Annotated in this window: 35 protein-coding genes; 24 read left to right on the top strand and 11 right to left on the bottom strand. The window is 66.7% G+C overall.

The window, feature by feature from the left end:
- The first annotated feature begins 201 nt into the window (after positions 1-201).
- The 5 genes from cls (at position 202) to AB5T46_RS18965 (ending at position 5442) form a co-directional block, all read left to right on the top strand.
- Complete coding sequence (cls, locus tag AB5T46_RS18985; RefSeq protein ID WP_370565668.1) at positions 202-1620, top strand: cardiolipin synthase; 1419 nt, start codon at positions 202-204, stop codon at positions 1618-1620.
- Between the two features lie 91 nt (positions 1621-1711).
- Entirely contained in the window at positions 1712-2176 is a 465-nt protein-coding gene (locus AB5T46_RS18980) for an Rrf2 family transcriptional regulator (RefSeq protein ID WP_370565667.1), read from the top strand.
- 31 nt (positions 2177-2207) lie between these two features.
- A complete protein-coding gene (locus AB5T46_RS18975; protein ID WP_370565670.1) occupies positions 2208-2852 on the top strand; it encodes a class I SAM-dependent methyltransferase in 645 nt (214 codons plus the stop codon).
- Positions 2852-3745: an NAD(P)/FAD-dependent oxidoreductase gene (locus AB5T46_RS18970; protein WP_370565666.1), complete on the top strand. Its 894-nt coding sequence runs from the start codon at positions 2852-2854 to the stop codon at positions 3743-3745. Before AB5T46_RS18975 ends, AB5T46_RS18970 begins: the two co-directional genes overlap by 1 nt.
- Before the next feature lie 179 nt (positions 3746-3924).
- Positions 3925-5442, top strand: a complete 1518-nt coding sequence (locus AB5T46_RS18965) for a serine hydrolase domain-containing protein (protein ID WP_370565665.1) — start codon at positions 3925-3927, stop codon at positions 5440-5442.
- A 125-nt stretch (positions 5443-5567) separates the two neighbouring features.
- Here AB5T46_RS18965 and AB5T46_RS18960 read toward each other — a convergent pair whose 3' ends face one another.
- Positions 5568-6365 carry an NAD(P)H-dependent oxidoreductase gene (locus tag AB5T46_RS18960; RefSeq protein ID WP_370565664.1) on the bottom strand — a complete coding sequence of 266 codons (798 nt, stop codon included), beginning with the start codon at positions 6363-6365 and terminating at the stop codon, positions 5568-5570.
- 91 nt (positions 6366-6456) lie between these two features.
- Here AB5T46_RS18960 and AB5T46_RS18955 point away from each other — a divergent pair, with 91 nt between their 5' ends.
- The 7 genes from AB5T46_RS18955 to AB5T46_RS18925 all read left to right on the top strand — a co-directional run bounded on the left by AB5T46_RS18955 (position 6457) and on the right by AB5T46_RS18925 (position 16571).
- Positions 6457-7389, top strand: coding sequence for a LysR family transcriptional regulator (locus AB5T46_RS18955; protein WP_370565663.1), 933 nt, complete (start codon positions 6457-6459; stop codon positions 7387-7389).
- Between the two features lie 354 nt (positions 7390-7743).
- The gene (locus AB5T46_RS18950; RefSeq protein ID WP_370565662.1) at positions 7744-9546 is read left to right on the top strand and encodes an ATP-dependent nuclease; all 1803 of its coding nucleotides are present in this window, start codon (positions 7744-7746) and stop codon (positions 9544-9546) included.
- Positions 9543-11267, top strand: a complete 1725-nt coding sequence (locus AB5T46_RS18945; RefSeq protein WP_370565661.1) for a UvrD-helicase domain-containing protein — start codon at positions 9543-9545, stop codon at positions 11265-11267. The genes AB5T46_RS18950 and AB5T46_RS18945 overlap by 4 nt, the downstream gene beginning before the upstream one ends.
- A 91-nt stretch (positions 11268-11358) precedes the next feature.
- On the top strand, positions 11359-12333 hold the full coding sequence (locus AB5T46_RS18940) for a hypothetical protein (RefSeq protein ID WP_370565660.1): 975 nt from the start codon (positions 11359-11361) through the stop codon (positions 12331-12333).
- A gap of 200 nt (positions 12334-12533) precedes the next feature.
- Complete coding sequence (locus tag AB5T46_RS18935; protein ID WP_370565659.1) at positions 12534-12701, top strand: helix-turn-helix domain-containing protein; 168 nt, start codon at positions 12534-12536, stop codon at positions 12699-12701.
- A gap of 185 nt (positions 12702-12886) precedes the next feature.
- Positions 12887-14779 carry an ATP-dependent nuclease gene (locus tag AB5T46_RS18930; protein ID WP_370565657.1) on the top strand — a complete coding sequence of 631 codons (1893 nt, stop codon included), beginning with the start codon at positions 12887-12889 and terminating at the stop codon, positions 14777-14779.
- Entirely contained in the window at positions 14751-16571 is a 1821-nt protein-coding gene (locus tag AB5T46_RS18925; RefSeq protein ID WP_370565656.1) for a UvrD-helicase domain-containing protein, read from the top strand. The genes AB5T46_RS18930 and AB5T46_RS18925 overlap by 29 nt, the downstream gene beginning before the upstream one ends.
- Positions 16572-16772: 201 nt before the next feature.
- On the opposite strand, the gene AB5T46_RS18920 is transcribed toward AB5T46_RS18925, so the two are convergent.
- Positions 16773-17180 (bottom strand): ATP-binding protein, encoded by a 408-nt coding sequence (locus AB5T46_RS18920; protein ID WP_370565655.1) that lies wholly within the window; start codon positions 17178-17180, stop codon positions 16773-16775.
- A 170-nt stretch (positions 17181-17350) separates the two neighbouring features.
- A complete protein-coding gene (locus AB5T46_RS18915; protein WP_370565654.1) occupies positions 17351-18025 on the bottom strand; it encodes an XAC0095 family protein in 675 nt (224 codons plus the stop codon).
- 541 nt (positions 18026-18566) lie between these two features.
- On the opposite strand from AB5T46_RS18915, the gene AB5T46_RS18910 reads away from it, so the two are divergent.
- Positions 18567-18938: a YciI family protein gene (locus tag AB5T46_RS18910; RefSeq protein WP_370565653.1), complete on the top strand. Its 372-nt coding sequence runs from the start codon at positions 18567-18569 to the stop codon at positions 18936-18938.
- On the opposite strand, the gene AB5T46_RS18905 is transcribed toward AB5T46_RS18910, so the two are convergent.
- Entirely contained in the window at positions 18913-19176 is a 264-nt protein-coding gene (locus AB5T46_RS18905; RefSeq protein WP_370565652.1) for a PepSY domain-containing protein, read from the bottom strand. The genes AB5T46_RS18910 and AB5T46_RS18905 overlap by 26 nt on opposite strands.
- 130 nt (positions 19177-19306) lie before the next feature.
- Here AB5T46_RS18905 and AB5T46_RS18900 point away from each other — a divergent pair, with 130 nt between their 5' ends.
- Together AB5T46_RS18900 and AB5T46_RS18895 are read left to right on the top strand one after the other, a co-directional pair.
- Positions 19307-19591 carry a ribbon-helix-helix domain-containing protein gene (locus AB5T46_RS18900; protein WP_370565651.1) on the top strand — a complete coding sequence of 95 codons (285 nt, stop codon included), beginning with the start codon at positions 19307-19309 and terminating at the stop codon, positions 19589-19591.
- On the top strand, positions 19588-19908 hold the full coding sequence (locus tag AB5T46_RS18895) for a type II toxin-antitoxin system RelE/ParE family toxin (protein ID WP_370565650.1): 321 nt from the start codon (positions 19588-19590) through the stop codon (positions 19906-19908). Before AB5T46_RS18900 ends, AB5T46_RS18895 begins: the two co-directional genes overlap by 4 nt.
- A 101-nt stretch (positions 19909-20009) precedes the next feature.
- On the opposite strand, the gene AB5T46_RS18890 is transcribed toward AB5T46_RS18895, so the two are convergent.
- Together AB5T46_RS18890 and AB5T46_RS18885 are read right to left on the bottom strand one after the other, a co-directional pair.
- Positions 20010-21284 (bottom strand): PepSY-associated TM helix domain-containing protein, encoded by a 1275-nt coding sequence (locus AB5T46_RS18890; RefSeq protein ID WP_370565649.1) that lies wholly within the window; start codon positions 21282-21284, stop codon positions 20010-20012.
- A gap of 171 nt (positions 21285-21455) precedes the next feature.
- Positions 21456-23612 (bottom strand): TonB-dependent siderophore receptor, encoded by a 2157-nt coding sequence (locus AB5T46_RS18885; RefSeq protein ID WP_370565648.1) that lies wholly within the window; start codon positions 23610-23612, stop codon positions 21456-21458.
- Positions 23613-24079: 467 nt separating this feature from the next.
- Between AB5T46_RS18885 and AB5T46_RS18880 the strand changes: the two genes are divergently transcribed.
- Positions 24080-27523: a hybrid sensor histidine kinase/response regulator gene (locus tag AB5T46_RS18880; RefSeq protein ID WP_370565647.1), complete on the top strand. Its 3444-nt coding sequence runs from the start codon at positions 24080-24082 to the stop codon at positions 27521-27523.
- 31 nt (positions 27524-27554) lie between these two features.
- Here AB5T46_RS18880 and AB5T46_RS18875 read toward each other — a convergent pair whose 3' ends face one another.
- The gene (locus AB5T46_RS18875; RefSeq protein ID WP_370565646.1) at positions 27555-28217 is read right to left on the bottom strand and encodes a response regulator; all 663 of its coding nucleotides are present in this window, start codon (positions 28215-28217) and stop codon (positions 27555-27557) included.
- A gap of 134 nt (positions 28218-28351) precedes the next feature.
- Between AB5T46_RS18875 and AB5T46_RS18870 the strand changes: the two genes are divergently transcribed.
- Positions 28352-28780, top strand: a complete 429-nt coding sequence (locus AB5T46_RS18870) for an endonuclease domain-containing protein (RefSeq protein ID WP_370565645.1) — start codon at positions 28352-28354, stop codon at positions 28778-28780.
- Positions 28781-28953: 173 nt separating this feature from the next.
- On the opposite strand, the gene acs is transcribed toward AB5T46_RS18870, so the two are convergent.
- Entirely contained in the window at positions 28954-30906 is a 1953-nt protein-coding gene (gene acs, locus AB5T46_RS18865) for an acetate--CoA ligase (protein WP_370565644.1), read from the bottom strand.
- Between the two features lie 190 nt (positions 30907-31096).
- Between acs and AB5T46_RS18860 the strand changes: the two genes are divergently transcribed.
- The 4 genes from AB5T46_RS18860 (at position 31097) to AB5T46_RS18845 (ending at position 35156) form a co-directional block, all read left to right on the top strand.
- Positions 31097-32506, top strand: coding sequence for a DcaP family trimeric outer membrane transporter (locus AB5T46_RS18860; protein WP_370565643.1), 1410 nt, complete (start codon positions 31097-31099; stop codon positions 32504-32506).
- Positions 32507-32552: 46 nt separating this feature from the next.
- On the top strand, positions 32553-32816 hold the full coding sequence (locus tag AB5T46_RS18855; protein WP_370565642.1) for a DUF4212 domain-containing protein: 264 nt from the start codon (positions 32553-32555) through the stop codon (positions 32814-32816).
- A gap of 14 nt (positions 32817-32830) precedes the next feature.
- A complete protein-coding gene (locus tag AB5T46_RS18850; protein WP_370565641.1) occupies positions 32831-34678 on the top strand; it encodes a sodium:solute symporter family protein in 1848 nt (615 codons plus the stop codon).
- A 118-nt stretch (positions 34679-34796) separates the two neighbouring features.
- On the top strand, positions 34797-35156 hold the full coding sequence (locus AB5T46_RS18845) for a YggT family protein (protein WP_370565640.1): 360 nt from the start codon (positions 34797-34799) through the stop codon (positions 35154-35156).
- 137 nt (positions 35157-35293) lie between these two features.
- On the opposite strand, the gene AB5T46_RS18840 is transcribed toward AB5T46_RS18845, so the two are convergent.
- The 3 genes from AB5T46_RS18840 to AB5T46_RS18830 form a co-directional block, all read right to left on the bottom strand.
- On the bottom strand, positions 35294-35980 hold the full coding sequence (locus tag AB5T46_RS18840) for a hypothetical protein (protein ID WP_370565639.1): 687 nt from the start codon (positions 35978-35980) through the stop codon (positions 35294-35296).
- Between the two features lie 219 nt (positions 35981-36199).
- Positions 36200-36529 (bottom strand): EF-hand domain-containing protein, encoded by a 330-nt coding sequence (locus AB5T46_RS18835; RefSeq protein WP_370565638.1) that lies wholly within the window; start codon positions 36527-36529, stop codon positions 36200-36202.
- A gap of 65 nt (positions 36530-36594) precedes the next feature.
- Positions 36595-37803: a DesA family fatty acid desaturase gene (locus tag AB5T46_RS18830; protein WP_370565637.1), complete on the bottom strand. Its 1209-nt coding sequence runs from the start codon at positions 37801-37803 to the stop codon at positions 36595-36597.
- Between the two features lie 136 nt (positions 37804-37939).
- On the opposite strand from AB5T46_RS18830, the gene mutM reads away from it, so the two are divergent.
- From mutM to AB5T46_RS18815, 3 genes are all read left to right on the top strand, one after another.
- Positions 37940-38752: a bifunctional DNA-formamidopyrimidine glycosylase/DNA-(apurinic or apyrimidinic site) lyase gene (gene mutM, locus AB5T46_RS18825; protein ID WP_370565636.1), complete on the top strand. Its 813-nt coding sequence runs from the start codon at positions 37940-37942 to the stop codon at positions 38750-38752.
- Positions 38753-38935: 183 nt separating this feature from the next.
- Complete coding sequence (locus tag AB5T46_RS18820) at positions 38936-39508, top strand: ECF-type sigma factor (protein WP_370565635.1); 573 nt, start codon at positions 38936-38938, stop codon at positions 39506-39508.
- 83 nt (positions 39509-39591) lie between these two features.
- Positions 39592-42390: a protein kinase domain-containing protein gene (locus AB5T46_RS18815; protein WP_370565634.1), complete on the top strand. Its 2799-nt coding sequence runs from the start codon at positions 39592-39594 to the stop codon at positions 42388-42390.
- The last annotated feature ends 64 nt before the right edge of the window (positions 42391-42454 follow it).

Here is a 42454-nt window from a genome sequence, read left to right as displayed (position 1 = left end):
CCCCCCCCCCCCCCCCCCCCCCCCCCCCCCCCCCCCCCCCCCCCCCCCCCCCCCCCCGACCCGGCGAGGCCATGGCCATGGCTCGCCCCGGCTCCAGCTCCCGAACACTCCTCCGGCCCCGGCCACGGATCGCCACCGCTTTGCGTCCAGCCGGCCGCACCCCACAATCGCCACGATGACCGCCGCGACCGCGACATCGCGATGACCTGGGATCTCTCCCCCGGCGCCTGGCTGCTCGCCGTGGACTGGAGCATCCGCCTGGCGGCGCTCGCCTGGATCCCCAGCCGCACCACCCCGGCGGCGGCGCGCAGCTGGCTGCTGCTGGTCGGGTTCGTCCCGCTGGCCGGGCTGCCGCTGTACCTGCTGTTCGGCCATCCGTGGCTGTCGCGCGAACGCGTCCGCCGCCAGGCGCAGGCCTCGCAGGCGATCCGCGAGGGCCAGGCGCCGCAGGCGGCGCTGCGCTGGACCCCGCCAGAGCGTGGCGCGCAGAGCGAACTGGCGCCGCTGGTCGAGCGCCTGGGCGACTTCATGCCGGTGCGCGGCAACGCGGTGGAACTGCTGGACGACTACGACGCCTCGTTGCGCGCATTGCTCGACGACATCGACCGCGCCCGTGAGCGCGTCCACCTGCTGTACTACCTGATGTTCGACGACGCCGTCGGCGAGGCGGTGGTCGCCGCGCTCGAGCGTGCCGCCGCGCGCGGCGTGAAGGTCCGGCTGCTGCTGGACGCGGTCGGCGCCAAGCGCGGCTTCCGCCGCTACGCGCGGCGCCTGCGCAAGGCCGGCATCGAGGTCCACGACATGCTGCCCGGCGGCCTGCGCTGGCGCCGCAGCGGGCGCATGGACCTGCGCAACCACCGCAAGATCGCCGTGGTCGACGACGACATCGCCTACGTCGGCTCGCAGAACCTGGCCGAAGCGGAGTTCGTGCGCGGGTTTTCCAATCGCGAGCTGGTGGCGCGCGTGCGCGGCCCGGCGGTGGCGCACCTGGAGGCGGTGTTCGCCAGCGACTGGTACCTGGAGACCGGCGAGATCCTGGAAGTGTCCGCCACGCGCCCGGTGCAACCGGCCGACAGCGCCGTGCAGCTGCTGCCCAGCGGCCCGGCCTATCCGTTCGCCAACGCCCACGACGTGGTCAACGCGGTGATCCACCTGGCACAGCGCAAGCTGGTGCTGACCACACCGTACTTCGTGCCCGACGACGCCACCCTCAGCGCGCTGCGCATCGCCGCGCTCTCGGGCGTGGACGTGCAGCTGATCCTCTCGGCCAGCAACAACCAGCGCCTGACCGCCTGGGCGCAGCAGGCCTGGTACGACGAACTGCTGGCCTGCGGCGTGCGCATCGCGCTGTACCGCCCGCATTTCCTGCACGCCAAGCACCTGAGCGTGGACGACGACATCGCCCTGCTCGGCTCGATCAACCTCGACATGCGCTCGTTCGCCCTCAACGCCGAGATCGGCCTGCTCTGCTACGACCGCGCCGTGGTCGCGCGCATGCGCGAGGTGGAGGCGGAATACCTGCGCGATTCCGAGCAGCTGTCGCTGGAAACATGGCGCACGCGGCCGGCCTGGAAGCGCAGCCTGGAAGGCATCGCGCGGCTGGCGGATTCGTTCATGTGATGGGCGCCATTTCGGGGGCGGGCTGCGGCCCATCACTGCGATTTCAGCTGGCCTGTTGACGCCCGGTCTTTCATGTAACATCATAAGTTCCATGAAACGAGACAGCCGACTGTCGGGCGTGCTCCACGTCCTGCTGCACATGGCCGAGCACGACGGCCCCGTGACCTCCGAGATCCTGGCCAGGGCGATGCACACCAACCCGGTGGTCATCCGCCGGATCATGGCGGGCCTCCGCGACCAGGGGTATGTCCGGTCGGAAAAGGGCCACGGCGGCGGATGGACGCTGGCCTGCGACCTGTCGAAGGTGACGTTGCGCGACATCTATGCAGCGCTCGGCAGCCCTTCGGTTCTCGCTATGGGCAACAGGACGGAGACGCCCGGCTGCCTCGTCGAACAGGCCGTCAATGCCGCCCTCGGCCAAGCATTCGAGGATGCGGAAGCGCTGCTGCTCGCGCGCTTTGGGGAAGTGACCCTGGCGATACTGAGCGCCGATGTCCACGAGCGCCTCATTGCCCACGGCGAATCTCATCATTTGGAGAACACCCATGCGTCATGACGTAGAGGTCATTGGTGTGGTGAGCGAGCGGATGAACCCCTTCTCCGATCCTCAGGCGGTGGCGCGATACACCGAGGGGGCGCCACGAAACGTGCCCGGCTACCACGCCATGCAACGCATGACGACGCTCCTGCTTGCGGAGCGCGTCCGGGAAGATGCCCGCGTGCTGGTCCTCGGGGCAGGCGGCGGGCTGGAGTTGAAAACATTTGCGGAGACCCGTCCGGATTGGAGCTTCGACGGCGTCGATCCAAGTGCCGAGATGCTGAAACTGGCCCAACGGACCCTAGGACCGTTCGCGTCGCGCGCGACCCTGCATCAGGGCTACATCAGCGACGCGCCGATCGGGCCGTTCGATGCGGCGACCTGTCTTTTGACGTTGCACTTCTTGACCCTCGAGGAACGGCAACGCACGACAGCCGAAGTTCACCGCCGCCTCAAGCCTGGCGCACCCTTCGTGGTCACGCACTTCTGCATTCCGCAGGACGAGCGCCCGGTTTGGCTATCGCGATTCGCTGCATACGCTGCCATCGATCCAGACCAGGCGGCCGCGATCGATTCGCACCTGACCATCCTCTCACCAGAGCAGGACGAAGCGATCCTGCGTGAAGCCGGCTTCTCGAACGTCAGCCTGTTCTACGCCGGCTTCACATTCCGCGGCTGGGTGGGCTACGCCTGATGCGATCCGATGCAATCATTATCGGCGGCAGCTTCGCCGGCCTGTCCGCCGCCATGTACATCGCACGGGCGCGGCGCTCGGTCTGCGTCATCGACACCGGCCTGCCCCGCAACCGCTTCTCGGACCACTCCCACGGTTTCTTCACCCGGGACGGCAGTGCGCCGGGCGCGATGCTCGCCACCGCGCGCGCGCAGGTGGCGGCGTATCCGACGGCACGCTTCGTTGACGGGGAAGCGGTCAACGCGGTGAAACAGGAGGATGGCTACTCGGTCGCGCTGGCGGACGGCAAGGTGCTCGAAAGCGCCAGGCTGGTGCTGGCGTTCGGCATCGCGGACGAGCTGCCCGACGTTCCGGGCCTGGCCGAGCGTTGGGGCAAGTCGGTGCTCCACTGCCCGTACTGCCATGGCTTCGAGTTCAGCGGCCAACGGCTGGGCGTACTGCACGTCTCGCCGATGTCGGTCCACCAGGCGCTGCTGATCGCCGAGTGGGGGCCGACGACGCTGTACTTGAACGGCGCTTCCGAGCCCGACGCGGAATCGCTGGCCCAACTGGAAAAACGCGGCGTCGCCATCGAAGCGGCACCGGTGAAGGCGCTGCACGGCGAAGGCAGCGGACTGTCCGCGATCGAGCTGGCCGGCGGGCACATGGCGGATCTCGACGCGCTCTACATCGGCACGCGCACGCGCTTCAACAGCGCGATCGCCGAACGGCTGGGCTGCGAACTGGACGAGGCGCCCTTCGGCCCCATCATCCGGACCGACGACCAGAAAGCGACCTCGGTCGCCGGCGTCTACGCGGCCGGCGACATCACGCGCGGCGCCCACAGCACGACGTTCGCCAGCGCCGATGGCGTCATGGCCGGTACAGCCCTGCATCGCTCGCTGGTGTTCTGATCCGGCGCCGGCGAGACGGCGCTCCTTGCTGGCAATGACCATTGGCACTCACCTCGTGCCGCTTGGCTTCTGCACTCTCAAGGCCTCGACTCTTCCAGTGCTCGCCAGGGCCGGGTGGGCGCCACAATGTCCGTCGCTGGCGCGCCAAAGAGCGGACGACCCAAAGCAAGGCTCCGAGAATGGTCAAGAGATTCCGCACGCGCAGAACCGGCGCACGGTTGGCGATGAAGACGATCGTCTGTTGTCTCGCCGTCATGTCTTCTCTTCCTGCGGCAGCGGGCCCGCGAACCTCGGTTGCACCCGGGCACGAGAGTGCGGAAACCGAAGCAGAGAGGCGCATCCAGGGCAGTCTTCTGCCGCTTCATTATCTCGAAGATCAGGTCTCCAGTAGCTCGATCCCACAGGCGATGATCGAGCAGGACATCCCCGGCGTCAGCATCGCCTTCGTCGACAATGGCGAAATCGCATGGCGCCTGGTCTACGGATATGCCCGGCTGGCGGACGCGGAGAGGGTGACGCCGGAAACGGTGTTCGCGGGCGCTTCGCTGAGCAAACCGGTCACGGCGATGGCTGCGCTGAAACTGGTGGACCAGGAACTGCTGAACCTGGACGAGGACGTCGACAGCCGGCTGACGGACTGGAAGATCCCCGAAAACGAGTTCGTGGAAGAGCAGAAGATCACGTTGCGACGACTGATCGGCCATACGGCCGGCATCCGGAATCATCTGTGGTCATCGTACGGCGTAGGCGATGACATCCCGACGCTGGAGCAGATGCTTGCGGGAAGGAATCCCTCGGTAGATCCGGCCGTAGCCGTTGTCTCGATACCCGGCGAGCGGTACAAGTACTCCAATCCCGGATACTCCATCGTCCAGAAACTGGTGCAGGACGCGGCCGGGCAGGATTTCCAGCCAGCCATCGAGAAGCTCGTCTTCACTCCGGCCGGCATGAGCGACAGTTCATTCGACCAGCCGATTCCGGCGCGCCTGATGGAGAGATCGGCGACCGGTTACTCGGAAGAACTGCAGCCCTATCCCTACAAGCTCTTCCCGTTCGAGGCCGCCGGAGGGTTGTGGACGACGCCGAGCGATCTCGCCAGGTTCATGGCGACCATCATCGATGACCACCACACAGGCCGGGGAGTTCTGATTTCTAGGCAAATGGCAGAAGAGGTCTTCTCCAGGTCGGAGGCAAGGCTCGGCTTCGCAAAGAAACTCGGAGCCGACGACGACCTGGTCTTCGAGCATTGGGGCAGCAATGCGGGTTTCACCTGCTACATGGTGGGCTCGTTGAAGGACAGGCAGGGCCTGGTGATCATGACCAACAGCGACAGCGGCTTCGGACTCATGGCATCGATCGCCAGGTCCGTGGCACGCGAATACGGCTGGACGGTCCTGGAACCCACGGTTTATCGGCCGGTGTCCATGCCTGTCGGGAGCATGGAGCGGTTCGCAGGCGAGTTCGGCAACGGGACCAGCGCCTCGGAGACGATCGCCTTCTCGGTACAAGGCGACGCACTGCATGTCCTTTCTGCCGAAGAAGAGGCGACGCAGGCACTGGTGCCGGTGGCCGAGAACAAGTTCATCCTGCCATCGCGGTACACGACCTACGAGTTCCTGGAAGGCAAGGAAGGAGCCATCAGCTGGGTCCGCGTGACGTCGGAAAGCGGCTACAACTATGATCTTTCCAGGAATTAGGCGTTCCGTTCGGCGACAGCCTGCACACCACTCCCTCGGACTACGCCAGGTTCCTGATTGCGCTCATGCGTCCGCAGGAGGCGAACACGGCCGTCGTGGATGCGCTGCTCGCTCTGCCGGCCGACTCAGCCGCCGACCGCTGCGTCCTCCAGGTGAAGCGCGAAGCCGGCCGCGGCCGGATCGCCCAGGCCGGGGCGGAGCTGCAGGCTCGGGACCAGGTAGTCGCCGCCGTTCTGCCGCCGGTAGGGAATGGGCGCGGTGGTCGCGAACGTGCGCATCCGCTCGCGCAGGCGTTCGGCAACGCGCTCGAAGCCGGCGTCGTCGAGACGATCGACCCGGTAGGTCACGAACGGCGGAAGCACTTCGTAGCCGGGGTAGTAGAGGATGCCGTGATTGATCGGGAACAGCAGGTCGTCGATCGGCCCATTGACCCCGCGCGCGGCGTAGTGCGCTTCCCAGCCGCCGGTGGTCACGATCAGCATTGCGCGCTTGCCCGCGAGGGTCCCTTCGCCGAAGCGGTCGCCCCAGTGGTCGTCGCTGTGCTCGCCGACGCCGTAGGCGAAGCCGTACGCGTACACCCGGTCCACCCAGCCCTTGAGGATCGCCGGCATCGTGTACCACCACAGCGGGAACTGCAGGATCAGGGCGTCGGCCCACAGCAGCTTCTCGTGTTCGGCCCGGACGTCCGCGGTCAGCGCGCCGACGGCGAACGCCTCCCCGGACGCCGCGGCCACCCGCAGCCGCGCGTCCGGCGCCAGCTGGGTGAAGTCGGCGCGGTCGACCTCGGATTTCCAGCCGTCGGCATAGAGATCGGATACCCGCACCTCATGGCCCTCGGCCTCGAGCGCCTGGACGGCGACGTCGCGGAGCGCGCCGTTGAGCGAGCGGGGTTCGGGATGCGCGAAGACGAGCAGGATTTTCATGGGGAATCGACGATGCGATGACGGGATGCGTACGCTAGACAACGCCGGCACGATCCGCTAGATGTATCAATGCATATGATCATTCCGAATAATGGATAAATCGGACATCACGCTCGAGCGCATGCGCACCTTCGTCCGCGTCGCCGAGCGCGGGAACCTGTCGGCGGTCGCGCGCGAGCTCGGCATCGGCCAGTCGACCGTCACCCGCCACCTGCGCGAACTCGAGGAGGCCGTCGGCGTGCCCCTGCTCAGCAGGACCACCCGGCGCGTCACGGTGACCGACGAAGGCAGCCGCTACCACGCCCACTGCGTCCTGATCCTGCGCCTGGTGGAGCAGGCCGGCGACGAGGCACGGGGCACGCGCGGCGCGCCTGCCGGCACCGTCCGGATCTCCTGCACGGCGGCCTTCGGCGTGCTGCACGCCAGCCGCCTGGTCTTCGCGTTCCAGGACCGCTATCCCGACATCGGCGTCGACCTCAACCTCACCGACGAGCGCGTCGACCTGGTGCGGGAGGGCGTCGACGTCGCCCTGCGCCTCGGTCCGCTCGTCGACAGCTCGCTGAAGCTGCGCACCCTCGGCCAGTCCCGGCGCCTGCTGGCGGCGGCGCCAGACTACCTCGCGGAGCGCGGCACGCCGATGGTCCCGCAGGACCTGTCCGGTCACGAGGGCATCCGCATGTCGAACGTGGCGGGCAGCGACACCCTCGTCCTGCAGGGCCCGGACGGCGCGCGCCACGCGGTGCCCTTCGGCGGACGCTTCCGCGTCGACCATGGACTCGCCGCGCGCGAAGCCCTGGTCGCCGGCCGCGGCATCGCGCCTACCCACCAATGGCTCGTCGGCGATCTGCTGGCCGCCGGCCGGCTGACGGTGATCTTGCCCGACTACGCGCTGCCGCCCGTCCCGCTGAGCATGCTGATCGTCCCGGAGCGCGCGGGCATCGCCCGCGTGCGGCTGCTGGTCGATTTCCTGATCGAAAGGATCGGCGGCATTCCGGGGATCGAGCCGCCGCGGGCGGAGCGCTAGCACGCGAGCGTCCATCGTCATGATGCGGCGCATCTTCGGCCGCCATGCGTCAGCCGCTACCTAGGTCTCGTTCGACCGTTTTCGGCCTATTCTGTTGAAAAACTCGGGACTTCCAAAATCAGGCGCAAATTAGTTCGGTTTCAGCAAAGTTTGCATCCGAAATCTGTCGAAATCGAACTCTCGCGCTACGATTTTCCGATCGGTCTCGGCACGGGCGAGTTTTTCAACAGAATAGGCCAGAAGCGGACATCAAGCGTTTACGGAAATTCAAGAAGTTCAATCTGAGCAAATCAGCGCGCTATCCTTGTGCCAAGGGACACCCTATATCTACAACAGGGTGCAAGGGGAGAGTCGGTGTATCTGGCACAACTCGACATCACCAATTTCAGAAAGCTTAAGAAAGCCGAATTGCACTTCCAGAAGGGCCTGAACGTCTTGGTGGGGGGCAACAACGCAGGCAAGACCGCAGTCGTCGATGCTTTGCGTGCCCTACTCGCCGGACACGACGAGCCCTACCCCCGGCTGGACGCCGAAGACCTCCACCGGCCCAAGGACGGCAACCCGGAGGGTGACATCGTCTTCCATTACGTCTTCCGCGACCTCGACGCAGACGACGAGGCCGACTTCCTGGCGGCGCTGAAGCCGGACGCAGACGGGAAGTTGGAAGCACGCATCACCATCCGTTACTCGGAAGCGGACAAGACGGGACGGCTGCGCGCCAAGCGATGGTGCGGCGACCATGAGGACGTGGGTCTGACCACGGACATGATGGAGAACCTGCGCGGCGTCTACTTGCCGCCGTTGCGCGATGCATCCCAAGGTTTGAAGCCCAACCGCACCAGCCAGCTGTCGCGCCTGCTCCAGCTCCTTGCCGACGACGCCGGCAAGGAGGGCATTAACAACGCGCTGAAGGAACTCGACGAGGCATTGAAGCAGCACCCGCCGATCGTCAGCACGCATACGGCGATCAAGGGCCGTCACGGCGCAATGCTCGGCCCGCAGCTGGCGCAGGCGCTGGAACTCGGCCTGAGCGGCAGCGACTTCCAGCGCCTGGCCTCGCGCCTGTCGCTGATAGTGGATGCCTTCGAGATCGAACAGAACGGCCTGGGCTTCAACAACCTGATATTCATGGCCGTGGTGCTCAGCGAGCTGGCCAAGAATCCCGAGGCCAGCTACCGCGGTCTCATCATCGAGGAGCCGGAAGCGCACTTGCATCCGCAACTGCAGGCGGTTCTGCTCGGCTACCTCGAAACCATCAAGGCCGTCGAAGGCGAGAAGTCCGTGCAGTTGTTCGTCACCAGCCACTCGCCGAATTTTGCCAGCATCGCCGACCTCAACAGCCTGGCCTGCCTCGTCGATACCGGGGCCGGCGTGGAAACCTTCTTTCCCCGCGTGATCAGTTTCGACAAGGGCAAACGCGAGAAGCTGGAACGCTATCTCGACGTGACCCGCGCCGAACTTTTCTTCGCCCGCAGGGTGATCTTCGTCGAGGGCGCCGCCGAGTTGATGCTGGTGAGCGTCCTGGCGGAGAAAGCGGATTACAAACTGCGTGAGCACGGCGTCAGCCTGATAAGCGTCGAAGGATTGAACTTCGACTCGTTCATGCCTCTATTCGGTGCCAAGGCGTTGAAGATCCCTGTGGCCGTCATCACCGACGCGGATCCGGTGGCTGCCGCGGGCGAGGGCGAGGAGCCGCAAGCGCTGTATCCGGCGCCCGGCGACGCGGTGCATATATCGGCCAACACGGCGAAGATGAAGGAAAGCGAGGACGACTTCATTAAGGTCTTCCACGGGCTCAAGACGCTCGAGTACGACCTGGCGCTGCACGCAGACAACCGCACGGCGATGCTGGCGGCGCTGAAGGAAATGCACCCTCAGATCGCCAAGACCGTCGCCGCGGCAGTCGAGGCAGCTGAAGGCGATGCCGCCAAGGCACGCGCGCTTTTCAGCGGCATGTTCGAGCGCACGCAGAACAACGTGCAGAAGGGTCGCTTCGGTCAGGCACTCGCACAGGTGTTCGCCGATGGCGCCGCCTGCGTGGTTCCCAACTACATCGGCAATGCAATCGCCCATGCCTGTCAGGCCGCTGAAGCTGCGCCTGCCGAACCTGCCGACACTGCCGTGCAGGTCGAACCCGCCCAGCCGGCCGAACAATGACCCAAGCATCCGCCGAACAATTGCAGATCATCGGCGCACCGCTCGCGCCGATGTCCGTGATCGCCTGCGCCGGCAGCGGCAAGACGTTCACTGCCGTACGGCGCTTGGCACAGATGCGCCGGGAACTCGGCAATCACCGCGGCCGTGTCGCGCTGCTTTCGTTCTCCAACGTCGCCGTGGACACATTCCGGCAGGAGTACCAGCAGATAACGCGGGACGCGCCTGGAGGGTCCGGCCACGACCGCGTCGAGATCGATACGCTGGACAGCTTCATCACCGGCAATGTGCTGCGCCCACACGCCTATCGGACGATGGGGGCGGAACAGGCGGCATTCCTCGTGATGGGCGGAGAGGCGTTCCTGAACGGCTTCAAGTTCAATACAAGCACCTACCCGCGCGAGATCACGACGATGCAGGTGGGCGTCGAAAACGGCCAGTTCTATTTCTACTACGCTGACAACGACAATACGCAAAGGCTCAACACCGCCTATGCGTCCGGCATCGTGAACCGCTTTGGCCGGATCGGCGCTTACACGCACAACCTCGGTCGTTACTGGTGCCATCGCACGCTGGTGGAGCAGCCGGCGATTCTTCACGCCCTCGCCCGCCGCTACCCGCATATCCTGATAGACGAAGCGCAAGACATCGGGACGGTACACCAAGCCATCATCGATCAACTCGTCGGGGCAGGCTGCCAGGTATCGTTGATCGGCGATCCGAACCAAGGCATCTACGAGTTCGCCGGTGCTAACGGAGCCTTCCTGACCCAGTACGGCCAGCGGCCGGGCGTGAACACCCTCGGCCTGACCAGGAACTACCGATCCGTCCCGGCGATACTGGACTTGGCCAACCGACTGTCGACGCGCGCGGATACGGCAGATCGGGCCGCACCCGGTACCACGCATGGCGCCTTCTTCGTGCCTTACCGGAATGTCGATCGGGAGAACCTCGTTGCCGCATTCCGGGCCGCGGTAGCGGCGGCCGATCTGAAACCCGAGCGATCGGCCGTTCTCTGCCGCGGCCGCGACATGGCCGATCGACTCGCCGGCAATCGGGGCGCCCCTGGCCAGGGCATCGTGAAAGGACTCGCCCAGGCAGCGATCCTCCGGGACCACAGGAGGGATTTCCTCGGCGCGTACAAACAGGTGGCCGCTTGCATCGTCAGCCTGCTTGCCGATCCGCCACAGGGACTCGTCGCCAGGATCACCAGACTCGCACGCTGTCCCGAGGACGGACCGCTGTGCCGGCTCGTCTGGGCGTTCACCCGCAATCCGGACTCGGGCTTGCCGGCTGCTACGTTGCCGGGAGACACGCACTGGCACCCCCAGTTGTCAGCAAGGACGAGAGCGCTACTGGCAGCGATCGAACAGGATCATGGGCTGGCGAGCGCCAACAATCTCGGCAACAAGCTGGCCAGGAGAGGTTTGACCAATGCCCCGCTGATCGCCGCCGCAGACCTTACCGCCGGAAACGACCAGCCGCGCATCCGCGTGGATACGGTCCATCAGGCGAAAGGGGAAAGCTTGGATGCAGTGCTGTATCTCGCGAATCGAGAGCACGTGAACGCCCTGCTCGCCGGCGTGGACACCGAAGTGGGACGCATTGGCTATGTCGCCGTAACCCGTGCTCGCAACCTCCTGTGGCTCGGCGTGCCCGCTAACGCGCTGGACGAATTGCGTCCAGCACTGCTCGCTTGCGGCTTCCAGGAAGCAGCAGCGTGAAGATCACTATTGGGCCTTCTCGTGGTTTGCGATTTCTCCATGAACACGCCTTCGCAGGTACCTCCAACCGAAAGCCGGGAGCTATGTACCCATGCAAATGAGTCGGTCCGAACTCTGGAAGAACTTCCGACTGGGCGAGGAACTGGACGTCACCGGCACCTTCATATACAACGGCCTGCGCCGTTTCCACGAGTTGCACAAGCTCGACTACAGCGCGGACCTGTTCGAGGTCTTCTACCAGCTCTCCGTAGGCATCGAACGCCTAATGAAGATCGCCATCGTCCTGCTGGAGCACGACGACGCGAACGACCAAGATGCCTTCGAGAGGTCGCTTTCTACCCACAACCATCAATCGCTACTTGAGCGGATACAGAAGCACGTCGACCTCAAGCTCTCCAGTTCGGACAACGCCTTCCTGCACCTGCTCACTCGGTTCTACGAAAACCTGCGCTATGACCGTTTCTCGCTGAAGTCGCCATTGGCCCTCGGGAAAGAGAAGCACGAGCTGTTCGATTTCCTCGAAAGACACCTGCAGGTCAAGTTCGATGACCGGAACTCGATATTCGGCTACCAGAACACCGACCAGTACAAGAAATTCATTCGCAAGATCGTCATCAGGATCGCGAGCGGCTTGTACGGCATCATCGAGCAGCGAACCAGGACCTTGGGGCTCTACACCTACGAGTTGCGCCACGGATCGAAGGCCGAGACCGTTTTTCTCGGCGAAGCGAACATTCCTACTGAAGACATCCTGTGGAAGGAGTTGCTTGTCTTCTTCATGAATACGAAGGAGACATCGGGATACCTCAATTTTCTTCGCGGCATCGAACCGCTGAACTTCGACCCAGGGCTTGTCGAGGACTATCTGGATTGCTTCCAGGCCTATAGTGCCCGTACACAAGTCGCCGACGAGATGGAAACCCTTTACGAGGATGTGCCCGACGCAGGCGAGCGCCTACGCCTGATCGGAGTCATTGGCTCGCCCAATGTGCATTTCCCGGAAGATGACGACGATGAAGCATTCGAGGACGAACCAAACCCCTTCGACGAGCCACCCAGCAAATAGTTGGAGTTGCTTGTCGGGCCACAGGTTCGCTCGGGAGAACAGCAGCGGAGCTTGGTCGGCAGCATCAGTTCTCCGACCGTGAGCCCGCCGGGGCGGATCGAACCAGCAGTTCTTATTTGCACGTCGGGCGCTGCCGCGCGATCAACGCCCCCGGCGATCGTCGCTAGCATTGGCGGCACGAGCTTCCGTGCGTTCTCAACATGACGCGCCGGGATCAAGCCAACGCGCTGATCCGGGAAGGCCACATGTCGCTGGCGCCGATCGCCGCCAACCTTGGATTCAGCGAGTCGACTACCTTCTCGCAGGCGTACAAGAAGAGGGCCGGCGTTGCACCGAGCGAGGCGAGGCTGGCATTAAGTCGGTCATAGTGGCTCGAGCCAATGTCCGCTTCGAGTCGTTATCTGCCCCTTCGGAGGCAAGTTAACCCATAGCTTCCCGCTACCTTCTCTGAACTTTCCACGGTCGACGCTGCCCGTCACTTGCGCGAATTTGCATTCCAGAGCAAATTGCATCGGGAGAAGGCCAGTAAGAACAACCGCCTGAGGGGAAAGGGATGCAGGTCGCACGGATTCACATTGAGAATTTCCGAGGCGTTAAGGAGGCTACGCTTGACTTCGCCAACCACGCAGTCCTTCTGGGGGACAACAACACGGGGAAGACAACCGTGCTGGAGGCGCTCGACCTTGTCCTCGGGCCCGATCGACTGAACAGGACGCCGCCGATCGACGAGCACGATTTCTACCTCGGCAGATACGCCCCCAAGACCGAGAAATCCCCGCCAGAAGATCAAGGTGAAGGCAACACAGAGGAACTTGCCGCCAAGAATGCAGAGGCAGTCTCGCCTCATGATGATGCGGACGCAGATGCGCCTGTAGAAGAAGCGGTCCCGAAGATCCGGGTCGACGTCACGATCATTGACCTATCCGAGGAACAGCGCAATCGGTTCGGGGACTACATCGAATTCTGGGACAACAAGGAGAAGAAGCTCTACCAGGAAGAAGGCCCGGAAGGAATTGACGAGGACACTATCACCCCAGCGCTGCGCGTTACCTTCATCGGCAAGTACGATCCAGAGGAGGATGACTTCGAGGGCAAGACGTTCTACACATTAACGCTCGCGGAAGAGGAAACGCCACAAGTCTTTTCGAAGAAAGACAAACAAGTCTGTGGCTTTCTGTATCTTCGCTCCATCCGCACAGGGTCACGAGCCCTAAGTCTCGAACGTGGAAGCCTGCTCGACATCATCCTTCGTCTGAAGGAAGTGCGCCCCCAAATGTGGGAGGACGCTATTGGAAAACTCTCATCCTTCTCTGTGGCAGAAGACCCGAACTTGGGCATATCCGGCGTTCTTCAAAGCATCAATGGCGCATTGAAGAAGTACGTTCCCAAGGAATGGGGCATCGAGCCGCATCTCAAGGTCTCTAACCTCACTCGGGAACATTTACGAAAAGTTATCACGGCTTTCATTGCGACGGGTGACGGAACGCATGCGGCGCCGTTCTACCGGCAGGGAACAGGCACGATCAACATGCTTGTACTCGCCATGCTTTCGAAAATTGCCGAGGACAAGCAGAACGTCATCTTTGCCATGGAGGAGCCCGAAACCGCCATTCCGCCCTACGCGCAAAAGCGCATCATTCATGAGGTTCGCACTCTAGCGTCGCAAACGCTTTTTACGTCGCACTCGCCCTATGTGCTGGAAGAATTCTCCCTCGATGAGACCATCATCCTGTCACGAGACTCTGCGGGTGCATTGACGCAATCGCAACTCTTGCTTCCGGACAGCGTAAAGCTCAAGCGCTACCGTCAGGAATTCAGGACCCGTTTCTGCGAGGGATTGCTAGCGCGACGCATCCTTATCGCGGAAGGTGCGGCAGAAGCTTCTGCGTTCCCAGTCGCCTGCCGGCGCTTGGCTGAACTTGATCCAGCTAAGTACGCCTCACTCGAATCGCTCGGCGTTTGTGTGGTCGACGCGGGAGGCGAAGGGAGCATTCCCGACATGGCCAAGCTCTACAAGGAAATAGGGAAGCGGACATTTGCCCTGTGTGATCTACAAGATGCCGCTGCCCAGGCGAAGATTCAGACCCAAGTCGAGCACATGTACATGCACAGCGAGAAAGGCATCGAGAACCTCATCCTGAAGAACACACCGTCGGCTGCGATGGAAAGGTTCTGCGACCTTCTTCAATGGCCAGCAGATCTGTTGGCGAAGTTCCCGAATCCAAAAAATGACGTCGCGAATGCACTGATGGCGTACTTTGCCAAGAAGAAGGGTGACTTCGGGATCGCAGAATACATCGCCCAATGCAGCGAAGCCGAAATTCCACCATGGATCAGGGAGGCCTGCGCTCACCTCAAAGGGCTATGCATGCCGCCACCCGTGCCTGCTCAGGGAGGCCCAGGCGCTGGTGACATCCATGGCGGTGGCGGCGATGAAGCTCTCTGAGAAGCAACAGGAGGTCCTCGACACCGAAGGCCATCTTCTGGTGATCGGCGGCCCGGGCGCGGGCAAGACAACCATCTCGATTCTCAAAGCAGCCAAGATCGCTGCGGCCCTACGACCTGGCCAGGAGGTCTTGTTTCTTAGCTTCGCGCGAGCCACGATCAGTCGTGTCATCGAGGTCATCGAGAACGAGCACGCTATCCCGAAGCCCATCAAGTCGCGGATCAATGTCGAGACCTACCACTCATTCTTCTGGCGCCTCCTGAAGACCCACGGGTACCTGCTCGGTCTTCCCAAGCCACTGACAATCCTGACTCCGTCCAATGAGGCGATCGCACTCTCGGCCATCCGTGGGGAATACAAAGCGGACGGCAAGCTTAGTGCACAGGAGAAGGCAGAAAGGAAGGTAAGGGAGCAAGCCGAGCGGCTCCGGCAAGCCAAGGACGAAGGTCGGGTCTGCTTCCGCCTCTTTGCCTATCATGTTGCCGAGCTTCTCGAGCGGAGCAAGCGACTGCGCCAGCTGATCGCAGTCCGCTATCCCGTCATCATCCTGGACGAGTTCCAAGATACGAACGCCGATCAATGGCGAGTCGTGCAGCAACTGGGACGGGAATGCACGGTGATTGCACTCGCCGATCCCGAGCAGCGTATCTATGACTGGATCGGTGCGGATCCGGCCAGGCTAGACCAGTTCCGCGCGACTTTTACGCACAAGAATGTCGTCCTGAAAGGTGAAAACCATCGCAACGCAGGCACCGACATCCTGCTGTTCGGAAATGAGATCCTGACGGGAAACTTCTCCAAGAAGGAGTACGCCGGGGTTGAACTTAGAACCTATTCCGCCAATGAAAACGAAGCCCGCACGGCATTGATCACCCAAACGTACGCGGCTCGCAAGCGGTTGGTGGACTCAAAGAAGAAGAATTGGTCGTTGGTCATCCTGGTTCCCACCAAGAAGATGACTCGAGCAGTATCGGATGTATTCCGGCAACCTCTGGCGAAAATGCCGCCAATCCGGCATTCAGCAGCGATCGATCTCGATGCAGCCATTCTGGGTGCCGAGATCGTCTCTTTTCTGATGCAGCCTCCGAGCTTGTTGCACCTTGACGGCGTGATCGACCTGTTATGCAACTATTTCCATGGCAAGGGTGGTGATTCACCTGCTAAAGCGGACCTCCAGCAGGCGGCCAGCATTCGAAAGGCCTTCGCGCTTTATGCGGATAAGAAAGCTGCCGGCAGGCCTCTGCCCCTCAATAGTTTGATGGTCCCGCTCCTGCAGACTTACGAACAACTGAAACAGATTCCTCTTACGGGTGATCCAGACCATGACTGGCGCGCCGTCAGAAAGGCGATGGAGAGCGCACCCTGCGCCCGATTCAAAGGGGTTGCCACAGAGGTCAAGAACATTCGTTTGCTTGAGCGTGGCACGCAACTACGTCAAGAACTCTCTCAAGATTGGCGAACCTTCGGACGCTACGAGAATGCGCTTCGCATCACCCGGCAAGCATTCGTTCGGGAGCACTTCGCTACTCAGGCAAAGCCTGAAGCCGGGGTGATCGTCATGAACATGCACAAAGCAAAGGGCAAGCAGTTCGATGAGGTGATCATCTTTGAAGGATGGCCCCGGTATGTAAAGAAGAAGATCGTGGCTAATCCTGATCGGATAGTGAGGGCAAATCTCAAAGACAATATTGATGATCAGGCCAGGCAGAACTTGCGAGTAAGCGTTACCCGAGGGAGGCAACGAACGATGATCCTGACCCCACAAGGAGATCCTTGTGTGATTCTCGTCTAGTCGATTCGCTCGAACAGCACTGAACTGCACCCGACCCAGATAGATTGGCTAGCAAGGTGTGCCCAGTTTGCTGAATCACGCCGCGTCGTGTCCGCTTTGGGTCTATTCTGTTGAAAAACTCGGGACTTCCAAAATCAGGCGCAAATTAGTTCGGTTTCAGCAAAGTTTGCATCCGAAATCTGTCGAAATCGAACTCTCGCGCTACGATTTTCCGATCGGTCTCGGCACGGGCGAGTTTTTCAACAGAATAGGTCGGAAGCTGCCGTTCCCCAATCTACTGCTGTGCACGTGGGCCTTGTGCAGCAGTCGGTCGAGGATGGCGGCGTCCAGGGCTTCGTCGCCGGCCAGCAGTTCGGTCCAGTCGCGGATCGACTTGTTAGTGGTGATCAGGATGGCAACCCGGTCGTAGCGGTAGGTCGCCAGGCGGAAGAGAGCGCCTCTTTGGCATCGCAGCGGGCCTCGTAGCGCTCGTAGGCGTTGAGCAGCAGCACGACCAGCATCCCGGCGCCCACCGCCATTCCGATCTTCAGCGCGAACGCATCCTCCGATCGCTTTCGCGTGGCAGCCGTCTTCCGTGGCGCGGCGGCATGCGGAACTCGATTCGGCCATATCCGAATCGAGTCTTGACTCGTGTCGCTCCATGGCGTCCCCGGTGCCTGCCCGCTGAAGCTTGCACCCTGCGCCTACCAGCCTTGCCCTTGTCCAGCCGGCTCCTCCGCCTCAACCAATACGGTGCCAGACAGGCTCGTCACCCCGCCTGACACCGTATCCGCCCCCGCTCAGTGCAGGGCGTGCGACGCCTGCTGCAATCCCGAAGGCGCTGGCCCCGGGATCATCAGGCCGACAGGATGAGGCTTGGCCCGCACAGCGCCGCGGGCGCCGTAGAGAGCCCGTTCCTCGCCGACGCCGGTTCGCGACTGCGGCGCCTGGTCCAGCCGTTGAGCGTTGATCTGCGAGACGATCTCGCGCACGGCGCTGGCGCCGTCCCAGATCGCCTGGCCCAGTTGCGCCAACGTACCGTTGGCCAGTTCGGCGTCCTCGGCCGCCATGACCATGTCGCCATGCGCGGACAGCATGTCGATCAACCGGCCGAGCGCATCGATCTGCGCCAGGCTGACCGCGAAGGGGGCGCCGCCGGCCGCGGGTGCCGTCGACTCCTCGTCAAGGTCGGCATCCGCGTCGGCCCCGGCACCCGTGCGCCGTTCCACCCGTTCCGCCCGCCACAACACCTCGTCCAGCACCAGCCCGGCCTGTTCCGCCAGCAACTCCAGACAAACTGCCAGCTCGCCCGTACGGATGTCGGGCCCCCATTCGTGTTCCTCGTCGTGCGTACGCGGCTGCGCCAGGTGCGACAGGAACATCATGTGCTCCCGCAGCTTCTTGAGCCGGAACTGGCTGTCCTCCGGCAGGAAATAGCCCGTAGTCTCCATCTTGTCCAACGCATCCTCAGACATCGTCGCCTCCTCATTCCATGAAGTTGCCCGTCCACCGCAAGGCGGCGACGGGAAGTCGGGAGGTTAGAAACCGCTTAGAGTCGGCGGGCGTATTCCCCCGAAGGGTGTTGTATTAGCCGCCCTCCCGACGCAGGCATCGCGTCGGCTGTACCCGCACAACAATACGGGCACAAAAAACCCACCGGGCTTTCGGAGGTGGGGACCGCTCTAAGAGGAGTTTCTACGCTCCTTGGAATCGAGTCTGCTACTTGCATTGGGGGGTGTCAAGCAGTCAGAAAAGCGCACTCACCGACCAGGCGATCATCAACGTTCAGGCGCATTAGCACGGTCACTATTGCAGCCCGAACTCCACGAACTTTTTGTTGCGTTGCCAGCGACTCGAACTGGCCGCAAGCCACTGCAAGCCCATCGCCGACAAGTTTTCACAGCCTCGGCCCGATGCGGACAAACTGTCCAGGACTCGCTACAAACTGTTCCAGAGCACTGTCGATTGCCTATCATCAGGGCCGTGGTCCATACATTCCTGCCCAAAGGCTCTTCAATGAAATACCTCGGCTTAGCCTACTTCACTCCCGAGAAATTCGCCGCGATGACACCAGGCGACGTCAAGGAACTGGTGAGTCAATGCCCGGCATTTGACGAGAAGATGCGCGCTACCGGCAAAGTGCTGGTTTCAGCGTCGCTAGGCGATCTGGATAGCTGGAGGACGCTTCGCCCGCGCAGTGGCAAGACTTACGTTAGTGATGGGCCTTACACCGAGTCGAAGGAAGTGGTGGGCGGCCTGTTCATCATTGAGGCAGAGAGCCGTGAAGAGGCGTTGAGCATCGCATCCATGCATCCGGCTGCAAGCTTGGGCGAAGCAGGTGGATGGGTCGTCGAACTCATCCCTATCGATTTCTACCTCGCCCAATAGCGCTGCGCGCGGCGGCGAGCATGGCGCCCCAGCTGGCGCGCTCGGGGCCGGGAGCGACGCGGATCTCCGGGTACAGCAGCCAGTCGATCTCGTGCGCCAGCACCGCCAGGGTGCCGGTGAAGCAGACGAAGCCCAGGAACAGACACAGCTTGAGGCCGACCCAGCTGTGGAGGTCGAACCACAGGCGGCGGCCGCGGGGCTTGCGTTGGTCGATGGAGGCTGGCGTCGGCTGGGCCATTGGGCGGGGCACAGTCGCGCACTCTGCGTTTGCACTGAGTCGAACGGCGGCGACGACGGTGCCCTCAGGAAGCTTTGCAGTCTGGGGAAGGCGGGAGTAGGATTAAATCCTACTCCTTCTGGAGCTTGCCATGCGCTCGACTCAGCAATTCAGCATCACGCTGCCCAACGAAATGGCGGACGCCGTGAAGGCTAAGGTCGCCGCCGGCGAATACGCCACTGAAAGCGAGGTCATCCGCGACGGCCTGCGCACGCTTCTCGCGCGTGACCGCGCCATGGAGGCCTGGCTGCGCGAGCAGGTAGTGCCGGCCGCCCATGCGCTCAAGGCCGACCCTGCCCGTGCCCTGTCGGCAGACCAGGTACGCGAGCAGCTCGCGACACGGCGCAAAGGCCGCACAGGCGCGAAGAAAGCGTGAGCTGGCGCGTCCAGTTCGCGCCGGAGGCACTGGATGAGCTCGATGCGATCGAGGACTACATCGCGCATGCCGGCTCGTCGGTCGTCGCCGTCCGCTATGTCGATGCCATCGTCGCCTATTGCGAAAGTCTGTCGACCTTCCTGGAGCGTGGGATTCGAAGGGACGACTTGCTGCCCGGATTGCGTATCACCAACTATCGACGCAACGCAGTCATTGCGTTTGCGGCGGATCCGAGCGCTGAGACAGTGACCATTCTCGGCGTGTTCTACGGCGGACGAGATTACGAGGCCGTGCTGCAGGATGATCTTGGCGGCTGAGCCGGTCTGCGAGAGCAGTGGCTCGGTACATCAAGCACGACAACGATGTGCGGCCCACGGGATGCAATGCCCGGCATTTCGTCGCAGCCGGCGGCGCCACCCTACTTCAACGCCTCCAGCGGCAGCAGCGCCAGCCACACCAGCAGCAGGGCGATCCACAGCCAGCGCCAGCGTCCCATGCCCCGCCAGGCGCAGCGCCAGCTGCCCTCGGTCGCGGTGGCGCCATCCGTGGCGACGTCGCTCGCCGGGGCCGCCATCCGGCCACGGCGGGTCGCCGAGCGCAGGGCCTCGGCCGCGCGCAAGCCGTACAGGTACACGCCGGTCACGCACAGCGCGGTCAGCAGCACGCCGAACACGAACCACACCAGCTTGACCGGCAGGCCGGCGAAGTTGCCGAAGTGCAGCGGGTCGGCCATCTCGGAGATGCGCTGGTGCAGGCTCATGTGGCGGCCGTCGCGGCGGCCGGCCCAGGTGCCGTCGGCGGCGGCGAAGGCCATGGCGTTGGCACGCGGGCGCACCAGCACCGCTTCGGCCTCGCCCTCGAGCAGCAGGGTGCCGCCGGCGCCGGCGGGGCGGACGACGCGCACCACGAACGCCGGCCAGCGCGCATGCGCCTCCGCTACGGCGCGATCGACGACTGCGGCACTGGCGGGGCTCGCATCGTCTTGTGCGCTACCGGCCTGCAGTCTTGCCGGCGGCCCGGCACCGCCGCCGAGCGATTCCACCAGGTACCACCCGCCGGTGAGCGCCATCAGCGCGACGAAGCCCAGGCTCCACACGCCGGCCAGGCGATGGATGTCGCCCCACAGCCGCCGTGGGCGGTCGCCGCGCGGACGGGCGAAGAAGCCGCGCCACCAGTGCCGGTAGATGTAGAGGCTGCTGACCAGGGTAATGACGAGCGGGATCGACAGCGCCGCCACCAGCGGCACGCCGTAGAGCACCGGCAGCATCAGGTGGCGATGGGTGTTGCGCAGGAAGCGGTGGGCGTTGAACCAGTGGGTGTCGCCGGTGACATGACCGCGGTACGGATCGACCCAGACGAAGCGCAACCGGCCTTCCGGCGTGCGCGCCCGCACGCGGGCGGCGAAGCGGCTGCCTTCCGGGGCCTCGATGGCGCTGAGCTCCCAGTCCGGATGGGCGCTGTGCGCGGCGGCGAGCATGGCGCCCCAGCTGGCGCGCTCGGGTCCGGGCGCGACGCGGATCTCCGGGTGCAGCAGCCAGTCGATCTCGTGCGCCAGCACCGCCAAGGTGCCGGTGAAGCAGACGAAGCCCAGGAACAGGCACAGCTTGAGGCCGACCCAGCTGTGGAGGTCGAACCACAGGCGGCGACCGCGGGGCTTGCGTTGGTCGGTGGAGGCTGGCGTCGGCTGGGCCATTGGGCGGGGTGGTGCTTCTGGAGAAGGATTCCCTTCGAAAAGTGTTTGAAGGGGGGTGCGTTGGCTGCGCTTGTGCCGGAATGGCCGGCTTGGGGTCGGGGCTGAAGCCCCTCCTACAAAGGCGCGTGGCGGCTGTTCTGTAGGAGGAGCTTCAGCCCCGACCTCCGGAAATCAAAAGGTATAGCGGGCTTGGAGGTAGAGGCGGCGGGGTTCGCCGGGGAAGTGGCCGGTGCGCTCGATGAAGCCGCTGGCGGCGTAGACCTTGTCGAACAGGTTCTTGACGTTGGCCTGGAAGTGCCAGCCGTTCCAGTCGGTCTGCCAGCTGAGGTCGTAGACGGTATACGGCTTGACCCGCTGGCCGTCGATGCTCAGCCGCTCGTCGACGTAGTCGACGCCGAAGCCGACCGAGGACAGCAGCGCCGGCAGTTCGTAGCGCGTCCACAGGCCGAAGGTGTTCTGCGGCGCGTTGGCGAACCTGTCGCCGACCGAGTTGGTGATGCCGTTGGCGCCGGCGTCGAGCACGCGGGCGTCGTTGTAGGCGTAGGCGGCGCTCACCACCCAGCGCGCGGTAACGTCGGCCAGCACGTCGAGCTCGAAGCCCTCGCTGCGCACCAGGCCGAGCGGCGCGAGCTGGTTGACGCCGTCGATGCTCTCGCCGGTGGCCTGCAGCACGTTGCTGCGCTCGATGCGGTACAGCGCCGAGTTGAGGGTGACGCGGCCGCCGGCAAGCGCGGTCTTGAGGCCGAGCTCCCACTGCCGGCTGCGCTCGGGGTCGAACGGGCCGCCGGCCGCGGGATTCTGGTTGCCGGTGGACTGCGGCCGGAAGCCGCTGGCGACGTTGGCGTAGGCGTTGACGCCCTCGATGAGCGCATACGTGCTGCCCAGGCGCCAGCTGAGGTCGTGGCCGTCCACGCGGCCGCCGTTCACGCGGTCCTCGTCCTCGAAGCCGTCCCAGCGCAGCCCGGCCAGCAGCTGCCAGCGCTGGGTCAGTTCGACCTGGTCCTGCAGGTAGCCGCCGTAGCGGGTGCCGCGATTGCGGGTGATGCGCCAGGGATCGAAGGTGTAGTCGGCGCCGGAGGTCAGCCCGTACACCGGCGCGAACAGGTCGACGCCCGGCACGTTGCCGCCGGCGACGTCGCTGTGCGCGGTGCGGCCCTCGAAGTCGTTGTCCTCGCGATAGCCGTCGACGCCGAACAGCACGGTGTGGTCGAGGCCGCCGGCCCGCGTGCGCCAGACGCCGTTGGCGTTCGCGGCCAAGCCTTCGACATGGCGCGCCTGGTCGCGGAACTGGCGCGTCATCCATTCCGCGGTGCCGTCGCCGTCGCGGTCGATCAGGCCCCAGGGCTCGTGGTACTGCTGGCGCTCGTCGTTCTCGAACCAGCGCGCGGAGACGTCGACGTCGAGCGCGTCGGTGGGCGAAGCGGCGTAGGTGGCCAGCGCGATGCGCGCGTCCATGTCGAGGAAGTCGCTGGCCTCGTTGTGGTTCCAGCGGCGGTCGGCGAGGAAGTTGCCGTTGTCGTCGGCCGGCACGCCGCGCAGGCGGTTACCGGCCTGGTCCTGGGCGATGTCGGTGAGCTTGAGGGTGAGCGTGCCGGTGGCGCCGACGTCGAGCGCGGCGGCGACGTCGCCCATGCGCACGCGGTTGTCGGTGTTCCAGCGGAACGGGTCCTCCTCCTCGCCGTAGACGCCGACGCGATAACGCAGGCGCTCGTTGCCGGCCAGCGGGCCGGTCGACTGGAAAGAGCCGGCGACGAAGTCGTCGTTGCCCACCCGCAGCTCCACGCTGGTCTGCGGATCGCGCTGCGGCTTGCGGGTGATGTAGTTGATCACACCGCCCGGATCGCCGCCGCCGTACAGGGCGCCGGCCGGACCCTTGAGCACCTCCACGCGCTCGATGTCGAACAGCTGCGGCACCGAGAAGCCGGCGTAGGGATCGCCGCGCAGGCCGTCGTAGAGCACGTTCTCCTGGCGGAAGCCGCGCAGGGTGACGCCGGCGTAGCTGAAGAAGTTGAGGCCGCTGATGCTGCGGTACAGGTCGGTGACCTGGCGCGCGGCCTGGTCGTCGATCAGCTCGCGCGGCAGCACCTGCACCGACTGCGGCACCCATTCCAGCGGCGTCGGCGTGCGGGTGGCGGTGGTGGAGTCCTCGACCTTGTACAGAGTCTGCGCGCGGCCGACGACCTGCACCGCGTCCAGGTCGGTGACCGAGGCTTCCTGCGCGGAGGCGACGGTGGACAGGCACAGGACCGGTGCGAGCAGGACGGCAGGCAAGGCGGGGAGCCGGCGGATGGCGGGCGGCGGGCGCTCCGCTCTTGTTGGTAACGGCATGGGGCGATTCGTCTCGGGGCAGGAAATGCGAATCATTATCACATAATGTTGATTCTCGTTTCCTGGGCTGGATACGTTCCCTCCAAGGTTTCCGCCGCCCGAAGGCCTCCGGAGCGGAACCGCGGTGTGGCTTGTGGCAGTGGCGGGGCATTGCCGCCCCGGGCAGCCGCGACTGCGGCGGTCGGAAGCAGGTCGCGACTTCCGTCGCTCTCACAAGGGCGACCCGCAAGGACGTCCTGCAAGGGCGGGCCCGCACGAGCAGCTCGTGACGGCATCGGTGGCGCATTGCTCTGTGAGAGCGACGGAAGTCGCGACTGCGCGGCATCCGGTCGTCGCGACTTTCGTCGCTCCGACGGTCCGGGGGCAGTCGGCGGTGACCGACCTGTTCGCTCGCACAGCGGAGAGCGAACCGGCGGCGACCGCCGCACCGGCGCCGCGTACACTGATGCCGACGCTCGGGGATCGGAATGCTGTCGGACTGGGTACTGCTGCTGGTCTCGCTCGGCTATGCCGCGCTGCTGTTCGCGGTGGCGTGGTGGGGCGACCGCAACCCCATGTACACCCAGCGCCCGGGCCTGCGCCCGGTGGTCTACAGCCTGGCGCTGGCGGTGTACTGCTCGTCGTGGACCTTCTACGGCGCGGTCGGCAGCGCCGCGCGCAACGGCATCGGCTACCTGCCGATCTACCTGGGCCCGCTGCTGCTGCTGCTGTTCGGCTGGCGCATCCTCGAGCGGCTGGCGCTGATCGCGCAGTCGCAGAGCACGGTCTCGATCGCCGACTTCATCGCCGCCCGCTACGGCCGCTCGCAGCGGCTGGCGGCGATGGTGGCGCTGATCGCGCTGATCGCCGCGGTGCCGTACCTGGCGCTGCAGTACAAGGCGGTGGCGCTGAGCCTGCAGGTGCTGAGCGACGGCCCGGCCGCCACCAGCACCTTGGGCGATCCGGCGCTGTACACGGCGCTGATGATGGCGCTGTTCGCGATCCTGTTCGGCACCCGCCAGGTGGACGCCACCGAGCACCGCCCCGGCATGATGCTGGCGATCGCACTGGAGTCGCTGGTCAAGCTGATGGCATTGATCGCGGTCGGCGTGTTCGCGATCTTCTGGTTCGGCGACCACGAGCTGGACCTGGTGCCCGCGACCCGCGAGTTGCTGTCGAACTCGCCGCCGGTGGGTTTCGTCGGCCAGACGCTGCTGGCGTTCACCGCGATCGTCTGTTTGCCGCGGCAGTTCCACGTCGCCGTGGTCGAGTGCATCGACGTCTCGGACATCCGCCGCGCGCGCTGGATGTTCGGCACCTACCTGGTGCTGATCTGCCTGATGGTGCTGCCGATCGCCAGCGCCGGCATCGCTCTGTTCGACGACGGCGCGGCGATGGCCGACACCTACGTGCTGGCACTGCCGCTGGCGGAACACCGCGATGCGCTGGCGCTGTTCGCCTACATCGGCGGCTTTTCCGCGGCGACCGGCATGGTGATCGTGGCCAGCGTGGCGCTGGCGACCATGGTCAGCAACGACCTGGTGATGCCGCTGCTGCTGCGCCGCGGCTGGGCGCAGCGCCACGGCGGCGACGTCGCCTCGACCGTGCTGTGGATCCGGCGCGTGGCGATCGTCGGCTTCGCCGCGCTGGCCTACGGCTACTACCGCGCCAGCAACACCGAGACCACGCTGGCGGCGTTCGGGCTGATGGCGTTCGCGGCGGTGGCGCAGTTCGCGCCGGCGCTGATCGGCGGCCTGTACTGGCGCGGCGCCAGCCGCCAGGGCGCCGAGGCCGGCCTGCTGATCGGATTCATGGTCTGGGCCTACACCCTGCTGCTGCCGACGCTGACCGACGCCGGCTGGTTCGGGCCGGGATGGGTCGAGCACGGGCTGTTCGGGATCGGTTGGCTGCGGCCGCGGCAGCTGTTCGGCCTGGAAGGCTGGGACCCGCTGACCCACGGCACGTTCTGGTCGCTGCTGCTCAACACCGGCGCGCTGCTGCTGGTCTCGGTGCGCTGGCGCCCGAGCCTGGACGAACGCCTGCGCGCCGCGCCCTTCCTCAATCCCTACACCGCGCGCCGCACATTGGCCGGCAGCGACTGGCGCGCCGGCCTGCACGTCGCCGACCTGCTGGCGCTGGCGCGGCGCATCGTCGGCGTGCGCAACGCGCAGCGCGCCTTCGACGAACAGGCGCAGGCGCTGGGCCAGGAACTGCAGCCGCACACGCCGGCCGACCGCGCCTGGGTGCAGTTCACCGAACGCCTGCTGGCCTCGGCGATCGGCGCCGCCTCGGCGCGGCTGGTGCTGACCAGCACCCTGCGCGGCTCCGGCATGGACCTGGCCGAGGTGGTGGCGGTGCTGGACGAGGCCGGGCAGGAACTGCGCTTCAACCGCGAGATCCTCTCCACCACCCTGGAGAACATCGACCAGGGCGTGAGCGTGGTCGATCCCGACATGCGCCTGGTGGCCTGGAACCGGCGCTACCAGGAGCTGTTCGGCTATCCCGACGGCATGCTGTTCGTCGGCCGGCCGGTGGCCGACCTGATCCGCTACAACGCCGATCGCGGCGAACTGGGCGCGCTGTCGGAGGACGGCATCGAGGCCGAGATCGACAAGCGCATCGGCCACATGCGCGCCGGCTCGGCGCACGTGTCCGAACGCATCCTCGGCAGCGGCCTGGTGATCGAGGTGCGCGGCCAGCCGCTGCCCGGCGGCGGCTACGTCACCAGCTACAGCGACGTCACCGAGCACAAGCGGGTGGAGCGCGCGCTGCGCGAGATCAACGAGACCCTGGAGCAGCGGGTGACCGTGCGCACCCGCGAGGCCGAGGCCGCGCAGCAGTCGCGCACCCGCTTCCTGGCCGCGCTCAGCCACGACGTGCTGCAGCCGCTCAACGCCGCACGGCTGTTCGCCTCGGCGCTGCGCGAGAGCGGCGAGTCGGACGAGCAGCAGCGCCTGGCCGAGCGCGTCGACACCTCGCTGCGCGCCGCCGAGGAACTGCTCGACGGCCTGCTCGACGTCTCGCGCCTGGACGCCGGCGCGCTGCAGCCGGAGTGGAGCGACTTCGACGCCGGAGAACTGCTGCGCCAGCTGGCCGCGCAATACGCACCGATGGCCGCCACGCGCGGGGTCTCGCTGCGCCTGTACGCCCAGTCGCTGCCGGTGCACAGCGACCGCCGGCTGCTGCGCCGGGTGCTGCAGAACTTCCTCGCCAACGCCATGCGCTACACCCGCGAGGGACGCATCGTGCTGGCCGCGCGTCCGCACGGCGGCGAGGTGGCGCTGCAGGTCTGGGATACCGGCCCCGGCATTCCCGAGCACCACATGCGCCAGATCTACGACGAGTTCCACCGCTACCAGCAGCCGTTCGACTGGGACGAGCGCGGCCTCGGCCTCGGCCTGTCGATCTGCCAGCGCGTCTCGCGCCTGCTCCAGCACCGGCTCGACGCGCGCTCGAGGATCGGCCGCGGCAGCATGTTCTCGATCCTCGTACCGCGCGCCGAGAACGCACCGGCGGAGGCGCCGAAACCGCCGCTCGACCTCGCCGATTCGCTGATCGGCCTGCGCGTGCTGTGCGTCGACAACGACCCGGACATCCTCGCCGGCATGGTGGCGCTGCTGCGACGCTGGCGGATCGAGCCGTTCTGCGCGACCACCGTCGACGAAGCGCTGGCGCAAATGGCGGCGCAGCCGGACGTGCTGCTGGTGGACTACCACCTGCACGACCGCCTCGACGGCCTGGACACGCTCGATGCGCTGCGCGTCCTGGCGCCGGATATCCCCGGCGCGCTGCTGACCGCCGACGGCAGCGACGCCCTCAAGCAGGCCGCGCGCCGGCGCGGCTATCGCGTGCTGACCAAGCCGGTGAAGCCGGCCTCGCTGCGCGCGTTCCTGGCGGCCCAGCAGCGCCCGGCGACGACGCAGGGCGGCTGATTGCGGATCGTCACCGCCGGCAGGCCCGGCCCTACGGCCCCGACGGCGCCTCGGCCGTGGCCGGATCGATCGCCAGCCGGCCCGCGATCAGTACCGCCTGGGTGCGGTTGGAGGCGCCGAGCTTGCGCAGGATCGCGCTCATGTGCGCCTTGACGGTGGCCTCGGACACGTTCAACTCGTAGCCGATCTGCTTGTTGAGCATGCCGACGCCGAGCATCTGCAACACACGGAACTGCTGCGGGGTGAGTTCGCGCACGCGCGCGGCGACATCGTGCTCGGCCTCGCTGGCCGCCGGCGCCGCATAGGCCGCCGGGGGGGCCCAGCGGTCGCCGTCGAGCACGTGCCGCAGCGCCTCGGCCAGGGTCTTGGCATCGGCCGACTTCGGGATGAAACCCATCGCGCCATGATCGAGCGCGCGCCGCATCACGCCGGCCTCCTCGCGCGCGGACACGATCACCACCGGCAATTGCGGATGCTGCGCGCGCAGGTGCACCAGCGCGCTGAAGCCCTGCGCGCCGGGCATGTTGAGGTCGAGCAGCAGCAGGTCGGCATCGGGATCGGCCTCGACCAGCGCGTACAGCGCATCGGTGCTGTCGGCCTCGCGCAGCACCGCCTGCGGCAGCAGCCGCGCCACCACGCCGCGAAGCGCCTCGCGGAACAGCGGGTGGTCGTCGGCGATCAGCAGGGTAGGCATGGTGCGGCTGCGCGGTGAAGAGCAAATCCCCCCTGCCCCCCTTTTTCAAAGGGGGGAAGAGCTGGCAGCGGCTGTATCGTCGGGACCGCGGATATAGGGGTTTCGGAAGGATCGCCTACGGCAGTTCGCGGCGAATGCTTACCGCAACCATTGCCTTTCCCCCCTTTGAAAAAGGGGGGCAGGGGGGATTTACTCCCGCCATGCTGCCCTATGCCCGCCATTTGAAACCCTATGCACGCAGGCTGCGCAGCGCGATGACCGATGCCGAACAGCGGCTGTGGCATCGCGTCCGCCGCCGGCAGATCGCGGGGGTGCAGTTCTACCGACAGAAGCCGCTGGGGCCGTACATCGTGGACTTCCATGCGCCGGCGGCTCGGCTGGTGGTCGAGATCGACGGCGGGCAGCATTTCGCCGCTGATGGCCTGCGGGCCGACGCCGAGCGCGATGCTGCGCTGACGCGAATGGGATTGCAGGTGCTGCGCTTCGACGATCGGCAGGTGCTGCGGGAAACGGACGCGGTGGTAGAGGAAATCTGGCGGGCGATCGATGGCGGCCGTGGCTGAGGGGAAAAGCAAATCCCCCCTGCCCCCCTTTTTCAAAGGGGGGGGTGCTTCGTTCGGCATCGGTGCAAACGGGGAACTTGCCGGCTCAGCCAGACGATCGACACGCCAACTGTTGCTTTTCCCCCCTTTGAAAAAGGGGGGCAGGGGGGATTTGCTCTCAGCAACCGCAGCGGTCACGGTACCCGCCGGTCCTTCACCAGCGACTCGACCACCGACGGGTCCGCCAGGGTGCTGGTGTCGCCGAGCTGGTCGGGCGCGTCCTCGGCGATCTTGCGCAGGATCCGGCGCATGATCTTGCCCGAGCGCGTCTTCGGCAGGCCCGGCGCCCATTGCAGGTGGTCGGGCGAGGCGATCGGCCCGATCTCGCTGCGCACGTGCGCGACCAGTTCCTTGCGCAGGTCCTCGCCGCCCTGCTCGCCGGCGACCAGGGTGACGTAGGCGTAGATCCCCTGGCCCTTGACGTCGTGCGGGAACCCGACCACCGCGGCCTCGGCGACCTTCGGGTGCGAGACCAGCGCGCTCTCGACCTCGGCGGTGCCGATGCGATGGCCGCTGACGTTGATCACGTCGTCGACGCGGCCGGTGATCCAGTAGTAGCCGTCGGCGTCGCGGCGGCAGCCGTCGCCGGTGAAGTAGGTGCCGGGATAGGTCTTGAAATAGGTGTCGATGAAGCGCTGGTGGTCGCCGTACACGGTGCGCATCTGCCCCGGCCACGAATCCAGGATCACCAGGTTGCCCTCGGCCTCGCCTTCCAGCACCTTGCCGTCGGTGCCGACGATCGCCGGGCGCACGCCGAAGAACGGCAGCGTCGCCGAGCCCGGCTTGAGGTCGGTGGCGCCCGGCAGCGGGGTGATCATGTGGCCGCCGGTCTCGGTCTGCCACCAGGTGTCGACCACCGGGCAGCGGCCGTCGCCGACGACATCGAAGTACCAGCGCCAGGCCTCGGGATTGATCGGTTCGCCGACGGTGCCGAGGATGCGCAGCGAGGAGCGGTCGGTCTTCTTCACCGGCGCGTCGCCCTCGCGCATCAACGCGCGGATCGCGGTGGGCGCGGTGTAGAACAGGGTGACCTGGTGGCGGTCGACCACCTGCCAGAAGCGCGAGTTGTCCGGGTAGTTCGGCACGCCCTCGAACATCAGCGCGGTGGCGCCGTTGGCGAGCGGCCCGTAGACGATGTAGCTGTGCCCGGTGACCCAGCCGACATCGGCGGTGCACCAGAAGATGTCGTCCTCCCTGAGGTCGAACGCGCACGCGTGGGTGTAGCTGGCGAACACCAGGTAGCCGCCGGTCGTGTGCAGCACGCCCTTCGGCTTGCCGGTCGAGCCGGAGGTGTAGAGGATGAACAGCGGATCCTCGGCGTTCATGCGCTCGGGCTCGCAGGTCGCCGGCTGGTCGTCGACCACGGCGTCGTACCACCGGTCGCGCGGCATCTGCATCTCCACGGCGCCGCCGGTATGGCGCACGACGAGCACCGTCTCCACGCTGTTGGTGCCGGGCAGCTTCAGGGCGGCGTCGACGTTGGCCTTGAGCGGGATCTTCTTGCCGCCGCGCACGCCCTCGTCGGCGGTGATGATCAGCTTGCTGCCGCAGTCGGCGACGCGGTCGGCGATCGAGTTGGGCGAGAAGCCGCCGAACACCACCGAGTGGATCGCGCCGATGCGGGCGCAGGCCAGCATCGCCACCGTGGCCTCGACAATCATCGGCAGGTACAAGGTGACGCGGTCGCCCTTCTTCACGCCGAGGTTGCGCAGCGCATTGGCCAGGCGGCAGACGCGGGCGTGCAGTTCGCGGTAGCTGACGTGCTGCGGTTCGACGGCCGGATCGTCCGCCTCCCAGATCAGCGCGGTCTTGTCGCCGCGGGCCTCGAGATGGCGGTCGAGGCAGTTGACGCTGGCGTTGAGCTCGCCGTCGGCGTACCAGCGGATGCGGAAATCCTCCAGGTCGAAGCTGACGTCGCGCACCTGGGTGGGCTTGCGTGCCCAGTGCAGGCGTTCGGCGACCTTGCCCCAGAACGCGTCCGGGTCGCGCAGCGATTCGGCATACAGGCGCGCATAGTCGTCCTTGCCGATCGTGGCGGCGGCGGCGATGCCCTCCGGCACCGGATAGAGGGTCTGGCTGCTGGACATGGCGGCTCCCGAATCGGCGGTTCGACGACAAGTGTGCCGCATCCGTTGCGGTCGGACCTTAGACCTTCGTCTAAGACTTTCGCGTGCGCATTCGACCAATGGTGAATTGGCGCCCCCTCCGCCAGCGCGCAGGCTCAGGCACGAGTGGGCCTCTGCTCGCGGCCCGCGTCCAGTCCTCGGGAGGGGAATCATGAATCGACACGTCGCAGCGAAGGCGCGGCCGCGGGTGCTCGCGGTCGCGCTGCTGGCCGCCCTGGCCGCGCCCGGTCTCGCGTTCGCGCAGACCGCCAAGGAACAGGAACTCGAGGCACGGATCGCGCAACTCGAGGCGCAGGTCCAGGCCCTGCTGTCGCAGCAGCAGCAACAGCAGTCGCAGATCTCCGAGACGCAGACGCAGGTCACCGAGGTCCGCACCGCACAGGCGCAGGCACCGGCGGCGCCCGCCGACGGCAAGCCGGGCATCCAGCGTACCCAGATCAACAGCGCCGGCAATCCGGGGACCCGCTTCAGCTACGGCGGCTTCATCAAGCTCGACGCCAGCGTCACCAGCACCAACGACGGCGATCTCGCCGACGGCTCGGTGGGCCGGCTGTTCTACGTGCCCAAGACGATCCCGGTCGGCGGCGGCGCCACCGCCGAGGGCGGCGCGGACACCGATTTCGGCGCCAACTTCTCGCGCTTCTGGTTCGCTTCCGATACCGATCTGGACAGCGGCGACAAGCTGCGCAGCTACCTGGAGTTCGACCTGTTCGGAGGCGGCAGCACCGCATTCACCGGCAACGAGGTCTCGACCAACACCTACGCGCTGACCCTGCGCCAGGCCTACGTGACCTGGAACAACTGGCTGGCCGGCCAGGCCTGGACCAACTTCCAGGACACCGCCGCCCTGCCCGACGCGGTCGACTTCCTCGGCCCCACCGAGGGCACCGTGTTCGTGCGCCAGGCGCAGATCCGCTACACCAACGGCCCGTGGTCGTTCTCGATCGAGAACCCGCAGACGGTGCTCACGCCGTTCCAGGGCAACATGGCGCAGATCTCCGGCGACGACGGCGCCATGCCCGACGTCACCGCGCGCTACAACACCACCGGCGACTGGGGGCACTTCAGCGTCGCCGGCCTGGCGCGGCAGCTGAAATACCAGGACGGCGCCGCCGGCATCAGCGAGACCGGCACCGGCTTCGGCGTCAGCGTCTCGGGCAAGTTCAACGTCGGCGCCAGCGACGACATCCGCTACATGGTCACCGCCGGCGACGGCATCGGCCGCTATGTCGGCCTGGCGCTCAACAACGACGCGGTGCTCGAGGCCGACGGCAGCCTCGACAACATCGGCGTGCTGGCCGGCTTCGTCGGCTGGCGGCACGTGTTCAATCCGAAGCTGCGCGGCAACATCTTCTACTCGCGCGCCGAGTACGACAACGACACCGACCTGACCGGGCTCGGCATCACCCGGTCGGCGCAGTCGGCGCACGCCAACCTGATCTACACCCCGCTGCCCAAGCTCGACGTCGGCGCCGAGCTGATCTGGGGCCAGCGCGAGATCGAGAGCGGCGACCGCGGCGAGATCAACCGCCTGCAGACCCACGTCAGGTACAGCTTCTAATCCCGCCATCCAACACCGATCGACCCACTCGAGGGGGGTACCTCACATGACATTCGACAGAGTCGAACACTGGCGCCGGACACGCAACCTGATGGCGCTGCATCTGACCATCTGGTTCGTTTTCGCCTTCCTGGTCCACTGGTTCGCGGTGCCGTTGAACGAGGCGAGCTTCTTCGGCTGGCCGCTGGGCTACTACTTCGCCGCACAGGGCTCGCTGATCGTCTTCGTGATCCAGCTGTTCGTCTTCAATTGGCAGCAGCACAGGATCGACCTCGCCTACGGCGCCCACGAAGACGAAGAACTGGAATAAGAGGAGTCCGACCAATGGGTATGCAATGGGAAGGTAAATCCTTCACGCAGAACCTGCCGAAGATCTACGGGATCTATACCGGCGGGTTCCTGCTCTTTTTCCTCCTGATGGCCTTCATGGAAAAGCTGGGCATGGGCCCCGGCGCCATCGGCATCATGTTCATGATCTTCACGGTCGCCATCTACGCGTTCATCGGCATCCTCTCGCGCACCATGGCGGTGGATGCCTATTACGTGGCGGGCCGGAGCGTGCCGCCGGTGTTCAACGGCATGGCCACGGCGGCCGACTGGATGTCGGGCGCCTCCTTCGTGGCGATGGCCGGCGGCGTGTTCATGTCCGGCTATGGCTACATGGCCTTCATCGTGGGCTGGACCGGCGGCTACATCCTGGTCGCCACGCTGATGGCACCCTACCTGCGCAAGTTCGGCTGCTACACGGTGCCCGACTTCATCGGCACCCGCTACGGCGGCAAGCTGACCCGCTTCTGCGCCATCGTGGTGCTGATCGTGGCCTCGTTCACCTACGTGACCGCGCAGATCACCGCCAGCGGCACCATCGCCTCGCGCGCCCTGCTGATCCCGTTCGAGGCCGGCGTGTGGATCGGCCTGGCCGGTATCCTGGTGTGCTCGATGCTCGGCGGCATGCGCGCGGTGACCTGGACCCAGGTGGCCCAGTACATCGTGCTGATCATCGCCTACCTGACCCCGATCGTCTGGATGTCGGGCGTGCAGGGCTTCGGCTGGCTGCCGCAGTTCCAGTACGGCCCGGCGGTGGAACGGATCATGGAACTGGAACCGCTGATCGGCGTGGGCACGGCCGCGACCGAGTCCGTGGAGGGCCTGTCGGTGCTGACCACCCTGCACGCCACGCCCAACGCGGGCGCCCTGGCGGCCTGGAAGTTCGTCACCCTGGTGGCCTGCATGATGATCGGCACGGCCTCGTTGCCGCACATCCTGATGCGCTACTTCACCACCCCGACGGTGCGTGCGGCGCGCAACTCGGTGGCGTGGTCGCTGTTCTTCATCTTCCTGCTCTACTTCTCGGCCCCGGCCCTGGCGACCTTCAGCAAGCTCTCGCTGATCGATCCGACACTCGCCACGTCCATCATCGGCCGGTCGATCGAGCAGGTGTCCTCGCTGGAGTGGGTGCAGCGCTGGGGCGAGATCGGGCTGCTGGCGATCCGCGACTCCAACGGCGACGGCATCCTGCAGATCAACGAGTTCTTCCTGAATCCGGACATCATCGTGCTGGCCACGCCGGAGTTCGCGGGCCTGCCCTACGTCATCTCCGGCCTGGTGGCCGCAGGCGGCCTGGCGGCGGCGATGTCCACCGCCGACGGCCTGCTGCTGGCCATGGCCAACGCCCTGTCGCACGACCTGTACTACAAGATCATCGATCCGAAGGCCGAAACCCGGAGGCGCCTGCTGACCTCCCGCATCCTGCTGCTGGTCATCGGCGCGGTCGGTGCGCTGGTGGCGAGCCTCAAGCTGACCGGCATCCTCGGCGCGGTGGCCTGGGCGTTCTGCTTCGCGATGTCGGGGCTGTTCTGGCCGCTGGTGCTGGGCGTGTGGTGGAAACGCGCCAACCGGCAGGGCGCCGTCGCCGGCATGGTGGTGGGCCTGTTCACCGGCTGGTGGTACCTGCTGGCGGTGCGCAACCCCGATGCCTGGTTCGGCCTGTCGCAGCCCTGGCTCGGCTTGGACGACATCCGCTTCGGCATCGTCGGGTTCACGGCCAGCTTCATCGCCATGGTGGTGGTGACGCTGATGTTCCCGGCTCCGGACGAGGAGATCCAGCGCATGGTGGACGATGTGCGCGTCCCGCGCGGCGACACCGTCATCTCCAGCAAGAAGACCGGTTGATCCCCGCGCGCTGATGGGAAGCGACACCCGGTGCCGGGACGAGGCGACTCGCCCCGGCACTCGGGCTTCATGAGATGATCAGGTCGCCGTTCCGGGGCAACGGGGTTCGGAGTTTTCGATGGTCACAGGGGTACCCATTTACGCGATCGTGCTCGACTACGTCCTGGGCATGGTCATGTGGACGCTGATCGGCCGCTTCGGCATGCAGCTGTTCCTGCGCGAAGACAGCAATTTCTTCTTCAGCCGCTTCTTCATTCGCGTCACCGACCCGCTGCTCAGGCTGTTCAAGCCCATCACCCCGGGCTTTCTTATCAAGCCGATGGTGCCGCTTTATGTCGCCTGGTTCTTCTTCATGGCCCGCTTCTACGTGATGCCCTGGCTGCTGGGCTATTCGGTGATGGGCATGCTGTCCTTCCCGCTGGAGGGGCAGATCGCACAGGGTGTGTATCACCTGGGAAACCTGCTGCTGGGACGCTAGACAGCATTCGAATCCCCCGCACGAGTGTTCGCGGCCTGCCGGATCGCACTTCCGGGCCTCGTGGGGAACGTTGCGCCGCGCCGCCCGTTTCGACTCGTTTCCCGCTCTCCACCACCGACTCCGCGCCCGCCCGCGGCTCAGTCCGATCCGTCGGCGAACCGCGCGATCGCCCCGGCGTCCAGGTACTGGCGCAGCTCGCGGCGGACTTCCTGCCAGTGGTAGCGCACCGAGTTGCGCACGATCTCCTCGTCCAGCGCCATGAAGCTCTTCACCACCGGTGCCCAGCGCACCAGCGCTGCCGGGCTCTCGTGGAAGCAGCCGTCGCCGTCCTCCACGCCATGCCAGTGGGTGAGCGCGACGCGCGCGCGTACCCGACCGGCATGCGCGGGAAACTCCGCGTCCGCCTCGGCGGGCACTCCGGTTTCGTCCAGGGTCCGGTCCAGCAGCGAGAGCATGAGGTCGCGGATGCGTTCGGCCGGAAGGTCGGTTCGCTGCGCCAGCAGGCCGCCGGCATAGACGCCGATGTCCGACAGGCAGGCGAGCCACATGTGCCATTTGGCGATGTTGACGGAGACCAGGAGTTCGTCGCTTTCGAACAGCTGCGGGTAGCGCTGCCCGGCGCGGGTGCGCAGGTAGCCGTAGAGGCTGGTCTGGGCGATGAAGCTGGCGCGCGAGGACAGGAAGGCACGCAACGCCTCCGGGGTCTCGACCGGCTCGCGACGGACCTTGCCGCCGATGCCGAGGTACTCCCGGCACTGGGCGAACAGCTCCCCGACGCTGGCCTGGATCCTCTCTGCAAGGCTGTGGCTGTGGCTGTGGTTCATCGGGGGCGGGCGGGTCGCGATCGTCGGAAACCGCACTTTGACCCATGCGGTCACTGGCGGGCAATCCGACATTGGTCCCTCCGACGGGATCGCGCGGCCGCGCCGTCGCCGGATCTGGGGCGGCAGGCCACCAAGCGCACCCGAGTGACTTCGGGTCTCCCGCAACAGCCCCCGGAACGCGGCAAGCCCCGCGCGGTCGCCGCGAGCGGAACCGGTACCTCAGCGCGGCGGCGCGGCAAGTTCCCTGGCATCCAGGAAACCATCGCGATTGAGATCCTGGCGGTTGAAGCGATCGGTCAGGCGTGCCCGGTATTCGGCGCGGTTGATCGGCTTGCCCTTGCCTCCCGGCTGCTCGTCCGCGGTCAGAACGCCGTCGCCGTTGCGATCCATCCCGTCGAAGGCGTAGCTCATCCAGTCCAGGTACTCGGCCAGCGACACGCGGCCGTCGCCGTCGCCGTCCATGCGCGCGAGGTATTCCCCGGTTTCGGTGACCTGCGCCCGGAGCGTCGGCACCGCCGCCGCGACGACCGAAGCGACGAGCACCGACACGAAAAAGCCCGGCCGTCGCCGGCCGGGCTCGTCGATCTCTCGCAGCGGCGGAATCCCGCCCGGGCTCACGCCCGCGCGGTCTGCAGCGAATAGCCCTTCAGCCGCGCCGAGTACTCCTGCAGTGCGCGGATGCCGCTGGCCTCGGCCTCGTGGCACCAGGCCTGCAGCTGGCGCAGGCGCTCGCTGGCGTCCTGGCTGCGCGCCTCCAGCAGCGCGGTCAGGCGCGCGCGGTATTCGATCAGGGTGTGGATCCGCGGACGCTGCTCGACCCACTGCTGCAGCTCCTGGCGCGCTTCCGGCTCGAGCCAGCGGCCGTCGTCGACCAGGCCCTTGCGCAGCTTGCGCGGCAGCAGCGCACGCAGCTTCTCGCCGGCGGCCCGTGCCTCCTCGCGCAGCGCCGGCTTGATCACCTTGCGCTGGTAGTCGGTCATCGCCTGGAAACGGTGCGCCAGCAGCGCGCGCATGGTGTCGGTATCGGGCACGTTGATGTTCGGTCGCACGTCGAGCGACGGCGCCACCCGCAGCACCTTCGCCAGGCCGAGCTTCTCCAGGCCCTTGATGGTCGCCCAGCCGATGTCGAACTCCCAGCGGCGCAACGCGAACTTGGCCGAGCTCGGGAAGGCGTGATGGTTGTTGTGCAGCTCCTCGCCGCCGATCCATACGCCCCACGGGGTCAGGTTGGTCGCGGTGTCGGTGGTCTCGAAGTTGCGGTAGCCCCACCAGTGGCCCAGGCCGTTGACCACGCCGGCGGCCCAGAACGGGATCCACGCCATCTGCAGCGCCCACACCGCCACGCCGGCGAAACCGAACAGCGCGAACATGACGAACAGCAGCAGGGTCGGCCCGAGGGTCGCGTGCGGGGTGTAGACGTGGCGCTCGATCCAGTCGTCGGGGCAGCCCTTGCCGTACTGCTCGATGTCGCCGCGCTGCGCGCGCGCCTCGCGGTACAGCTCCACGCCGCGCCAGAACACCGTCGAGATGCCCTTGAACTGCGGGCTGTGCGGATCGTCTTCGGTCTCGCACTTGGCGTGGTGCTTGCGATGGATGGCCACCCACTCGCGGGTGATCATCGAGGTGGTCAGCCAGGTCCAGAAGCGGAACACGTGCGCGAGCAGCGGATGGAAATCGACGCCGCGGTGCGCCTGGCTGCGGTGCAGGTACAGGGTGACCGACAGGATCGTCAGCTGGGTGGCGACCAGGAAGAGCAACGCGAGGGGCCAGAAGCCGAACTGCAGCAGGCCACCGGCAAGAAAATCGAGCAGGGGAGCGGGCATTGGGGAGATCAAAAGCGGTGAGTCCGGTCATGATGGGGCGTGGGATGGGCGAATGCCATCCCTGCGCGACCGTACGGAGCCCTGCGTCGTTCAGCTGACGCTTGCCGTGGCCGGGAAATGCCGCCACTTTCGCGACATGCCTGAACTCCCTGAAGTCGAGACCACCCGGCGCGGCCTCGCCCCGCACCTGGAAGGACGCCGGATCCGGTCGGTGCTGCTGCGCCGCCCCGACCTGCGCTGGCCGATCCCGGACGACATCGCGGCGCAACTGCCGGGCCGCCGCATCGAAGCGGTGCGCCGGCGCGCGAAATACCTGCTGCTCGACACCGATGCCGGCAGCGCGCTGCTGCACCTGGGCATGTCCGGCAACCTGCGGGTGCTGCCGGCCGCCACGCCGGCACAGGCGCATGACCACGTCGATTTCGTACTCGCCGGGAACCGCGTGCTGCGCTTCAACGACCCGCGGCGCTTCGGCTGCCTGCTGTGGCAGCCGGCCGGCCAGACGCATCCGCTGCTGCAGGGCCTCGGCCCGGAACCGCTGTCGGACGCCTTCGACGGCGATGCGCTGTTCGCGCGCAGCCGCGGCCGCAAGGCGTCGGTGAAATCGTTCCTGATGGACCAGCGGGTGGTGGTCGGCGTCGGCAACATCTACGCCGCCGAAGCGCTGTTCGCGGCCGGCATCTCGCCGCTGCGGCCGGCGGGACGGGTGTCGCGCGCGCGCTACCGCGGGCTCGCCGATGCGGTGAAGGCGATCCTGGAGGACGCGATCGGCCGCGGCGGCACCACCCTGCGCGACTTCCTGAGTCCCGACGGCGCGCCCGGCTACTTCGAGCAGGACCTGGCCGCCTACGGCCGCGGCGGCGCGCCATGCCGTCGTTGCGGCCGCGCGCTGCGGCACGCTCCGATCGGCCAGCGCGCCACCGTATGGTGCGGCCACTGCCAAAAATAGCGGTGCATCCCGGGCCTCGGCCCGTCAATCCACCGCATGGCCATACGCCCGACATCGGCATAGGGTGGGCCTCGGCCCACCACATGGCCGGGCACGGACCGTCCGCTCCCACAGGCCACTCCCACGGACTGCCGGGAGCCGCCACTGCAGGTATATAGTGACCGCCTGTCGCGGGGGAAGGCGATGGCGGACACCGCCGACATCACACAATGGCTGAACGCGGCGCGCGAAGGCGACCGCGGCGCGCTCGATCGGGTGCTGTCCACGCTCTACCAGGAACTGCACGCGATGGCGCGACGCCAGCTGGCCGGCCAGTACGGCCAGACCCTGGACGCGACCGCGCTGGTGCACGAGGCCTACCTGAAGCTGATCGGCGGCAACGGCGCACGCTTCGAGGACCGCGCGCACTTCTTCGCCTACGCCGCCTCGGCCATGCGCAGCGTGGTGGTCGACTATGCGCGCCAGCGCCTGGCGCGCAAGCGCGGCGGCGACCAGCACCGCGTGACCGACCTGCCCGAGGACCTCGCCGGCGGGCTGCGCCTGGACGAGGAGATGTTGGGGCTCGACACGGCATTGACCCAGCTGCACAAGGCCGACGCCCGCCTGGCACGGGTGGTCGAACTGCGCTATTTCGCCGGCCTGTCGGAACTGGAGATCGCCGATCTGCTGCGGCGTTCCGAACGCAGCATCCGCCGCGACTGGCAGAAGGCGCGGATGTTCCTGCTGGCGGCGCTCCAGGATGAACCGGCACCCTGAAACCACCATGCGGGCCGCCCGGCGGCAGGGGCCGGGACGCGGCCGCCGCGGCCTGCACGACGACATGGCTCCCTGAGAACGCCATGGACCCGGAACGCTGGCACAGACTGTCGCCGCTGCTCGACGCCCTGCTCGAACTGACGCCGGACGAACGTGCCGCCAGCCTCGCCTCGACGCGCGAGGAAGACCCCGAGCTGGCAGCCGACCTCGAGCAGTTGCTCTCGCTGCAGCAGGCGCACGGGGACTTCCTCGAGACGCCGCTGGTGGCGCCGTTGCCCGGGGCGCGCCCGGGCAGCGAGGTCGGTCCCTACCGCCTGGAGCGGCTGCTCGGGGAGGGCGGCATGGGCCAGGTCTGGCTGGCCAGCCGCGCCGATGGCCTCTACCAGCGCCGGGTCGCGCTGAAGCTGCTGCGGCCGGGCCTCGCCGATCCCAACCTGCGGCTGCGCTTCACCCGCGAGCGCGAGATCCTCGCCCGCCTCGAGCATGCCCACATCGCGCGACTGCTCGACGCCGGGATCAGCGCCGACAACCAGCCGTACCTGGCGCTGGACTACGTCGACGGCGAGCCGATCACCGACTGGTGCGTCGCGCGCGCGCTCGACCTGCGTTCGCGCCTGCGCCTGTTCCTGCAGGTCTGCGACGCGGTCAGCCACGCCCATGCCAACCTGATCGTGCACCGCGACCTCAAGCCGTCCAACATCCTGGTCACGCCGCTGGACGAGGTGCGGCTGCTCGACTTCGGCATCGCCAAGCTGCTCGACAGTGCCGAACTGCCGGAACAGACGCGGACCGGCGTGCGCACCTTCACCCTGCACTACGCCGCGCCCGAGCAGATCCGCGGCGAACCGGTCACCACCGTCACCGACGTCTACTCCCTCGGCGTGGTGCTGTACGAGCTGCTGACCGACGCCAAGCCGTACGAACCCGAGCGGCATAGCGACGCGCAATGGGAACAGGCGATCCTCGATACCGATCCGGCCAAACCGTCGTCGCTGCTGCTGCGTCGCGCCGATGCCGGGTCCGCCGACTCGGCCGCCCTGCGCCGGCGCGCGCGCGCGATCGCCGGCGACCTCGACAACATCGTGCTCAAGGCGCTGGCCAAGCGCTACGAGCAGCGTTATCCATCGGTCGAGGCGCTGGCCCTGGACCTGCAACGCCACCTGGACGGCAAACCGGTGCTGGCGCGGCCGCAGCGCATGGCCTACCGCCTCCGCAAGTACCTGCGCCGGCACCGCTGGGCGCTGTCGACCGCGGCCCTGGTGACGGCGGTGCTGTCGACCGCACTCGGCCTGGTCGCCTGGCAGGCGCGGCTTTCGCTGCAGGAGGCGGCGCGTGCACAGGCGATGCAGGATTTCATCATCGGCCTGTTCCAGAACGCCGGCAGCCTGCCCGACGGCGCGCCGCTGGACGTGCGCCAGCTGCTGGCCGCGGGCGTGGAGCGCGGCGACATCGAACTGGCCCGGCAGCCGCTGGCGCGCGCGGAATTGCTCGGCGTGATCGCACGCCTGCGGACGGGACTGGGCGATCACCCGCAGGCGCTGGCACTGTTGCAGAGGCAATCGGCGCTCCTCGCCACGCTCGACCGCTCCCCCGCCAGCCTGCGGCTGGAGGCGGCCAGCGATCTCGGCCATGTGCTGCGACAGCTGCAGCGGCCCGGGAACTGCGTCGCCGCCATGCAGCCGTTGCACCCGCTGGCACGGCGGCAGGAACGACGGCTGCCGCTGCAGGTCGCCGGATTCTATTCCCAGCTCGGCCGCTGCCATCGCGCGCTGGGCGAGCGCGAACCTGCCGGCGTCCTGTTCCGGCGCGCGCTCGCGCTGCGCCAGGGTCCGCTCGACAGCCGCTCCGGCATCGCCGAGAGCCTGGCCGACCTGGCGGGACTGCACGCCGACGCCGGCAACCGCGTCGAGGCCCTGCGCGAGCTGCGCGCGGCACTGGCGCAGCTGCGCGACAGCGTCGGCGAGCGTCATCCGCTGGCGATCGAGATGCTGCGCGACGTCTGCGCGCTCGAGCGCCACGAGCGTGGACTGGAGGCGGCCGAACACGAGTGCGCCCATGCCGTATCGCTGGCGGTGGCGCTGCACGGGGCGCAACACCACGTCACCATCGATGGCCGGCGGCAGCTGGCCGCGATCCACGCCGAACAGGGGCACTACGCCGAAGCCGACGCCGAATACCGCGGCCTGCTGGCCTGGCAGGTGGCGCGCCTCGGGCCCAATCACGGCGACGTGGCGCAGACCTACCGCCACCTGGCCTTGATCGCCTGGGAACGCGGCGAGGCGCCGCAGGCGTTGCGCGACCTGCGCCGTGCGGCGGCGATCTGGCGCAACGACGGCGATCGCCCGCGGCTCGGAAGCGTGCTGTGCGAGCAGGCCATGGTGCTGCACGGCAGCGGCGACTCCGTCGCCGCGCAGCCACTGCTGGAGGAAGCGCTGCAGCTGCCGCGGCAGGCCCCGCCGCAGGCGCAACCTTGCGATGCGATGCGCCTGGCCGGCGATGTCGACGCCGCGCTCGGCAATACCGGGCGCGCCCGCGAACGCCTGCGCCTGGCGGTCTCCACGAACGCCGGAAGCCGGGATGGCGCCGCGGCGCGTGCCGAACTGGCGCTGGCGGCGTTGGAGGCGCGGCATGGCGATGCGCAGGCACTGCAGCAGCTCGAGCGCCTGGGCGCGCCGACGCAGACCGATCCGGCCACGCGCGACGTGGCCTGGCTGGCCCGCGGCCATGTCGCGGCCCTGGGCTGCGACGGGCCGCGACGTGCGCAGGCGCTGGCCACGTTGCGCGGGCTCGACGAGGAGATCCACCGGGCCCTGCCCGAGGGCGGCAGCGCGCTGCGCGAAGTCCGTTCCCTGCGGCGCGCCTGCGACGCCTCCGGGAGATGACGCGGCCTAGGGCCTGTTAACGCTTCCCGAGCAGGTCGCGCCGGGCCTGAGGGTGTGCGGGGCA

The organism is Luteimonas salinilitoris (assembly GCF_041300785.1).
GTDB lineage: Bacteria > Pseudomonadota > Gammaproteobacteria > Xanthomonadales > Xanthomonadaceae > Luteimonas > Luteimonas salinilitoris.
The sequence above is the reverse complement of the archived record's forward strand: the minus strand, read 5'-3'. Positions and strand labels throughout refer to the sequence as shown.

What these genes read in the sequence shown, in the direction of transcription:
- cls (WP_370565668.1), top strand. Translation starts at nt 202, where the DNA reads ATGACCTGGGATCTCTCCCCCGGCGCCTGGCTGCTCGCCGTGGACTGG.
- AB5T46_RS18980 (WP_370565667.1), top strand. Translation starts at nt 1,712, where the DNA reads ATGAAACGAGACAGCCGACTGTCGGGCGTGCTCCACGTCCTGCTGCAC.
- AB5T46_RS18975 (WP_370565670.1), top strand. Translation starts at nt 2,208, where the DNA reads ATGAACCCCTTCTCCGATCCTCAGGCGGTGGCGCGATACACCGAGGGG.
- AB5T46_RS18970 (WP_370565666.1), top strand. Translation starts at nt 2,852, where the DNA reads ATGCGATCCGATGCAATCATTATCGGCGGCAGCTTCGCCGGCCTGTCC.
- AB5T46_RS18965 (WP_370565665.1), top strand. Translation starts at nt 3,925, where the DNA reads ATGGTCAAGAGATTCCGCACGCGCAGAACCGGCGCACGGTTGGCGATG.
- AB5T46_RS18960 (WP_370565664.1), bottom strand. Translation starts at nt 6,365, where the DNA reads ATGAAAATCCTGCTCGTCTTCGCGCATCCCGAACCCCGCTCGCTCAAC.
- AB5T46_RS18955 (WP_370565663.1), top strand. Translation starts at nt 6,457, where the DNA reads ATGGATAAATCGGACATCACGCTCGAGCGCATGCGCACCTTCGTCCGC.
- AB5T46_RS18945 (WP_370565661.1), top strand. Translation starts at nt 9,543, where the DNA reads ATGACCCAAGCATCCGCCGAACAATTGCAGATCATCGGCGCACCGCTC.
- AB5T46_RS18940 (WP_370565660.1), top strand. Translation starts at nt 11,359, where the DNA reads ATGCAAATGAGTCGGTCCGAACTCTGGAAGAACTTCCGACTGGGCGAG.
- AB5T46_RS18935 (WP_370565659.1), top strand. Translation starts at nt 12,534, where the DNA reads ATGACGCGCCGGGATCAAGCCAACGCGCTGATCCGGGAAGGCCACATG.
- AB5T46_RS18930 (WP_370565657.1), top strand. Translation starts at nt 12,887, where the DNA reads ATGCAGGTCGCACGGATTCACATTGAGAATTTCCGAGGCGTTAAGGAG.
- AB5T46_RS18925 (WP_370565656.1), top strand. Translation starts at nt 14,751, where the DNA reads ATGGCGGTGGCGGCGATGAAGCTCTCTGAGAAGCAACAGGAGGTCCTC.
- AB5T46_RS18920 (WP_370565655.1), bottom strand. Translation starts at nt 17,180, where the DNA reads ATGGCCGAATCGAGTTCCGCATGCCGCCGCGCCACGGAAGACGGCTGC.
- AB5T46_RS18915 (WP_370565654.1), bottom strand. Translation starts at nt 18,025, where the DNA reads ATGTCTGAGGATGCGTTGGACAAGATGGAGACTACGGGCTATTTCCTG.
- AB5T46_RS18910 (WP_370565653.1), top strand. Translation starts at nt 18,567, where the DNA reads ATGAAATACCTCGGCTTAGCCTACTTCACTCCCGAGAAATTCGCCGCG.
- AB5T46_RS18905 (WP_370565652.1), bottom strand. Translation starts at nt 19,176, where the DNA reads ATGGCCCAGCCGACGCCAGCCTCCATCGACCAACGCAAGCCCCGCGGC.
- AB5T46_RS18900 (WP_370565651.1), top strand. Translation starts at nt 19,307, where the DNA reads ATGCGCTCGACTCAGCAATTCAGCATCACGCTGCCCAACGAAATGGCG.
- AB5T46_RS18890 (WP_370565649.1), bottom strand. Translation starts at nt 21,284, where the DNA reads ATGGCCCAGCCGACGCCAGCCTCCACCGACCAACGCAAGCCCCGCGGT.
- AB5T46_RS18885 (WP_370565648.1), bottom strand. Translation starts at nt 23,612, where the DNA reads ATGCCGTTACCAACAAGAGCGGAGCGCCCGCCGCCCGCCATCCGCCGG.
- AB5T46_RS18880 (WP_370565647.1), top strand. Translation starts at nt 24,080, where the DNA reads ATGCTGTCGGACTGGGTACTGCTGCTGGTCTCGCTCGGCTATGCCGCG.
- AB5T46_RS18875 (WP_370565646.1), bottom strand. Translation starts at nt 28,217, where the DNA reads ATGCCTACCCTGCTGATCGCCGACGACCACCCGCTGTTCCGCGAGGCG.
- AB5T46_RS18870 (WP_370565645.1), top strand. Translation starts at nt 28,352, where the DNA reads ATGCTTACCGCAACCATTGCCTTTCCCCCCTTTGAAAAAGGGGGGCAG.
- acs (WP_370565644.1), bottom strand. Translation starts at nt 30,906, where the DNA reads ATGTCCAGCAGCCAGACCCTCTATCCGGTGCCGGAGGGCATCGCCGCC.
- AB5T46_RS18860 (WP_370565643.1), top strand. Translation starts at nt 31,097, where the DNA reads ATGAATCGACACGTCGCAGCGAAGGCGCGGCCGCGGGTGCTCGCGGTC.
- AB5T46_RS18855 (WP_370565642.1), top strand. Translation starts at nt 32,553, where the DNA reads ATGACATTCGACAGAGTCGAACACTGGCGCCGGACACGCAACCTGATG.
- AB5T46_RS18850 (WP_370565641.1), top strand. Translation starts at nt 32,831, where the DNA reads ATGGGTATGCAATGGGAAGGTAAATCCTTCACGCAGAACCTGCCGAAG.
- AB5T46_RS18845 (WP_370565640.1), top strand. Translation starts at nt 34,797, where the DNA reads ATGGTCACAGGGGTACCCATTTACGCGATCGTGCTCGACTACGTCCTG.
- AB5T46_RS18840 (WP_370565639.1), bottom strand. Translation starts at nt 35,980, where the DNA reads ATGAACCACAGCCACAGCCACAGCCTTGCAGAGAGGATCCAGGCCAGC.
- AB5T46_RS18830 (WP_370565637.1), bottom strand. Translation starts at nt 37,803, where the DNA reads ATGCCCGCTCCCCTGCTCGATTTTCTTGCCGGTGGCCTGCTGCAGTTC.
- mutM (WP_370565636.1), top strand. Translation starts at nt 37,940, where the DNA reads ATGCCTGAACTCCCTGAAGTCGAGACCACCCGGCGCGGCCTCGCCCCG.
- AB5T46_RS18820 (WP_370565635.1), top strand. Translation starts at nt 38,936, where the DNA reads ATGGCGGACACCGCCGACATCACACAATGGCTGAACGCGGCGCGCGAA.
- AB5T46_RS18815 (WP_370565634.1), top strand. Translation starts at nt 39,592, where the DNA reads ATGGACCCGGAACGCTGGCACAGACTGTCGCCGCTGCTCGACGCCCTG.